The sequence below is a fragment of the Pantoea sp. C2G6 genome (assembly GCF_051336815.1).
Taxonomy (GTDB): Bacteria; Pseudomonadota; Gammaproteobacteria; order Enterobacterales; family Enterobacteriaceae; genus Pantoea.
Genome location: NZ_JBGMNJ010000006.1, coordinates 57,672 through 113,429, shown reverse-complemented (window position 1 = coordinate 113,429; position 55,758 = coordinate 57,672). Strand labels below are relative to the sequence as shown.

Sequence of the window (55,758 nt, the reverse complement as noted above, 5' to 3'; positions counted from 1 at the left end):
TCACTGATTTGAACAGGTTAACCGGCTGGTAGCTGGGTTTGTGGACACTTACAAACTCGGTTCAGCTTGAATCTGACCGCAACGCCAAAGCTTAGGGCGAAGGGAACCCGGTCAGAAGAGGAAAGCGTCCCGCGCCAGGACGGCGCGGGACGAGCGTGCCCTGGATGGCGGCCTTTGCGACTTTCCGATCTGGCCGGGTTCCCTGAGCCAGCACGATCTCACCGCCAACAGCCAGAACCGGTTTTAACCTAGCAACTCCCCAGCAGCGCTTCCAGCTCGGGGCGGCTGGTCACCTTACTGTCAATTTTGATGTAAGCGCTTTTCTCTTCCGGCACGATAAACACCGAATTAACCCCAGGCTGCGCTTTCAGACGTTGCTCCAGATTCGGCACCGCCAGTGCGGCATCGCTCAGTACAAGACGCAGGCTGCTGACATAAGGCGGTTCCCGCATCGTCATGCTGACAAACAGCCAGGCCACCGCCACCAGCGCGCCTACCAGAAACACGGTCTGCGCATCGAAATGACCAAACACCCAGCCACCCATGCTGCCGCCAATCGCTACGCCCAGGAACTGACTGGTGGAGTAGATCCCCATCGCCGTCCCTTTATAACCCGCGGGTGACTCTTTACTGATCAGCGAAGGCAGAATCGCTTCCATCAGATTGAAGGCGAAGAAGAAAAGCTGGACACCTAGTACCAGCGTCCAGAAATGACCCTCTGCACCCCACAACACGATTTCGGCAATAACGATCATCCCGACGCAACCCACAAAGACGCGCTTCATGCGGCGCTTCACTTCGGCGTAGATAATAAACGGCACCACACCGGCAAAGGCGATCAGCATGGTAGAGAGATAAACCTTCCAGTGCTCCGGTGCCGGAAAACCGGCCTGCTCAAACTGGCCGGGCAGCGCCACAAAGCTCGACATCAGCAGAATATGCAGGCAGAAAATACCGAAGTTCAGCTTCACCAGCCGTGAATTAGCCAGCACCTTACGGAAGCTGCCTTTCACCATGCCCGACTCACGGTTCAGAACATGATGGGAGGCGGACGGCACCACCAGCAGGGTAATCACAATGCCGAGCGACGCCAGAATCGCGATCATCCAGAACAGCGCTTGCAGGCCCAGCGCGTGCGTCACCACCGGACCCACCACCATCGCAATCGCGAAAGTGACGCCAAAACTGATGCCGATAAACGCCATCGCTTTGGTCCGGTTCTGCTCACGGGTCAGATCGGAGAGCAGCGCCATCACCGCCGCGGCAATCGCGCCTGAGCCTTGCAGCGCCCGGCCCAGAATAATGCCCCAGATAGAATCGGTGCAGGCCGCGATAATACTGCCGAGCACAAACAGCAGCAGTCCGCCAACGATCAATGGCTTACGACCCAGGCGATCGGAGAGCAGACCAAAGGGGATCTGAAATATCGCCTGCGCAAGACCATAGATACCAATCGCCAGACCAATTAAGGTTTCACTCGCGCCCTGTAATGCCATGCCATAAGTGGTCAGTACCGGCAGGACCATAAACATCCCCAGCATACGCAGGGAAAAGACCATACCGAGGCCCCATGTGGCGCGCAGCTCCACCGGAGTCATTTTATTATCGTTCATTCCAACCTCTGTTAATGTGCTGCATTTATTCTAGGGGGCGGGGCAGGGCGGGTAAAATAATAGTTTTTAAGCAGTGGTAACAAAAAGAAAGGGCGCGAAAATCGCGCCCTTTTCAATCGGTTTCGGGACAGGTTTATCCGACGTAAGTCAGCAGGTCTTTCGACACCGGTGCCATCGAATCTACCGACATCATCACGCTCAGCGCGGTGATGGTCACGATAGAGAAGACAAACAGCTTACGCGCCCAGACACGGTCATCAGCGGTTTTGTAACCCGATAACGCCATCCCCAGCCACCAGACGCTGACCGCAGCGGCCACCACCAGGTATTTGTAACCGGCGTAGCCGCCCAGCGTCAGCATCAGCGTGGCAATCATAAACGCCAGGATATAGAGCGTAATATGATTTTTCGCCACCGAAATGCCTTTCACCACCGGCAGAACCGGGATGTTCGCCGCCTGGTAATCTTTAAAGCGGAAGATGGCAATCGCGTACGAATGCGGCATCTGCCACAGGCTAAAGATCGCCAGCAGGATTAACGCGCCAGCATCAAACTCGTTGGAGACCGCACAGTAACCGATAACCGGTGGTGCAGCACCCGACAGGCTGCCAATCAGCGTCCCGTAAACCGAGTGACGCTTCATGTAGAGGCTGTAAACGCCCACATAAACCACGAAACCCATCACCGCCAGCCACATGGCCAGCGGATTAGCGCCGAAATAGAGCAACGCAAAGCCAGCAATACCCAACACAGTGGCGTAAACCAGACTTACTTTCGCGGAGATGAGGCCTTTTACCAGCACCCGATTCCTGGTTCTCTCCATCTTGATGTCAATATCACGGTCAATCACGTTGTTGAAAACACAACCCGATGCAACCACCAGTGATACGCCAACCAGTGCGGTGAGAAACAGGGCGTAATCAATGTTGCCTTTCGAGGCCAACAGAAATCCGCCGATCACAGAAATTAAATTCCCGAAAATAATTCCTGGTTTTGTAACTTGCAGGTATTGCTTAAACATTACGCGCGACTCTTTAGTGAGGCATCATGTTGTAGTTGAGGTTCCACATGATCCACAGTGAGCCCACTACGACAATCAGGATGATGATGGCCGAGAAAACAATGGCTACCATGTTCCAGCCACCCTCAGATTTGCTGTCTAAATGCAGGAAGTAGACCAGGTGCACCAGCACCTGAATCACCGCACAGACCAGTACAACGCCGAGGATAGTTCCGTGAGAGGCACTGCCATCCATTACCATCCAGAACGGGATCGCCGTCAGGATGATAGAGAGGATGAAGCCGATCATGTAGGACTTCACGCTACCGTGTGAAGCGCCATGTTCGTTAACAGAATGACTCATTACATGGCTCCCATCAGGTAAACAACGGTGAAGACGCAAATCCAGACCACGTCCAGGAAGTGCCAGAACAGGCTCAGACACATGATACGGGTGCGGTTCGTCGCGTTCAGGCCACGTTTAGAGACCTGGAACATCAGAACCAGCATCCAGATCAGACCGGAGGTCACGTGCAGACCGTGGGTACCTACCAGCGTAAAGAAGCCAGAGAGGAAGCCACTGCGATTCGGACCAAAGCCTTCCGCAATCAGGTGATGGAACTCATAGATTTCCATGCCGATGAAGCCCAGACCAAACAGGAAGGTCAGCGCCAGCCAGCCGATAACGGCACCTTTTTGCTCCTTGTTCATCGAGATAACAGCCATGCCGTAAGTGATCGAGCTCAACAGCAGCAGGGCGGTTTCTACCAGAACAAACGGCAGTTCAAAAATATCTTTACCTGCCGGGCCACCGGCAGTGTTGTTGACCATGACGGCATAGGTCGCAAACAGGGTTGCGAAGATAATGCAGTCACTCATCAGGTAGATCCAGAAGCCAAAGACTTTATTGGCTCCTGCATCGTGATGCCCATGCTCCGCATGGGCGTCGTGGTGATGCTTAATCAGAGTTTCAGTTGACATTATTTCAGACCTGCTTTGCTGATTTCGTCAAAGTGCTGGTTCTCAATCTTCTGAACTTCGGCAACCGGAACGTAGTAATCCACGTCTTCGTCGAAGCTCTTCACGATCCAGGTAACGATCATGCCGAGGAAAGAGAGACCTGCCAGCCACCAGATGTGCCAGATAAGCGCGAAACCCATCACCGTCGCGAAGGCGCAGATGACGATGGCGGCACCGCTGTTTTTCGGCATATGAATCTCTTCATAGGTTGCCGGCTGCTTGTACGCTTCGCCTTTCTCTTTCATTTCCCAGAAAGCGTCACGCTCATGCACGTGCGGGATGACTGCAAAGTTGTAGAACGGTGGTGGTGAAGAGGTTGCCCACTCCAGCGTACGACCGCCCCACGGGTCACCTGTCACATCACGGTTCTGATCGCGGTCACGTACTGAGACGTAGAACATAGTCAGCTGACACAGGATACCCATGGCAATCAGACCGGCACCGACCGCAGCAACCACCAGCAAGGAGTGGAACTGTGGATCAATATCCTGGCTCAGACGACGGGTCATACCCATGAAGCCCAGTGCGTACAGCGGCATAAAGGCGACGAAGAAGCCAATGATCCAGAACCAGAACGCGCGCTTGCCCCAGGTTTCATTCAGGGTGAAGCCAAATGCTTTCGGGAACCAGTAGGTCACGCCCGCCATACAACCGAACACCACACCACCGATAATCACGTTATGGAAGTGAGCAATCAGGAACAGGCTGTTGTGCAGAATAAAGTCAGCGCCCGGAACGGCCAGCAGTACGCCGGTCATACCCCCTACGGAGAAGGTTACCAGGAAGCCAACGGTCCACAGCATGGCAGAGTGCATCTGAATGCGGCCCTGATACATGGTGAACAGCCAGTTAAAGATTTTAACCCCGGTCGGAATCGCGATGATCATCGTCATGATACCGAAGAAGGCGTTAACGTTGGCACCTGCACCCATGGTGAAGAAGTGGTGCAGCCAGACGATAAACGACAGCACGGTAATGGCGATGGTCGCCCACACCAGCGAGGTGTAACCAAACAGACGTTTCTTCGAGAAGGTCGCGGTGATTTCTGCAAACACACCGAACACCGGCAGCACCAGGATGTAAACTTCCGGGTGGCCCCAGACCCAGATCAGGTTGACGTACATCATCATGTTCCCGCCCATTTCATTGGTGAAGAAATGGAAGCCGAGATAACGATCAAGGGTCAACAGCGCCAGGGTCACGGTCAGAACCGGGAACGCAGCGATGATCAGGACGTTGGTGCAGAGCGCGGTCCAGGTAAATACCGGCATTTTAAACAGGCTCATGCCCGGTGCGCGCATCTTCAGAATGGTCACGAAGAAGTTAATACCGGTTAAGGTCGTACCGATACCAGAGAGCTGGAGACTCCAGATCCAGTAATCGACCCCGACCCCGGGACTGTACTCCGCGCCGGAAAGCGGCGGATAGGCCAGCCAGCCGGTCTGCGCGAACTCGCCCACACCCAGCGACAGGTTAACCAGGATCACACCGACCGCGGTAAACCAGAAGCTCAGGTTGTTCAGGAACGGGAACGCAACGTCGCGTGCACCAATCTGCAACGGAACGGCAATGTTCATCAGGCCAACCACGAACGGCATCGCCACGAAGAAGATCATAATCACGCCGTGCGCGGTAAAGATCTGGTCGTAGTGGTGCGGTGGCAGAATGCCCGCTTCACCGGCCGAAGCCATCACCTGTTGAGTACGCATCATGATGGCGTCAGCAAAGCCGCGAAGCAGCATGACAAAGGCCATGATGACGTACATGATACCCAGTTTTTTGTGGTCGACTGACGTCAGCCATTCAGACCACAGATATTGCCATTTACCAAAATAGGTAATGGCAGCAACCAGCGCCAGACCACCTATGATGATAGCGGCGACCGTGACCATGATAATCGGTTCATGGTACGGCACTGCATCCAGTGTTAATTTTCCGAACATCGTATTATTCCTCGGCTCCCGCGGAAGCGGCGTGACTCATGTCCATACCTTCATGCTGTGGCATGTCCATTTTCCCGTGGCTCATCTTGAACTTGTCGATGACTTGCATGAACAGTTTCGGATCAGCTGAAGAGAAATATTCCACCGGGTGATTTTCGCTTGGCACCGCCACTTTCTCGAAATCATCCATAGTCGTCAGCGTATTAGGGGCTGCTTTAACTTTAGCCACCCACTGCTGGAATTCCGCATCGTCTTTGGTTGCAATGGCTTTGAACTTCATGCCAGAGAAACCGCGACCACTGAAGTTCGCAGAGATACCGTCGAAAGTTCCCGGCTCATTCGCAATCAGATGCAGCTTGGTCTGCATACCGGCCATCGCATAAATCTGGCTGCCGAGCGTTGGGATGAAGAAAGAGTTCATGACGGAGTTAGAGGTGATCTTGAAGTTCACTGGCGTGTTTGCCGGGAAGGCAATCTGGTTAACTGTCGCAATACCCTGCTCCGGGTAGATGAACAGCCATTTCCAGTCCAGTGCAACCACATCGATCTCAACCGGTTTTACATCAGATTGCAGCGGTTTGCTGGGCTCCAGTGCGTGGGTCGATTTCCAGGTCAGCACGCTGAGGAAGAGAATGATCAGGATCGGAATGGTCCAGACCACGGCTTCCACTTTGTTAGAGTGTGACCAGTTGGGGCTGTACTTCGCATTCGTGTTGGACGCCCGATATTTCCAGGCAAACACCACGGCCATCAGGACTGCGGGAATCACGACGATCAACATCAGGCCAAAGGCAGTCAGTATCAGCGAACGTTGCTCCAGTGCAATCTGTCCTTTGGGATTTAACAATGCACTATCGCAGCCACTCATTAATAAAGTGCCTGCAATTAATGACAAAATCCCCAAACTTTTATTGTATTTACTGAGTCTCATTTAACGACCTCAATGACAAAGGGCTCTATTGTCGTTTAAGTGTGCGCGCATTTTACGGGAAGGTTTATGCAGTGTAAACCAGCTTAAGGATGTGTCAGAACCGTGTTGACACCTTTTGCTAAGGGTGTCACAGATGTTGCGTCAGGTGACAAATAATTAACGCAGACAAGCAGTTGGCACCAATATAACAAAAACCAATGGAAGCGACCGGGGAAAAATCAGGGAAAGGAATAACCCTTACTTTTAACTCCCAATTATTTAACAACTGTGTATCATTTTGGTGATGAAATTTAACTAAAGTAATTGCTCACCGGTTTTTAGTAATTCGCCTTCTCCTCTGTCAGCGGCATCGAAAATTTTTTTAAATAACCTGTGATGATAAATGGGCGTGACAAACTCCGTTCGCAAAAAAATATGTCGCCGCCCTTCACTCATCGATTTCGCTTAAGAATCTGAGACGACCGGCGCGGGCGTTTTTTTCAGCGCCCGGTAGTCCAGCAGCACCCCTGCCAGTACCGCCAGCAGCGCCAGCGCCATGCCGGTCTCAAACAGACCCGTCAGCAGCGAAGCCAGCGCGGTGACACCCAGCGCATCGAGCGCCAGCGCCACCAGCCACAGGGCCAGTACGCTACAGCCCGCCGCAAACAGACGGGTAATCCAGCGATAACCCTGAGGATAGTAGCTACGGACCAGAAAATTGCCACTCTGCTCGACCTGATTTAGCGTTTGTCGGCAAAAAGTCAGCAGCAGCAATCCCGGCAGACCCGCCACCACTGTAAAGGCATAAAAGGCGGGCCAGCCCCACAGCTCCACCAGCCAGCCCGCGGCCGGTCCGACATAGACCCGCCCCACCGCCGAAAGCGCGGAGAGCAGGGCAAACTGGGTGGCGGAAAACGATTTGTTGCACAGCGTCATCAGCAGCGCCACAAAGGCCGCGGTCCCCATGCCACCACAGAGGTTTTCGACAAACACCGCGCTGGCCATGCTCCAGAGATGTTTGTCAGTGACCGCCAGCAGCCAGTAACCAAAGTTTGAGACCGCCTGAAGCACGCCGAAAATCATCAGCGCCCGGAACAGACTCAGGCGCTGCATCAGCACGCCGCCATAGAGCGCGCCGATAATCGTCGCCAGCAACCCCAGCGTCTTGTTGACCAGCCCCACGTCGCCGGCATTGAAGCCGACGCCACGGATCAGAAAGGTGGTGGTCAGCGAGGCGGCAAAGGCGTCACCCAGCTTGTAGAGAATAATCAGGGTAATCAGCAGCCAGGCGTTGTTGCGCTGAAAAAAATCTTTTAGCGGATCGACTACCGCCTGACGCAGCGAATGGGGCGTGGAGATGCGGGTGTCCGGCTCGCTCGCCGCCAGCGTTGCAATGATGCCCGGCACCATCATCAGCGCCATTAGCCAGTAGGTCGCCTGCCAGCCCAGATAGCGGTCAGCCAGCCACAATGCCAGCCCGCCCGAAATCAGCATCGCCAGCCGATAGCCCAGCACGGTGATCGCCGCACCGCTGCCGCGCTCTTCAGGCGGCAGAATATCGGTTTTCCAGGCGTCAAAAACGATGTCCTGCGAGGCGGAGCAGAAGGCGATCAGCACCGCCAGCGCCGCCATCAGGCTGAGATCCCGGCCCGGTTGCAGGAATCCCATCGCCGCAATCGCGCCGACCAGCGCCAGCTGACTGAGCAGCAACCAGCCGCGACGCCGGCCAAGAAACGGCGGCGTATAGCGGTCCATCATCGGCGACCAGAGAAATTTAAAGACGTAAGCCTGACCGACCAGCGAAAAGAAACCAATGGTTTTCAGATCGACATTGTCTACCGTCATCCACGCCTGCAACGTGCCCGATGTCAGTGCCAGCGGCAGTCCTGAGGCAAAACCGAGCAGCAGCAGGATGGCGGCATTTTTCTGGCTGAAGAGCCGGAGATAGTGATTCATGCGGACCCTGAAGATAACAAAATGCCCGGCACCGCGCCGGGCAGGGGAGAGCGGAGATTAACGGGCGTTCTGCTTGATGAACTCGTTGACGCTGGTGTCCTGCGCCATATCGGCGATAACGTCGCTCATAGTGGCGTTGACCGCGTCGGTGATTTTCTGGTTCGTCGCGCTGAACGCGCCTTCTACGCTGTAGGTCTGGCGGTAGTTTTTAACCTGCTTGCTGCCATTTTTGGCGGTGGCGATGATCGAGATGTCCGCTTTGGTGGTGATGCTGTAGCGCACATTGCCCTGCGTCACGTCGGCATAGAGGTTGTTAACCACAATTTGCAGATCCACCGCGCCATTCGGGCCAATCATATAGCCGCGAGCGGTCATCTGCTTCTCCAGCACTTCCTGTAACAGGAAACGCAGATCGCGAGATGGGGTTAAGGTGACCAGCTGACCATCGCGGTTCACTTTCGCCAGCGCCTGATCGCTACGCTGATCGGCACCGTTGATGCTGACGGTGACGCCCATCAGACCCGGATCCTGCTGTGGTAACTGAATTTTAGGCTGGATAGTCAGGGTATTAGTGCTGCTGGCACAGCCGGCTAAAATCAACGCAGCCAACAGGGGGAATAACAGTTTTTTCAACATACTTTTTCTCGTTGGTGTCAGGGGGTTGGTTTGCAAAAACTGCCGCCATCATAGCATTGCCCGGCAGTGAAAAAAGCCCCGTTACCGGGGAAAATGCGTCTGAACAGGGTGAAAGTCCCTGCGCTGACGGTCCGGTTTGCGCTTCTCTGTGGCTGCGTTATGATGCGCGCCGCTGACGCACCGCGCGCAAATGCAATTTTTAGCGTCCGGCTGCGGTAAGCGTGGTAAAAGCGACTAAGATTGAATGAGATGGGGCACAGCGCTCGCCATTGAGGAGTAATACCCATGATCCGCGAACAAATAGAAGAAAAACTGCGTGTGGCGTTTGAGCCGGCTCATCTGGAAGTGCATGACGAAAGTTACCGGCACAATGTTCCTGCGGGTTCGGAAAGCCATTTCAAAGTGGTCATCGTCAGTGACTGCTTTGCGGGCCAGCGTTTCCTGGCGCGCCACCGCCTGATCTATAGCGAACTGGCGGCGGAATTAGCGGGCAGCGTCCACGCCTTAGCCCTGCATACCTACACCCTGAAAGAGTGGGAAGGATTGCAGGATACGGTACTGGCGTCGCCCAACTGTCGCGGTGCCGGTACGCTCGCCTGATCTCCCTTCCCGGAAACGGCCTGCGGGCCGTTTTTTCGTTTATTCAGCCAGAAACGCGATCCCTGGCTCAAAAAAGCAGCAAAGTTGCTGAAAAGTGGTGAGTTAGCGTCCTCGACTCATTCCGGCGATGCCGCTATAATGCTGCGTCTATTTTTCCGCAATGTCTTCGGGACGCTTCTGGTAACAGGGATCAGGTTCTCTTCACGGAAGCCGTCCCGGTTGTTAGATACGGCGCATTTCACTATGTGTGGTGTCTGAAGTTGACCGAGCACGTGATTTTTTGAGGTAACAAGATGCAAGTTTCTGTAGAAACCACTCAGGGCCTGGGCCGTCGCATTACGATTACTGTCGCTGCTGACAGCATCGACAGCGCTGTAAAAAAAGAACTGGTTGATGTTGCAAAGAAAGTCCGCATCGATGGTTTCCGTAAAGGCAAAGTGCCGATGAACATCGTTGCGCAGCGTTACGGTGCGTCTGTCCGTCAGGACGTGCTGGGCGAGCTGATGACGCGCAACTTCGTTGACGCCATCATCAAAGAAAAGATTAATCCGGCTGGCGCACCTAACTACGTGCCAGGCGAATATAAAGAAGGTCAGGACTTCACCTACGCGGTGGAATTCGAAGTCTATCCGGAAGTTGAGCTGAAAGGCCTGGAAAACATCGAAGTCGAAAAACCGCTGGTTGAAGTGACCGACGCCGATGTGGACACCATGCTGGATACCCTGCGCAAGCAGCAGGCTAACTGGATTGAGAGCGACGCGGCCGCGGGTGCGGAAGATCGTGCCACCATCGATTTCAACGGTTCGGTTGACGGTGAAGAGTTTGAAGGCGGCAAAGCCTCTGACTTCGTTCTGGCCATGGGCCAGGGCCGCATGATCCCAGGCTTCGAAGAGGGCATCGTGGGTCACAAAGCGGGCGAGACTTTCACCATCGACGTGAAATTCCCGGACGACTACCACGCGGAAAACCTGAAAGGGAAAGACGCGAAGTTCGAGATCGTGCTGAAGAAAGTGGAAACGCGCGAACTGCCAGAGCTGACTGAAGAGTTCATCAAACGTTTCGGCGTTGAAGATGGTTCAGTGGCCGGTCTGCGTACCGAAGTGCGTAAGAACATGGATCGCGAGCTGAAAGGCGCTATCCGTAACCGCGTGAAAACGCAGGCGATCGACGGTCTGGTTGCGGCCAACGACATCGACGTGCCAGCCGCGCTGGTTGACAGTGAAATCGACGTCCTGCGTCGTCAGGCTGCACAGCGTTTTGGCGGCAACGAGCAGCAGGCGCTGGAACTGCCACGCGAACTGTTTGAAGAGCAGGCGAAACGCCGCGTAGTGGTCGGTCTGCTGCTGGGCGAAGTGATTCGTACCCATGAGCTGAAAGCTGACGAAGCCCGTGTCAGCGCGCTGATCGAAGAGATGGCTTCTGCGTATGAAGATCCGCAGGAAGTGATCGAGTTCTACAGCAAGAATAACGAGCTGATGAACAACATGCGCAACGTGGCGCTGGAAGAGCAAGCGGTTGAAGCGGTCCTGGCGAAAGCGAAAGTGACTGAGAAAGAGACCAACTTCCAGGATCTGATGAATCAGACCGCTCAGGCCTGATCACCGATTTAACCGTCTGTGCTAAGCCCGTGGCTGAAAAGTCGCGGGCTTTTTTGTTTTTTGCCGCTTAACGGCCGCTATCGGGTGCTATTTGCTTAATTAACCGGCAAATTATTGCCGCATCGCTTTTTCCTGGTTAGCGAACAGGGAAAAGATTGTTATGCTTGAAACATGCGTGCAGCATCCCAAGATACAGGGAGTATGCAAGAATGAGAGTTATGCTGGCTGATTAACCGTCCTGAAGGTGTCGGAAAGAGGCGTAGCGTGGAGTTTCCCGCGCGTCTTACGTAGAATCGGTACAGAATATTGCCAATGAAATCTATCCAGGAGACGGTAATGTCATACAGTGGCGATCGTGAATATACTGCACCGCATAATGCGCTGGTGCCAATGGTGGTTGAACAAACTTCGCGTGGTGAGCGTTCTTACGACATCTACTCTCGTCTGCTCAAAGAGCGCGTGATCTTTCTGACCGGCCAGGTTGAAGACCACATGGCTAATCTGATTGTGGCGCAGATGCTGTTTCTGGAAGCGGAAAACCCGGAAAAAGATATTTATCTCTACATCAACTCACCGGGTGGCGTGATTACAGCGGGTATGTCGATCTACGACACCATGAAATTTATTAAACCGGATGTCAGCACTATCTGTATGGGTCAGGCCTGTTCCATGGGCGCTTTCCTGCTGACGGCGGGGACAAAAGGCAAACGTTTCTGCCTGCCAAACTCGCGCGTTATGATCCACCAGCCGCTGGGCGGCTATCAGGGTCAGGCAACCGATATTGAGATCCATGCGCGCGAAATCCTTAAAGTCAAACAGCGCATGAATGAGCTGATGGCTGAGCATACCGGCAAAACGCTGGAAGAAATTGAGCGTGATACCGAGCGCGACCGTTTCCTCTCAGCAAGTGAAGCGGTAGAGTATGGATTAGTCGATTCAATTCTGACGCATCGCCAATAAGACCCAACTTACCCTTGTCGCTGGTCTATAGTTAACAGGACAACGGTACTATTATGGGTTGAATGAATTTTGGCCGTCTCTGCACGGCCTGAGCCGTACGCCGGTATGGCCTGGAACTAGAAGAGGTTAACTGATGACAGATAAGCGCAAAGACGGTTCAGGAAAGTTGCTGTACTGCTCTTTTTGCGGCAAAAGCCAGCATGAAGTGCGAAAGCTGATTGCCGGTCCGTCAGTGTATATCTGCGATGAGTGTGTTGACCTGTGCAACGACATCATTCGCGAAGAGATTAAAGAAGTTGCTCCGCATCGTGAACGTAGTGCGTTGCCTACCCCACATGAAATTCGCCACCACCTTGATGATTATGTCATCGGTCAGGAACGGGCGAAGAAAGTGCTGGCGGTAGCGGTCTACAACCACTACAAACGTCTGCGCAATGGCGATACCAGCAATGGTATCGAACTGGGCAAAAGTAACATTCTGCTGATTGGTCCAACCGGTAGCGGTAAAACGCTGCTGGCCGAAACGCTGGCACGCCTGCTGGATGTGCCGTTCACCATGGCTGACGCCACCACGCTGACCGAAGCGGGTTACGTCGGTGAAGACGTGGAGAACATCATCCAGAAGCTGTTGCAGAAGTGTGATTACGACGTACAGAAAGCGCAGCGTGGCATCGTCTATATCGATGAGATCGACAAGATTTCACGTAAGTCTGATAACCCGTCGATTACCCGTGACGTTTCAGGTGAAGGCGTACAGCAGGCGCTGCTGAAGCTGATTGAAGGCACCGTGGCGGCCGTTCCGCCGCAGGGCGGACGTAAACATCCGCAGCAGGAATTTTTGCAGGTTGATACCTCTAAAATTCTGTTTATCTGCGGCGGCGCGTTTGCCGGTCTGGATAAAGTGATTTCCCAGCGGGTTGAAACCGGGTCGGGCATCGGCTTCGGCGCAACCGTGAAAGGGAAGTCGCAGAAAGCCAGCGAAGGTGAACTGCTTTCACAGTGTGAACCTGAAGATTTGATCAAGTTTGGTCTGATCCCGGAGTTCATTGGTCGTCTGCCGGTGGTCGCGACCCTGAGCGAGCTGAGTGAAGAAGCACTGATCCAGATTCTGCGTGAGCCGAAAAACGCCCTGACCAAACAGTACCAGGCGCTGTTCAACCTGGAAGGCGTGGAGCTGGAGTTCCGTGACGAGGCGTTAACCGCCATCGCGAAAAAGGCGATGTCACGTAAAACCGGTGCGCGTGGTCTGCGTTCAATCGTTGAAGGCGCATTGCTGGAAACGATGTACGATCTGCCTTCGATGGATGACGTAGAAAAAGTAGTGATCGATGAGTCAGTTATTGATGGTCAGTCTGAACCTATGTTGATCTACGGCAAACATGAAGCGCAGGCATCTGGCGAATAATTAAACAGATCATTCATGTCGTTAGCGTAAAAAAGGGGAAAATCTTTCCCCTTTTGCTTTTCTCACCTCCGTGACATTGAATGTCGGATAAGCATCCCCATATACTCAGATACCTGTGGGTTTAACTGCATACCTGCCTGATGCGGTTCCCATCACCTGGCGGACATTAAACAAAGAGAGAGCTCTATGAATCCTGAGCGTTCTGAACGCATTGAAATCCCCGTGTTGCCGCTGCGCGACGTGGTGGTTTATCCGCACATGGTAATTCCGTTGTTTGTTGGCCGGGAAAAATCGATTCGGTGCCTTGAAGCCGCAATGGATCATGATAAAAAGATCATGCTGGTGGCACAGAAAGAGGCTTCAACGGATGAACCTGGCATCAACGATCTCTTTTCAGTAGGGACCGTTGCCTCTGTATTGCAAATGCTGAAACTTCCTGACGGCACCGTAAAAGTGCTGGTGGAAGGTTTACAGCGCGCTCACATCACGACGCTGGCGGATAATGGCGATCATTTTGTGGCCCAGGCTGAATATCTGGTTTCACCAGAGATTGAAGAGCGCGAGCAGGAAGTGCTGGTGCGCACGGCAATCAATCAGTTTGAAGGCTATATCAAACTCAATAAAAAGATCCCGCCTGAGGTCTTAACCTCGCTGAACAACATTGACGATGCGGCCCGTCTGGCTGACACCGTCGCCGCACATATGCCATTGAAGCTGGCCGATAAACAATCGGTGCTGGAGATGTCCGACGTCAATGAGCGTCTGGAATATCTGATGGCGATGATGGAATCTGAAATCGATCTGCTCCAGGTTGAGAAGCGCATTCGCAACCGTGTTAAGAAGCAGATGGAGAAGAGCCAGCGCGAGTACTATCTGAATGAGCAGATGAAGGCGATTCAGAAAGAGCTGGGCGAGATGGACGATGCGCCTGACGAGTACGAAGCGTTAAAACGCAAAATCGACGCGGCTAAAATGCCGGAAGAGGCGCGTGAAAAAGCGGAAGCTGAACTCCAGAAGCTGAAGATGATGTCACCGATGTCCGCGGAAGCGACCGTGGTGCGCGGCTATATCGACTGGATGGTACAGGTTCCGTGGAACGCGCGCAGCAAGGTGAAAAAAGATCTGCGCAAAGCGCAGGAGACGCTGGATACCGACCATTACGGCCTGGAGCGCGTTAAAGATCGTATCCTTGAGTATCTTGCGGTGCAGAGTCGCGTCAGCAAAATCAAAGGGCCAATCCTCTGCCTGGTGGGACCACCAGGGGTAGGTAAAACCTCGCTGGGCCAGTCGATCGCGAAAGCGACCGGCCGTAAGTATGTGCGTATGGCGCTGGGCGGGGTACGTGACGAAGCGGAGATCCGCGGTCACCGTCGTACCTATATCGGTTCGATGCCAGGCAAGCTGATCCAGAAAATGGCGAAAGTGGGCGTGAAAAACCCGCTGTTCCTGCTGGATGAGATCGACAAAATGTCTTCTGACATGCGCGGCGATCCGGCGTCAGCACTGCTGGAAGTGCTTGATCCTGAGCAGAACATTGCGTTCAACGACCACTATCTGGAAGTCGACTACGACCTGTCAGATGTGATGTTCGTGGCGACCTCGAACTCCATGAACATTCCGGCCCCGCTGCTGGACCGTATGGAAGTGATTCGTCTGTCGGGCTACACCGAAGATGAAAAGCTGAACATCGCCAAACAGCATCTGCTGACCAAACAGATTGAGCGCAACGCCCTGAAAGCCAGCGAAATCACGGTGGAAGATAGTGCGATTGTCGGCATTATCCGTTACTACACCCGTGAAGCCGGGGTACGTAGCCTTGAGCGTGAGCTGTCGAAATTGTGCCGTAAGGCGGTGAAATCGCTGCTGATGGACAAGACGAAAAAGCACATCACCATCAATGGTGAAAACCTCAAGGATTTCCTGGGGGTACAGCGCTTCGACTACGGCCGCGCCGACAGTGAAAACCGTGTTGGTCAGGTGACTGGTCTGGCGTGGACCGAAGTGGGTGGCGATCTGCTGACCATCGAAACCGCCTGCGTGCCAGGTAAAGGCAAGCTGACCTACACCGGTTCGCTGGGTGAGGTGATGCAGGAGTCGATCCAGGCTGCACTGACCGTGGTGCGTGCGCGCGCCGAGAAGCTGGGTATCAACAGCGACTTCTACGAAAAACGTGATATTCACGTTCACGTGCCGGAAGGTGCGACGCCGAAAGATGGCCCAAGTGCCGGTATCGCCATGTGTACCGCGCTGGTCTCCTGTCTGACCGGTAACCCGGTGCGGGCGGATGTGGCGATGACGGGGGAAATCACCCTGCGTGGTCAGGTCCTGCCGATCGGCGGTCTGAAAGAGAAGCTGCTGGCAGCACACCGTGGCGGGATTAAAACCGTGCTGATCCCGGATGACAACAAGCGTGACCTGGAAGAGATTCCACAGAACGTGATTGCCGATCTGGAGATCCACCCGGTGAAACGCATCGAAGAGGTGCTGAACCTGGCGCTGGAAAACGCCCCTTACGGTATGCAGGTCGCGACAGCAAAATAGTGATTAACGGCATAAACCGTTAAAAAGCGGAGCTGGCAAGGCAATTGGCGCTTGCCAGCTTTTTTTTGTGCCGCTAATTTAGGTGGCTGCCGCCGCGGGGTTCTCAGAGGAATTCCGTTGTTTCGGCTCCACAGGCTTGATATAACTTGCTGCGCGTTCGTACCCGGCCGGAAGCATGGGTGCGATGTGAATAATAAAAGAGGGGATGAATAGAGTGAATAAGTCACAATTGATCGACAAAATTGCTGCCGACGCTGATATTTCTAAAGCTGCAGCGGGACGTGTTTTAGATGCATTCATGAGCTCTGTTTCTGAGTCGCTGAAAGGCGGTGATGAAGTGGCTCTGGTTGGTTTCGGCACCTTCTCTGTACGTGAGCGTGCTGCACGTACTGGCCGTAACCCACAAACGGGTAAAGAGATTACTATTCCAGCCGGTAAAGTACCGGGCTTTCGTGCGGGCAAGGCACTGAAAGACGCGGTCAATTAATGACAGCCAGGCAATCCATTGGCGCATTTTCTTCCGTGGATTAGAGGACGGTTATCGCGTTCTCATGTAACATACGGGCACATCAATCAGATGTGCCTTTTTTGTTTTAACCGGTGCGAATCGGGCCGTAAGATGGACCTGGACCGGATTGAGGCCGCCAGCAGAGCTGGCTGCCAGGTGCTCGACCCATGAAGGGAAGATCACAACCGAGCTTTACATTCACACTACAGCGGAGTGTTGCCATACCATGATGGACAATTTACGCGCGGCGTCGAACCATGTCGTGCTCAAGATTATTTTGGGGCTGATTATCCTCTCCTTTGTGCTGACGGGCGTTGGCAACTATCTGATTGGCGGCAATAACGACTATGCGGCCAAAGTGAACGGTCAGGAGATTAGCCGGGCACAGCTGGAGCAGGCGTTTAACAGCGAACGTAATCGTCAGCAGCAGATGCTGGGCGATCAGTTCTCACAGCTGGCCAGCAATGAAGGCTATATGCAGCAGATCCGTCAGCAGGCGCTGTCGCAGCTGGTCGATCAGGCGCTGCTCGACAGCTATATCAAAGATCTGCACCTCAGCATCAGCGACGATCAGGTTAAGCAGGCTATCTTCAATCAGCAGGCGTTCCAGACTAACGGCAAATTTGATAATGCCCGTTACCTGAATCTGATTGGCAGCATGGGCTTTAGCGCCGACCAGTATGCTGAAGCGCTGCGTAAACAACTCGCTAATCAGCAGCTGATCAACGCCGTGGCCAACACGGACTTCACGCTGAAAGGCGAAGCCAGCAAGCTGGTGGATCTGGTTTCACAGCAGCGTGATATTCGTCAGGCGACGCTGGATGTTAATGCGCTGGCGGCAAAGCAGAGCGTCACCGACGATGAAGTCAGCCAGTATTACCAGCAGCATAAAAGCAATTTTATGGCACCAGAGCAGTTCCGCGTCAGCTACATCCTGATGGATGCGGCCAGCATGCAGCAGGATGCCAGCGATGCCGAGATTCAGGCCTGGTATGATCAGCACAAGGCGGACTACACCCAGCCGCAGCGTAATCGCTACAGCGTGATTCAGACCAAAACTGAAGCGGAAGCTAACGCGGTACTGGCTCAGCTGAAGGGCGGCGCCAGCTTCGCGGATGTGGCGAAAGCCAAATCAATCGACCCTATCTCTGCGCGTAAAGGCGGCGATATGGGCTGGCTGGAACCCGCTACCACCCCGGATGAGCTGAAAAACGCCGGTCTGACAGAGAAAGGTCAGATGTCCGGGGTAATCAAATCTTCGGTAGGCTTCCTGGTAGTGCGTCTCGACGATATTCAGGCGGAGCAGGTTAAGCCGCTGGATGAGGTGCGCAGCGCCATTGCGGCGAAAGTGAAGCAGGAAAAAGGCGTTGACGCCTTCTACAAACTGCAACAGAAAGTCAGCGAAGCGGCCAGCAATGACAATGAGTCACTGGCGGGGGCCGAGCAGGCTTCAGGTCTGAAAGCCAAAGAGACCGGCTGGTTCAGTCAGGATTCGCTGCCCGCAGAGCTAAACTTCGATGCGGTGAAGCAGGCGATCTTCAACGGCGGTCTGGTGGGGCAGAATGGCGCGCCGGGTAACAACTCTGACATCATCAGCGTCGATGGCGACCGTGCCTTTGTGCTGCGTGTCAGTGAGCATAAACCGGAAGCGGTAAAACCGCTGGAGCAGGTTAAGGCGCAGATCGCTGACACGCTTAAGCATGATAAAGCGACGCAGCAGGCGAAAGCCCAGGCGGATAAACTGCTGGCCGACCTCAAAGCCGGTAAGCAGGATGCGCTGAGTGCGGCGGGTCTGACGCTGAGCGCCAGTAAAACCGTGGATCGCAACACTCAGGATCCGGTGGCACAGGCTGCCTTTAATCTGCCTCAACCGGCGGAAAATAAACCTTCCTGGGGCGTGAGCGAAGATATGCAGGGCAACGTGGTGCTGGTGGCGGTTGATAAAGTTAAAACCGGCAGCATGCCGCAGGCGCAGATTGACGAAATGGTCAAAGGCGTCACGCAGAATAACGCTCAGCTGGCTTTCGAAGCCTTACTGCAAAACCTGCGTAAAGAGGCCAAAATCAAGTACGGCGCCGCCGCACAAATGCAGTAAGCCTCGCAAAAATCACGCAACGACTGTAACAACCAAAGGCCGCATTCGCGGCCTTTTCCATTTCTGCGATTCCGCTTTTGAGCCTTGTGTCGCGTGGTGACACCCTGTGCTGGCTGTTAACACACAAGGAGAAACACAGCATGGCTAAACCAACGTTATATGCCCTTTACCTCTCACTGGCGCTGGGTGGCGCACTCTGGCAAAGCACCGTTTCGGCGGCACCCACACCGGCCAGCACCACGGTCACCCCACCGGCGGCATCCGTACCGGCCAGCACCGCGGTCACGCCGCCAGCCTCATCCGCAGCAAAACCATCGGCACCGGCGGCAGCCCAAGAGCAGGTCAGCATCAATCAGGCGAGCGCGGAACAGCTCTCCGCCGTGATGAACGGGGTCGGGCTGAAGAAGGCGCAATCTATTGTGAACTATCGTGAACAGTACGGACCCTTCAGCGCCATTGAACAGCTCAACGAAGTGCCCGGTATCGGTAATGCGCTGATAGAACGTAACGCCGCCCGGCTGAAATTGTGAGGCAGGGCGCAACTGTGAGGCTTAACGCACGCTGAGCCGGGCTCTCTGCTAAAGTGAACAGGTCCAACCAGTTAATTCACAGCAGCAGGAGAGCATCACCATGCAGACCACGATCAAAGTGCGCGGCTATCATCTGGATGTCTATCAGCACGTTAACAACGCGCGTTACCTCGAATTTCTGGAGGAGGCGCGCTGGCAATGGCTGGAAGAAGCAGAGGCATTCCACTGGTTGCAGCAGCAGAAACTGGCTTTCGTGGTGGTGAATATCAACATCAACTATCGTCGCCCGGCGGTGCTGGGCGACGTGCTCACTATCGACAGTGAGATCACGCAGTTGAATGGCAGAAGCGGCATTATAGCGCAGCGGGTTACGCTGGCGGGTCAGCAGACCGGGATAGCCGATGCGGCGCTGACCTTTGTCTGCATCGATTTGTCGTCACAGAAAGCGGTAGCGCTGGAAGGGGAGTTACGTGAGCGACTGATGCGTCTGATGGCGTAAACCGGTAAAAAAGGGGCCGACAGCGCTCGGCTGCCGCCCCGGCCGCGTCAGTTCAGGCCGCTTTTGGCTTTCATCGCCGCCATCACGCCAGCCCGATCGCTGAGATACCCCTGCAAGCCGTTCGCCCGCAAGTGACAGGCGGCACACTCTCCGCACCCGTCGCCTTTCACGCCGTTATAGCAGGTCAGCGTCTGCTCGCGCACCAGCGTCAACTGCTGCCAGTAGTCTGCCAGTGCCCAGGTTTCCGCTTTGTTGAGCCACATCAGCGGCGTCTCAAAACGAATATCGCGCGCCATGCCGAGGCTGACCGCATGGTTCAGCGCTTTGACAAATTCATCGCGGCAATCGGGATAGCCGGAGAAGTCGGTTTCGCAGACGCCGGTGATCACCGCTTCCGCCTCAACCTGATAAGCGTAGACCGCGGCCAGCGTCAGAAACAGAATGTTGCGGCCCGGTACAAAGGTGCTCGGTAGGCCGCTGGCGTCCGGGTCGTAAGCCGGCACCGGAATGTTGTCCCGCGTCAGGCTGCTGACGGCGAGTTCGTTCAGCATGGTGACATCCAGCACTTTGTGGGCACGTGCGCCCAGTTGAGCGGCCAGATCGCGCGCCACCTCGATCTCTTCACGGTGGCGCTGACCATAATCGAAGGTGACACAGTGAACTTCATCATACTGCTGCAAAGCCTGAATAAGGCAGGTGGTGGAGTCTTGCCCACCGCTGAACACTACAACCGCGCGTTTCATGGCGTTTTCCTGATAAGTAATTTTGCGCTTATGGTAATGCCTCATTCCGCCGCTGAACAGCTGCAAGGCGGATCAATGGGCGGCGGGATCCAGGCGCGGCTGAAATCGAACCAGCCCAGACTGTTCAGATGAATGCCCTCGACGCCGGGCGGGGCGGAGATCTGATAGCGATAATTAAACAGCGGCAGCAGGATGCCCGCCGTCATCAGCTGATGGTAGAGCTGATGCAGCGCGCGGCTGCGGGTTTCACTGTCGGCGATCTGCTGGATAGTCAGCCGCTGCGCTTCTGCCGCGTCGCCCTGCGCGGTGGCGGCAAAGGGGTGCCACAGTGGGTCGATCTGTAACCAGCTGGCCAGCGTAAATACCGGGGCGTCACCAATCAGCCGATCGCCCATCACCAGATCCGCCGCATCCAGCTCCGCGATGTTGTGCCAGCTCTTGACCGGATGAAAGATCAGGTTAAGGGTACAGCCATGCTGTTTTAACAGCTGGCGTAACGCCTGCGCCATCTGGTGCAGTTCAACCGGCAACTGATAGTGCAGGGTCAGCGTCGCGGGCAGCGGCAGCGGTTCAGCCTCAATCGATGGCACCGGCCAGCCGGGTAACAGCTCTCTGCTGGGGGTGATCAACCCTTTATCCAGCGGCAAACGGCTGATAATGCCGCTCTGCTGGATAAGCTGGAATAGTCTGCGCGCCTGGGCGGGGCTGAAACCGGGGCGCGGGCGGCAGAGCAGATAGCAAAAACCGAGGCTGATGCTGCTGCTGACCGGTTGCAGCGTTTTCAGATCGGCGACATCCCCGATCTGAAGCTGCACCGGATGGCGGCAGCTGCTGCCCAGGCTGGGATCAAACAGCTGAGGGGTGATCCAGTACTCCACCGCCTGGAGCAGCGGACGCCGCAGGTGCCAGCGTGCATGGCTTTCAATCCTGACCAGCTCCGCGCTGAAGTAGCTGCGTTTCCACGGCCCGCTGCCGAGGCTGGGATCGACCGGGTGCGGCAGCAGACACAGCAGATGCGCAAGCCGGTGGGGCAGCCAGAAATCCTGGCGGCGCAGTGTAAAACGCAGCGCAAGCGGATGTGGGGCGTCCACGCTGACCACCTCCGCCAGCAGTGCCCGTACGTGCGGCTCCTGTAACAACTGACTGAACCGGGCCACCAGCTGTCCGGCCTGGATCGGTTCGTCGTTGTGCCACACCAGCTGAGGCCGCAGCCAGAACAACCAGTTGCAGGCTGTCTCATCGTGCTGCCAGTGATGGGCCAGATCGCCCACCGGCTCATCCTGCTCAAAGCGGGTCAGACCGGAATAGAGCTGACGGACCAGATGCTGCTCAGCGCGTCCGGTGGTCTGGTGCGGCTGCGTGCTTTCCAGCGGGCGATAGTAGGGAATACGCAGCACTGGCGTATCGTGCTGCCATTGTCCGCCCATTAGCGGGCGCAGCAGATTAATCAGCCTTTCGGGCGGCAGATCCAGCAATTGCAGGGCGTCAGCCGCGTCACCGTCATCGAGCTGCTGTTGCAGTAACTGCTGCCGCAGCTGTTCCGGCGAGCGCAGAAACTGTAGCCGTCCCTGTTTGCCGCGACCCGATTCGCCGCGCCAGCAAAGCCAGCCCGCATGCTGCCACTGCGACAGCAGGGTGCGCAGATGGCGCTCGCTACAGATGCAGTGACGGGCCATCTCCGCCACGCAGGTTTGCTGAGGCGCACCCAGGCTCTGCTGCCACAGGCGCTGAAACTGATTAAGACGATTGAGCTGACGCATGCTAAACCCGGAACAGTTTTTTTAAAGTATTCACTATTAGTTCCGTAATTAACAGGCAATAGTAGTGTTCATCTTTTCAGCAGGAGACCGCTCATGGTTCGCTTAGCCGCTTTTGATATGGATGGCACCTTACTACTGCCCGACCACCGGTTAGGCCAGCAGACGCTGGAAAGCCTGCGCGCGCTGCATGCGCGCGGCATCAGTCTGACGCTGGCGACCGGCCGCCACCGGCTGGAGATGGATATTCTGCGGGAAAAAATGGCGCTGCCAGCCTGGCTGATCACCGGTAACGGCACCCGGATAGATGACCCGCAGGGCCGACAGATCTTTGCCCGGGATCTGCCGCCCGCCGTGGCCGAAGCGGTGATCCATCGCCACTGGAACAAAACCGCCACTCTGCACATTTTCAACGACCGCGGCTGGTTTACCGACCGGCCGGATCCGGCGCTGCTGGCCGCCCATCAGCTCAGCGGATTTCACTATCAGCTGTGCGACCTGAAAACGCTGCCCGCCCATCAGGTGACAAAGATCTGCTTTACCGATCGGCATCAGCCTCTCTGTGAGCTTAAAACGCAGCTCGAAGCGGCGCTGGGCGAGCAGGTCAATATCTGCTTTTCGGCGCGGGATTGTCTGGAGGTGTTGCCGGCCCACTGCCACAAAGGCAGCGCGCTGGCGCGGCTGTGTGAACATCTCTCTATCAGCCTGGCGGAGAGTATGGCGTTTGGCGATGCGATGAACGATCGGGAGATGCTGGCGCAGGCGGGACAGGGTTTCATCATGGGCAATGCGATGGCGCAGTTAAAGGCTGCGCTACCGCATCTGCCAGTGCTGGGGCATTGCGGGACACAGGCGGTGTCTCACTATTTAAATCACTGGCTGGCAACACCTGACCTCGCGTATTCCCCCGAATGCTGAGGATTGCCGTGTACCGGACAGGATGTCCGGTTTTTTACGCCAGTTCGCGCTGCCAGGGCGTAATATCGCCAATATGTTTCGCCACCCACTCCGGCTGATAGTAGCTGTCAGGGTAACGTTCACCGCTGTCGCACAGCAGCGTCACCAGCGCGCCCTGCTGACCGGCCGCCCGCAGGCGTTTCGCCACCTGCATCATGCCCCAGAAATTGGTGCCGGTTGAGGCGCCAGGCTTGCGTCCCAGAATCTTCTCCAGCTTCAGCATGGCGGCCAGCGTCGCGCCATCCGGCACTTTCAGCATTTCATCAATCACGTCCGGCATAAAAGACGGCTCCACCCGCGGGCGGCCAATCCCCTCGATCATGCTGCCACGTTTACTGGTCAGGGTGGCGTCACGCTGCTGCCAGAAGTCGAAAAACACCGAATGCTGCGGATCGACCACCAGCAGTTTCGTTTCCAGCCCCTGATAGCGGATATAGCGGCCCAGCGTGGCCGAGGTGCCGCCGGTCCCGGCGCTCATGATCAGCGTATGGGGGATCGGGAAGGGTTCATGCTGCATCTGACGGAAAATGCTTTCAGCAATATTGTTATTACCGCGCCAGTCGGTGGCACGCTCAGCATAGGTAAACTGATCCATAAAGTGGCCGTTCAGGGCGCGCGCCAGCCGTTCAGATTCGGCATAGAGCTGGCAGGGGTCCTCAACAAAATGGCACTGGCCACCATAAAAGGTGATCTGCTCAATTTTACGCTTCGCGGTGCTGGCCGGCATTACCGCTATAAACGGCAGACCGAGCAGCCGTGCGAAGTAGGCCTCAGAAACGGCGGTACTGCCTGACGAGGCTTCGATAATCGGCGTATTCTCTTTTATCCAGCCGTTGGAGAGGCCATAAAGGAACAGCGAGCGCGCCAGCCGGTGTTTAAGACTGCCACTGGGATGGGTGCTCTCATCTTTCAGGTAGAACCAGATGCCGGGAAAATCCGCCAGATCGAAACGGATCAAATGGGTCTCAGCCGATCGTTGAAAATCAGCGTTAATTTCGTTGATAGCGTGGCGAATCCAGCAGCTGTGCATTTCAGGTGTCCGGCAGAAAGAATTACGACTATTTTATGGCACGTGCAGGAAAAAGAGATTGCAAAATTACCGCTAAAATCGCGTCGATGGAGAAAAAGATTCTCTCGGAGTGCCATATGCTAGATAAAACTGACCTTAAACTGCTGGCCCTGCTACAGCGTGACTGCACGCTGTCGCTTCAGGCGCTGGCTGACGCGGTCAATCTCACCACCACGCCCTGCTGGAAGCGCCTGAAAAAGCTGGAAGATGATGGCATTATTCGCGCGCGGGTGGCGCTGCTGGATGGGGAAAAGATTGGGTTATCCCTGACGGCGTTTATGTTTGTCAAAACCCAGCAGCACAGCAGCGACTGGTATCAGGCGTTTGTCGCGGTGGTGAACAGCATGCCGGAAGTCATGGCCTTTTACCGGATGGCAGGCGAGTATGATTACCTGCTGCGGATTCAGGTGGCCGATATGAAAAGTTACGATGCGTTCTACAAGCGCCTGGTAACGGGTGTGCCAGGCCTGATTGATGTCACATCCAGCTTCGCCATGGAAGAAATTAAGTACACCACGGCTTTACCTGTCGCCCCCTGAGGGCAAGAGATTGAGAACAGCGTTGTGCGATTATTCAGTCAATTAAGTTGGTATTTTCTGCGAGAGTGGCGGCGCTATCTGGGTGCGGTCACGTTACTGATCGTGATTGCGATTCTGCAACTGCTGCCGCCGCATGTGGTGGGCATCATTGTTGATGGCGTCACCAAAAACAGCATGAGCACCAGCCGCGTCATGATGTGGATCGGCATTATGCTGGCGACCGCGGTGGTGGTCTATCTGCTGCGTTATGTCTGGCGCGTACTGCTGTTTGGTGCCTCTTACCAGCTGGCGATTGAGCTGCGCGAAGATTTTTATCGTCAGCTGAGCCGTCAGCAGCCCGCGTTTTATCTGCGTCACCGCACCGGCGATCTGATTGCGCGCGCCACTAACGACGTGGATCGGGTGGTTTTCGCCGCCGGGGAGGGGGTGCTGACGCTGGTCGACTCGCTGGTGATGGGCTGCGTGGTGCTGCTGGTGATGAGCACCCAGATCAGCTGGCAACTGACGCTGCTGTCGCTGGTGCCGATGCCGGTTATGGCGATAGTCATCCATCGCTACGGCAATCAGCTGCACCAGCGCTTTAAGCTGGCGCAGGCGGCGTTCTCCAGTCTCAACGATCAGACCCAGGAGAGCCTGACCAGCATCCGCATGATCAAATCTTTTGGCCTTGAGCAGCATCAGTCGCGGCAGTTCAGCGACATCGCCCGCGATACCGGTGAAAAAAACCTGCGGGTGGCGCGGGTCGATGCCCGTTTCGATCCCACCATCTATATCGCGATTGGTTTCTCGAACCTGCTGGCGATCGGCGGCGGCAGCTGGCTGGTGTGGCATGAGCAGATGACGCTGGGACAGCTCACCAGCTTTGTGATGTATCTCGGCCTGATGATCTGGCCGATGCTGGCACTGGCGTGGATGTTTAACATCGTGGAGCGCGGCAGCGCGGCCTGGAGCCGCATCCAGGCGCTGCTGGCGGAAGCGCCAGCCGTCGAGGATGGCGAGAAGTCGCTGCCACCGGAGCCGGGCACGCTCCAGGTGGCGATTCGCGCGTTTCACTATCCGGCCAGCGCCGCGCCGGTGTTAAGTGATGTCAGCTTTCAGCTCAGGCCCGGCCAGATGCTGGGGCTGTGTGGCCCGACCGGCAGCGGCAAAAGCACGCTGCTGAGCCTGATCCAGCGCCATTTTGATATTCAGCAGGGCGATATTCGCTATCACCAGATCCCGCTGCCGCAGCTGCGGCTTGATAGCTGGCGCAGCCGCCTGGCGGTGGTCAGCCAGACGCCATTTCTCTTCTCCGACAGCGTGGCGAACAATATCGCGCTGGGAAAACCAGGTGCCAGCCAGCAGGAGATTGAGCGCGCGGCCACGCTGGCCTGCGTCCATGATGACATTCTGCGTCTGCCGCAGGGCTATGAAACCGAGGTCGGCGAGCGCGGCGTGATGCTGTCGGGCGGCCAGAAGCAGCGTCTTTCGATTGCCCGCGCGCTGCTGCTGAACGCCGAAATCCTGATTCTCGACGACGCTCTTTCGGCGGTGGATGGCCGCACCGAGCATGAAATTCTGCATAACCTGCGCATCTGGGGGCAGGGACGAACCCTGATTATCAGCGCCCATCGTCTGTCGGCGCTGACCGAGGCGAGTGAAATCCTGGTGCTGCAACAGGGCAGCATTGCCCAGCGCGGCGATCACGACAGCCTGGCGGAGCAGGCGGGCTGGTATCGGGAGATGTATCGCTACCAGCAGCTGGAAGCGGCCCTGGATGAAGATGAAAATGAGAAAGGAGTGCCGCATGGCTAAGTCTGCCCGCTTGTGGCCCACCCTGAAGCGCCTGCTGAGCTACGGCAAGCCGTGGCGTAAATCCCTGTCGCTGGCGGTGGGGATGTTGTGGATCGCCGCCGCCGCCGAAGTGACCGGACCGGTGCTGGTCAGCTACTTTATTGACAACCTGGTGGCGAAACATCAGATGCCCTGGGGCGTGGTCGCCGGGCTGGTGGTGAGTTTTATCCTGCTGCAACTGCTGGCCGCCGCGCTGCACTACTGGCAGGCGCTGCTGTTTAACCGCGCCGCGATTGGCGTGGTGCAGCAGTTACGCAGTGATGTGATGAACGCGGCGCTCTGTCAGCCGCTGAGCGCTTTTGACACCCAGCCGGTGGGTCAGATTATCTCGCGCGTGACCAACGACACCGAAGTGATCCGCGATCTCTACGTGACGGTGGTCTCCACCGTGCTGCGCAGCGCGGCGCTGGTGGGGGCCATGATGGTGGCGATGTTCAGCCTCGACTGGCGGATGGCGCTGGTGGCGATGATGATCTTCCCGCTGGTGCTGGTGGTGATGCTGATTTATCAGCGCTACAGCACCCCCATCGCCCGTCGGGTCCGCAGCTATCTGGCGGACATCAACAACGGCTTCAACGAAGTGATCAGCGGCATGAGCGTGATCCAGCAGTTTCGTCAGCAGGCGCGCTTTGGTGAGCGCATGGGCGAGGCGAGCCGTTCTCACTATCTGGCGCGCATGGAGACGCTGCGGCTGGACGGCTTTCTGCTGCGCCCGCTGCTGAGCCTGTTTTCAGCGATGGTGCTGTGTGGACTGCTGATCCTGTTCAGTTTCTCGGTGCCGGGCGTGTTTGAGATCGGAGTGCTCTATGCCTTTATTACCTATCTGGGTCGGCTGAACGAGCCGCTGATTGAGCTGACGACTCAGCAGTCGATGTTGCAGCAGGCGGTGGTCTCCGGTGAACGCATCTTTGAACTGATGGATGCCGCACAGCAGCAGTATGGCGACGATCAGCAGCCGCTGGCGTCGGGCCGGATCACCCTGGATAACCTGAGTTTCGCCTACCGCGAAAACCGGGATGTGCTGAGTGAGATCAACCTTGAGGTCGCGCCGCGCGAATTTGTGGCGCTGGTCGGCCATACCGGCAGTGGCAAAAGTACCCTGGCTAACCTGCTGATGGGCTACTACCCGGTGACGCGCGGCGAGATTCGCATTGATGACCGTCCGATCAGTGAACTGAGTCATGCCGTACTGCGGCGTGGCATCGCCATGGTGCAGCAGGACCCGGTGGTGCTGGCCGACACGCTGCTGGCCAACGTCCGGCTGGGGCGCGACATCAGCGAAGAGGCGGTCTGGACGGTACTGGAGCAGGTACAGCTGGCGCCGCTGGCGCACGCGCTGCCAGAGGGCATTCACACCCGGCTGGGTGAGCAGGGCAATAATCTGTCGGTCGGGCAGAAGCAGCTGCTGGCGCTGGCGCGGGTACTGGTTGATCTGCCGCAGATTCTGATCCTCGATGAGGCGACGGCCAACATCGACTCCGGGACCGAGCAGGCGATCCAGCAGACGCTCAACACCCTGCGTCAGCACAGCACGCTGGTGGTGATTGCTCACCGTCTCTCCACCATCATCGACGCCGATAAGATCCTGGTGCTGCATCGCGGCCGGGTTGTCGAGCAGGGCACTCACCAGCAGCTGCTGGCGATGCAGGGCCGCTACTGGCAGATGTATCAGTTGCAGCAGGCGGGCGATGAACTGGCGATGGGCGCGGCGTTAACCACCCAGGCCTGAGCTGCACCTTTTTTGCGCAACATTATCAGACTAATCTGTCCCGATGCACTCCTTTGACGCCTTCAGCACCAAAGGAGTGCAGACCTCTGCGGCGATCAATTCGCTGCCCTCTCCATCGTTTCTACGCTTCCTGACTTTTCCCTTGCCGCGCCTCGGCTGAGTCACTGATTAACGCCGGTTTTTATATCTGGCACAGGCTTTGCTTATATCCCTGCGTGCAGGTCAACGTGACCTGGTTATTTGCTGGAGGGGATCCAATGAAGCTGGTTACCGTCGTAATTAAGCCATTCAAGCTGGAGGATGTGCGTGAAGCCTTGTCCTCTATCGGCATTCAGGGGCTGACCGTCTCCGAAGTGAAAGGGTTCGGCCGTCAGAAAGGCCACGCGGAGCTTTACCGTGGTGCGGAGTACAGCGTGAACTTTCTGCCAAAGGTCAAAATTGACATCGCTATCGCGGACGATCAGTTAGATGAAGTGGTGGATGTAATCAGCAAAGCGGCCTACACCGGCAAAATTGGCGACGGTAAGATTTTCGTGGCTGAACTACAGCGCGTTATTCGTATTCGTACCGGCGAGACCGACGAAGCGGCTCTGTAATCAAGACTCAGTACTGTGATGGGATGGAATAAAATGAATAAAATTTTCACTAAGCTCGGCCTCACCAGCCTGGCGCTGTTACCCTCACTCGCGATGGCTGCGCCTGCCGTTGCGGACAAGGCTGATAACGCATTTATGATGATTTGCACCGCGCTGGTGCTGTTTATGTCAATTCCAGGCATTGCGCTGTTTTACGGCGGTTTGATTCGCGGCAAAAACGTATTATCGATGCTCACTCAGGTGGCGGTCACCTTCTCTCTGGTCTGCGTGCTGTGGATGGTCTACGGCTATTCACTGGCGTTCAGTGAAGGTAACGCCTTCTTTGGCGGATTTGGCTGGGCGATGTTGAAAAACATTCAGCTGACCGCGGTGATGGGCAGCTTCTACCAGTATATCCATGTGGCGTTCCAGGCTTCCTTTGCCTGCATCACGGTGGGCCTGATTGTCGGCGCTATCGCGGAACGTATCCGTTTCTCTGCGGTACTGATTTTTGTCGGTGTCTGGCTGACGCTGGCTTACCTGCCGATTGCGCATATGGTCTGGGCGGGCGGTTTCCTGGCACAGGATGGCGCGCTGGACTTTGCTGGCGGTACTGTGGTGCACATTAACGCCGCGGTGGCCGGTCTGGTTGGCGCTTACCTGGTGGGCAAACGTGCAGGCTTCGGCAAAGAAGCGTTTAAACCGCACAACCTGCCGATGGTCTTTACCGGGACGGCGATTCTCTATGTCGGCTGGTTTGGTTTCAACGCCGGTTCCGCCTCTGCGGCGAACGAAATCGCGGCGCTGGCTTTCCTCAACACCGTGGTGGCGACCGCTGGCGCGGTACTCTCATGGACCTTCGGTGAATGGGCGGTGCGCGGCAAACCTTCGCTGCTGGGTGCCTGTTCCGGTTTCATTGCTGGTCTGGTGGCGATTACCCCAGCCTGTGGTTATGTCGGTGTCGGCGGGGCGTTAATCATTGGTCTGGTTGGCGGTCTGGCAGGGCTGTGGGGCGTCACGACGCTGAAAAAATGGCTGCGCGTGGACGATCCCTGTGATGTCTTCGGCGTGCATGGCGTGTGCGGCATCGTCGGCTGTATCCTGACCGGCGTCTTTGCCTCCTCTTCACTGGGCGGCGTGGGCTACGCAGAGGGCGTCACCATGGGCCATCAGGTGTGGGTGCAGCTGTTCAGCGTCGGCCTCACCATCGTCTGGTCAGGCGTGGTCGCCTTTATCGGCTTCAAGCTGGCCGATCTGATTGTCGGCCTGCGGGTGCCGGAAGAGCATGAGCGTGAAGGTCTGGACGTCAACAGCCACGGCGAGAACGCTTACAACCAGTAATCTGCGACAGTGACAGGATGAATCGGGGCGAGCTATCGCCCCTTTTTTTATTCGCTGCGCTGACGCATCACCCCTTCCTGCACCGTCGAGGCGACCAGCACACCCTGCTGAGTATAAAACTCACCCCGGACAAATCCCCGCGCGCCCGATGCCGACGTACTCACCACGCTGTAGAGCAGCCACTGGCTGAAGTCGAACGGCCGGTGGAACCACATCGAGTGATCGATGGTGGCGACCTGCATATCCGCTTCTAAAAAGCCTTTGCCGTGCGGTTGCAGCGCCACCGGCAGGAAATTGAGATCGGAGGCGTAGCCGAGCAGGTATTGATGGATGCGTAAGTCGTCGGGTAACGGGCCTGTGGCGCGGATCCAGACCTGGCGCTCAGGTTTATCCACGTGGCCTTTGAGCGGATTGTGGATCTGCACCGGCCGGATCTCCAGCGGGCGCTCAGCAATAAACTTCTCGCGTAACTTTTCAGGCAGCAGGTGCGCCATCTTCTGCGCCATCGCCTGTTCCGAGATCAGCTTTTCAGGCCCGGAGACCTGCGGCATCGGGTTCTGATGTTCAAATCCGCTCTCCGGCGACTGAAACGAGGCGGTCATATAGAAAATTGGCTGACCGTTCTGAATCGCGCTGACCCGGCGCGCACTGAAACTTTTGCCGTCGCGCAGGGTTTCCACATCATAAATGATCGCTTTCTGACTATCCCCTGGCCGCAGGAAGTAGCTGTGAAAGGAGTGAATAGTGCGATCGGCTGGCACCGTCTGCTTGGCCGCATAGAGCGCCTGACCCACCACCTGGCCGCCAAACACCTGGCGCAGGCCCAGATCTTCGCTTTGACCACGGTATAAACCCTCTTCCAGTTTTTCCAGATTCAATAAATTCAGCAGATTTTGCAGTGCCTGACTCATGGCGCGTTCCTCAAGATAGTGACACCGCTCAGTGTGAAAGATCCGACCAGTTAACGTCAATCAGACTTTCCGCATCATCCGTGCCAGGCAAAATTTCGTTTTTGTGCCAACATTAAGGACATACGGCGAGTGAAGCGCTGTACGCAGGATTCGCTGCCGACAATCATTTTGATCAAATGGAGACGACATCAATGAAACTCTGGCATGTGTTCAGTGGGGTAGTTATGGCGGTTGCTGTTGCAGGATGCGCCGATAAAAGTAAACCGGTGCCAACGCCGACCCTGGGGTCTGCGGTGGCAGGACAGCAGGCGGCGATTGCGCAGCCTAACGTCAGCGGCTCCGTCTTTATCCGCCAGCGCATTGCGCTGCCACCGGATGCGGTGCTGACCGTGACGCTCTCTGACGCCTCAATGGCTAACGCACCCTCTAAGGTGCTGTCACAGCGCGTAGTGCGTACCGAAGGCAAACAGGCACCGTTCCAGTTCGTGCTGCCATTTAACCCAGCCGACATTCAGCCGGGCGCACGTATTCTGTTAAGCGCAGCTATCTCTATTGATGGCAAACTGGCGTTTGTTACAGAGAACGTGAAGCCGGTGATTAACCAGGGCGGCACCAAAGCGGAGCTGCTGCTGGTACCGGTACCGTCGATGGCGATGCCGACCCAGCCAGGTGCTGCAACCACCGTACCCTCGACCTCACCGACTCAGGTGACGCCGTCTGCGGCCGTTCCCGCACCGACTCAGATGTAATCCTCTCGCGGGGCGGCTTTGTCGCCCCGTTTTCCGCCTCAGAACCGCCAGCGATACTTCGCCAGATCGAGCTGACCCTCATCGCTCACCTCAATCCCTTCCGCCTCCAGTGCATCGCGCTGCCGTAACAGGCTATCGCCCTGAAGCGAGATATGACCATGCCGATTCACCACCCGATGCCAGGGCAGGGTGCTGTCCGGCGGCAGGCGGCTCAGCACGCCACCTACCTGACGTGCCGCGCGCGGAGAGCCGGCCAGTTGGGCCACATCCCCATAGGTCGCGACGCAGCCCTGAGGGATAGCGGCAACAATTTGCCAGATGCGTTGCTGGAAAGTGTCAGCAGGTTCCATGTACTTATTCCATCAGGAAAAACGGCATAAACTTTAGCATGAGCGACAGGCTGGCGAAGTGAAAAGTGGGGGGTTGTTCAAGAAACCAACGTTCGTCCCGACTGCGCTTGCAATTGCCCCTACCTTCCCCGATAATGCCCCCGCTCTCGTAAAGAGGGCTTGTCAATGGGGGCCCTGTTGGTTCTCCCGCAACACTAGCTTGTGAACTCGGTCAGATCCGGAAGGAAGCAGCCGTAGCAGGTGACGTGTGTGCCGGGATGTAGCTGGCAGGGCCCCCACCACTTTCCCCCGCAGCATATTTCCTTCCTCAGATTACAGACAGGCTAAACCCGCCTGGGCCGATCCTTTGCCGGCAGGCGAGAGTATCTGGTGCTAAAAGGTCATGCAATCAGGCAGAGAGCAAAAGAATTAACGAACAAATTTCCACACAGAACCTGGGACTTTATCGTAAAGTTTGTTCATCGTCAGTTCCGCCAGACGATGATCGGCCGCTGAGTAAAATATCGCTAACTCATCTTCCGGTAATTCATACTTATTTTTCTCTATGACTCTTTCAAGGGTATCGAGTGAGCGGCAGCGCCGCAGTCGCATCAGATAATCCGTTTTAGTCAGGGTTTTGTTCATAAATAAACCGTTCTCACGTCAGTACTATAATGAATGGCTCGGTTGCTGGAGAAAAGCGCACTCTTCAGTGAACAGGTTAAATAAGCGTTTAGCTGAACGTTGCCATCTTTGAAGATCCGGGCTGTTGATACCGTAGTTACTGAACAACATAAAAGTATCATCAAGATATTCATCGATTTGCGAAATCAGCGCTTCATCTTCAACGTGCTTAATTTTGTAATTCATGGTGAAAGATGCAATGTGCTCGATCAAATCATTAAGCTGTAAATTGCTTTCAGAAGTGGGATCATTAACCCAGCCGTGATGGCTATCCGTTAATGTTGCCATGCTCTCGTCAAACAGACTCTCACACAGGTATTTAAGCTGGGCAATATCATGCCGTTTCGGTGAGTATTCGTCCATCTTTTTCCCCTCCATAGCTAGCACAGTTGCCGCAGGGCGGCGATATAGGATAAAGCGGCCAGGAAGCGATTTTTCGGGCTGTTATTAAACGGGACAGTTTAAAGATAGTGTAAAACCATTAGTTCTGCTCACCTCCATTACTAAATATTACAATTCATCGGCGGGTGAGGGGAGCTGATTGTCGATCAGATCAAACTCAAGCGCACCGGGCGTAATGCGAAAATTGACCTGCTCCGACTGGGTAACTGTTTCATTTAAGTCGAGGCAAGGACTAAATAAATTCCAGTCAAAATCGTAAAGTAAATTAAAACTATTCGGTCCGTGTTTTTTAACTGAAACAATTTTTAAACTGCCTGGCACTAACCGGGCATCCTGGGAATACCAGCGTAAATCTCCAGCCAGCAGATCTGATATTTTGAGAATATTCCGCTGAACAATCTCTGCTATTTTTGCGCTATCAGATTCGTCTGGTGCAATATCGCACTCAATGCGTAACAGCATAACTGATCCAGTAAAAACCGTTTATAAACCTATCATTGGTTTTCTGCGGGCTATTTGCAAGTCAGCGGCACACAAAATTGTCGATTTCTGAAATTGGCTGGCTGTGATGAAACCCGCTCTCCCCTGATGCTGAACGGCGGACGGCGACCTGACGGCTGCCGCTGTTTATCTTTTGATACAAAATCATCACGTCAACCCGCCGTCCCGTAGGGTAGAGTAATTGTTATGTTATAACGTATTGGGTTGGGTGATGGTTCAGAGTGGATTACTTATGTCGCTGGGCGGACGGCTGCTGGTGGCGATGTTCTTTATTGTGCTGCTCGCTGTCGCGACAGGATGGGGGATCAGCGCATGATCCTCTTTAACGAACTTCGTGCCGGCTACCAGCATCAGCCAGTCACGCCGGCCATTACCGGTCAGCTGGCAGCGGGCAGCATGACGGCGCTGGTCGGGGCCAATGGCAGCGGCAAGTCAACGCTGTTAAAAACCATAGCCGGTCTGTTACCGCCGGTCGCGGGCCGCTGCGAGTTACAGGTTGCGCGGCGGGATATAGGCTGGATGCCACAGCGAACCGAGCTGGAAACCCGTTTTCCACTGACAGTTTTTGAGCTGGTTTCCATCGGCTGCTGGCCACGCTGTGGCTGGTTCGGCGCTATTACGCGCAGCGACCGTCAGGCGATCTGGCAGGCGCTGGAGGCGGTGCAGATGAGCGACTACGCCACCGCTCAGCCCGTCACCCTCTCCGGGGGACAGCTGCAACGTGTGCTGTTTGCCCGGCTGATGATGCAGCGCAGCCGCCTCTGGCTGCTGGATGAACCCTTTAACGGTATCGACAGCCAGACGGTCACCTTACTGATGTCGATCCTCGAACAGCAGCAGCGGGCGGGCACCACGCTACTGGTGGTGCTGCACGATCAACCGCTGGTCGCCCGCTATTTCAATGATGTTCTTTCACTCGATGAAGGCGGCTTCCGCGCCCGTTCCACAGCGCGTTGCTCTCGGCGGAGAGCCGCGCTATGACCCTGCTTCAGCCTTTTATTGAGTTTGGTTTTATGCGGCGTGCGCTGGTGGCCTGCTTTGCGCTGGCAGTCAGCGCCACGCCCCTCGGCGTTTTTCTGTCGCTGCGCCGGATGAGCCTGATTGGTGATGCGCTATCACATGCGGTGCTGCCCGGTGCCGCTATCGGCTATCTGATCTCCGGGTTGTCACTGGTGGCGATGGGGATTGGCGGCCTGATCGCCGGTCTGGCGGTCGCGCTGCTGTCGGGCGCGGTGAGCCGCTTTACGCCGTTAAAGGAGGATGCCAGCTTTGCTGGGTTCTATCTGGGCTCGCTGGCGCTGGGAGTGACGCTGGTTTCGTTACGCGGTTCAAGCGTCGATCTGCTGCATGTCCTGTTTGGCTCGCTGCTGGCGGTGGATAACGCCGCGCTGTTGCTGGTGGGCGGGATTGCGGCTTTTACCCTGATCCTGCTGACGATCCTCTATCGTCCGCTGGTGATAGACGCCTTTGACAGTGATTTCCTGCGGGCGCAGGGCAGGTGGAGTGCGCCGCTGGTGCATGGCCTGTTCCTGATGCTGGTGGTGCTCAATCTGGTGGCGGGCTTTCAGGTGCTGGGCACGCTGATGTCGGTAGGGTTAATGATGTTACCGGCCGCCAGCGCCCGCTTCTGGAGCCGTCATCTGGCCGCGATGCTGGCTATCGCTATTTTTATGGCGGTGATCTCTGCGCTGGCCGGTCTGATGCTCTCCTGGCACTTTTCGCTGCCAGCCGGGCCTGCCGTGGTGCTGAGCGCCGCCATGCTGTTCTTTCTTTCCATTCTGACAGGGCCGTGCGGCGGTATTCTGCGCCGCCATTAAACGTAAGGGGATTCTATGAAAAAATTACCGGTTAGCCTGGCGCTCGCTGCGCTCTTTGCCACACCTTTCGCCATGGCAAAAACGGTGGATGTGGTGGCCAGCTTTACCGTGCTGGCGGACATTGTTAAACAGGTCGGCGGCGACCATGTGAAAGTGAAAAGCCTGGTGGGGCCGAATGGCGATCCCCATACCTTTGAACCGACGCCGCAGGATAGCCAGGCGCTGGCGAAGGCCGATCTGGTGTTTGTCAGCGGGCTGGGACTGGAGGGGTGGATGGATCGGCTGGTAAGCGCCTCGGGCTATCGGGGTCAGCCGGTGGTGGCGTCCACCGGGGTCACGACACGCAGTATGGAAGAGGAGGGGAAAACTGTCACCGATCCCCACGCCTGGAACAGCATGCAGAATGGCGTGATCTACGCCACCAACGTAATGAATGCGCTGGTCAGGGCTGACCCGGAAGACGCCCCGGCGATCCGTCAGCAGGGGGAGAATTATATTCAGCAGTTGCAGGCGCTGGATCGCTGGGCCAAAACCGCCTTTGACGGCGTGCCGGCAGAGCAGCGCAAAGTGCTGACCAGCCATGATGCGTTCGGCTACTTTGGTCAGCGCTATGGCGTCACCTTCCTGGCACCGGTCGGCTTCTCTACGGAAGCGGAAGCGAGCGCCAGTTACGTCGGTAGCCTGATTACACAGTTAAAACAGCAGCATATCAGCCGCTACTTTATTGAGAACCAGACCGACCCGCGGCTGGTGAAACAGATTGCCAGCGCGACCGGTGCGCAGCCAGGCGGTGAACTCTATCCCGAAGCGTTATCAACCGCTTCCGGCCCGGCAGCGACTTATCAGGCGGCGTTTAAACATAACGTGAATGCGATGCTGAAGAGCATGCGTTAAGCATAAAAAAGGCCGGGCAAGCCCGGCCAGCGATCACGACACACTACCTTTTCTTCTTTCTTCCCTGCACCGCTTTAAAGCGGGGATTCGACTTACAGATTACGTAAATCCGCCCTTTCCGACGTACTACCTTACAATCCCGATGACGATTTTTTGCTGAACGCAGCGAGCTTAATACCTGCATGATGGCTTCCCTTATTTATGACCCAGAAAGCGTCCGAAACGCTGATTAAAGCGCGCGGTGCTGCCCTCTTTAGCAAAATCTTTCTGTTTACCGGTGTAGAAGACGTGTGAAGCTGAAGAGACATCCAGCGTCACGTAAGGCAGTGTTTCCCCCTGAAACTCAACGGTGCGATCGGTTTTGATGGTCGAGCCGATTCTGAACCAGACATCCGCTGAGGTATCGTGAAAGACCACCGGGCGATAGTGAGGATGAATATTCGCTTTCATTAATGTCACCTATGTAATGTTATAATATAACATTATTATGCGCTGCACCGTGGCGGATTGCAACTACCGGGAAAGCAGGGAAGGGAGGAGAAAATCGCAGAGATAAAAAAGGCCGCTTGCGCGGCCTTTCAGGTTTCAGAGCTTAGTGAGTCTGGTCAGACTCAACCGGATGAGTGTTGCCCGGTTCCTCTTTGTTCTTCTTACCGAAGCGGCGGCGCACCACCACAAAGAACACCGGCACAAAGAAGATCGCAAAGATGGTGGCGGTAACCATACCCCCGACCACGCCAGTACCGATGGCGTTCTGCGAACCGGAACCGGCACCGGTACTGATCGCCAGCGGCAGCACCCCAAGGATGAACGCCAGTGAGGTCATCAGGATAGGACGCAGACGCATACGGCAGGCTTCCAGCGTCGCTTCAAACAGCCCTTTGCCCTCTTTCTCCATCAAATCTTTAGCAAATTCGACGATCAGAATGGCGTTCTTCGCCGAGAGGCCAATGGTGGTCAGTAACCCCACGACAAAGTAGACGTCGTTGCTCAGGCCACGCAGCGTGGTGAAGATCAGCGCACCAATGACCCCCAGCGGCACCACCAGCATCACCGAGAACGGAATCGACCAGCTCTCATACAGGGCGGCGAGACACAGGAAGACCACAATCAGCGAGATGGCGTAGAGCGCCGGAGCCTGGTTGCCTGACAGACGTTCCTGATAGGACATCCCGGTCCAGTCATAACCGATACCGGCTGGCAGTTTCGCCGCCAGCTGCTCCATCAGGTCCATCGCGGCACCCGAACTCTTACCTGGCGCAGCCTGTCCCAGAATTTCCATCGCCGGCAGACCGTTGTAACGCTCCAGACGCGGTGAACCATACTGCCACTTCGCCGATGAGAAGGCGGAGAAGGGGACCATCGTACCGCTGCTGTTGCGCACGTACCACTTACCAATATCGTCCGGCAGCATACGGGAATCCGCTTTACCCATAACGTAAACTTTCTTCACACGACCGCGGTCGATAAAGTCGTTGACGTAGGAGCCACCCCAGGACGCGGCCAGCGTGGTGTTAATATCGCTTAATGAGACGCCCAGCGCCTGCGCTTTCTCCTGGTCGATCATCAGCTTGTACTGCGGAGTATCTTCCAGACCGTTGGGGCGAACGCCAACCAGCGTATCGGGATGCTGGGCGATCATGCCAAACAGCTGATTACGCGCTTCAGTCAGCTTCTCATGACCCAGGTTGTTCTGATCGATCAGCTCAAAGTCGAAACCGGTGGCGTTACCCAGTTCGATAATCGCGGGCAGGTTGAATGGAATAACCATCGCATCTTTGATCGCGCCCAGCGCCTGCATGGCACGGCCAGCGATCGCCGGTACTTTCATGTCGCTGCTGGTACGCTCATCCCAGGGTTTGAGACTGACGAAGGCGATACCGGTGTTCTGTCCGCGACCGGCAAAGCCGAAGCCGTTAACGGTAAAGACAGATTTGACCGAGTCCTTTTCCTTTGTCAGGAAGTAGTCGGTCACCTGATCCAGCACTTTCTGGGTACGTTCCTGGGTTGCGCCGGCAGGCAGCTGCGCCTGAGCCAGCAGCAGACCCTGATCCTCTTCCGGTAAGAACGAGGTAGGCAGACGCATAAACAGAAACGCCATGCCGACCACGATCACCAGGTAGATCACCATATAGCGGCCGGTGCTGCGAATGATGTGGCCAACACTATCCACATAGTGGTTGGTGCTCTTCTCGAAGATACGGTTGAACCAGCCGAAGAAACCGGTGGTTTTGCCGTGATCGCCTTTCTTCACCGGCTTCAGCATGGTGGCGCAGAGCGCGGGCGTCAGGATAAACGCGGTCAGTACCGACAGCGCCATTGCCGAAACGATCGTGATGGAGAACTGACGATAAATTACGCCGGTGGAGCCACCAAAGAACGCCATCGGGATAAAGACCGCGGCCAGTACCAGCGCGATACCGACCAGTGCGCCCTGAATCTGCTCCATTGAACGTTTGGTCGCTTCTTTTGGCGGCAGTCCCTCTTCCACCATCACACGCTCAACGTTCTCCACCACCACGATGGCGTCATCCACCAGCAGGCCGATGGCCAGCACCATGGCGAACATCGTCAGGGTGTTTATCGAGTAACCAAAGGCGCTGATCACCGCGAAGGTACCCAGCAGCACCACCGGTACGGCGATGGTCGGGATCAGGGTGGCGCGGAAGTTCTGAAGGAACAGATACATCACCAGGAACACCAGCACGATCGCTTCGACCAGGGTTTTCACCACTTCGAAAATCGAGATCTTAACGAAAGGCGTGGTGTCATAGGGATAAACCACTTTCATGCCGGCAGGGAAGGTAGACTGCATTTTAGCCAGTTCTGCTTTCACCGCGTTGGCGGTATCCAGCGCATTCGCACCGGTGGCCAGCTTAATCCCGATACCGGAAGCGGGCTTGCCATTGTAGCGGGCAATGATGTCGTAGTTTTCCGCACCCAGCTCAATTCTGGCGACGTCACGCAGACGAACCTGCGAACCATCTTCATTAACTTTGAGCAGGATTTTGCCGAACTCTTCAGTCGAGGTCAGACGGGTCTGCGCAATGATCGAGGCGTTAAGCTGCTGTCCCGGCACCGGCGGAGTCCCGCCTAACTGACCGGCGGCCACCTGGGCGTTCTGGGTGTTCAGCGCGCTGATTACATCGACCGGGGTCAGGTTGTAGTTGTTCAGCTTATGCGGGTCCATCCAGATACGCATCGCGTACTGCGCACCAAACACCTGGGTATCACCGACGCCGGTGGTACGACTCAGCGGATCTTTGATTTTGGACGAGATGTAGTCAGAAATATCGTTCTGATCCATGCTGCCATCATCGCTGATAAAACCCGCCACCATCAGGAAGCTGCTGGAGGATTTCTTAACCTGAATACCCTGTTGCTGGACTTCCTGCGGCAGCAGCGGCGTGGCCAGTTGCAGTTTGTTCTGCACCTGAACCTGCGCAATATCGGGATCGGTGCCTGACTCAAAGGAGATGGTCAGGGTCAGTGAACCCGATGAGTCACTGCTCGAGGACATATACATCAGTCCGTCGATGCCGTTCATGTTCTGCTCAATGACCTGGGTCACCGAGTCCTGGAGGGTTTTTGCATCCGCACCTGGATAGGTGGCCTGAATCTCAATCGCCGGCGGCGCAACATTGGGATATTGCTCGATCGGAAGTTTGAGAATCGACAGCGCACCGACCAGCATCATAATGATGGCGAGCACCCACGCAAAGATGGGGCGATCGATAAAGAACTTAGCCATGAATCAACGGCTCCTGTTATGACGATGACTTGTCAGACTGCGGCTTTGAATCGGGTGCTGCTTTAGCATCGTCTGAGACTTCCTGTGGGGTGACCTGCGCGCCCGGCTTGGCACGTTGCAGACCGGTGCTGATGACACGTTCGCCCGCTTTCACACCGTCCGTCACTAACCACTTGTCGCCAATCGCCTGCGCAGCGTTCACGGTGCGTGCTTCCACTTTGTTATCTGCACCCACCACCATTACCGTGGCCTGGCCGGTCGCGGTACGGGTCACCGCCTGTTGCGGCACCAGCAGCGCATTGGGGTTGGTGCCTTCATCCAGACGTGCCCGCACAAACATACCTGGTAACAGGGTATGGTTCGGGTTAGGGATAATGGCACGCAGGGTGATCGAGCCAGTGGTCTCATCAACGGTGACGTCAGAGAACTCCAGGGTGCCAGGCTGCGCATAGCTGCTGCCATCCTGCATCAGCAGCGTCACTTTGGCTTTGCCATCGGTCTGCTTCAGCTTGCCGGACTCCAGCTCTGAACGTAAGCGCATAAAATCGTCGCTCGACTGGGTCACATCAACATACATCGGGTCAAGCTGCTGCACGGTCGCCAGCGCGGTGGTCTGACCGCTCTGAACCAGCGCCCCTTCGGTCACTGAAGATTTGCCGATACGACCGCTGATAGGTGAGGTGACTTTGGTGTAGGCGAGATTAATACGGGCAGACTCAACGTTGGCCCTGGCGACCTGGACCGCCGCGTCATTTTGCGCGGCGGTGGCGACGGCGGTGTCATAATCCTGCTGACTGATATATTTGGTACCAAGCAGAGGCTTGTAGCGCTTCACGGTCAGCTGAGCAATGCGGGCATTCGCCTGCGCCTGCACCAGATCGCCTTTGGCGCTGTCATAGGCGGCCTGATAGGTCGCAGGATCGATCTGATAAAGCGACTGGCCCGCCTGAATATCGCTGCCTTCGACAAAGTTGCGTTTCAGGATAATACCGGAAACCTGAGGACGCACTTCCGCCACGCGATAGGCAGAAGTACGGCCAGGCAATTCAGTGGAGATTTTCAGGGGTTCGGTTTTCAGGGTGACGACACCCACTTCTGGCGGTTGCTGGGCGGCCTGTTCGGATTTATTGTTGTCACATCCTGTTAACAAAAAGCTGCCTGATAGCATCAGGACGGCCGCCAGAGGCGATAATCCTCTGATTTTATTCATAAATAAACCTCTAGTGTCCGATATCAATTGGTCAATGGATCACAAACCGAAAAACCCATTGCTGTCTCTGGTCGCAGGTCATGCTATCGTACATACATTCACAAATGTATGTAAACTTACCTGACTGTAAAAAAAGCCCCCTATGGCACGAAAAACCAAAGCGCAAGCACTTGAAACACGGCATCAAATTCTTGATGCCGCTGTTACGCTGTTTTCACAGCAGGGCGTTTCTGCCACTTCTCTGGCGGATATTGCTACAGCGGCCAGCGTCACGCGAGGAGCCATCTACTGGCACTTTAAAAATAAAGCCGATTTATTACATGAAATCTGGCTTCGCTGTGATGCCGGGCTGGATGACGTGGAACTTGAGTATCAGGCAAAATACCCCGGCGATCCACTCTCTGTGTTGCGGGCGATGCTGGTCTATATCTTTGAAGCCACAGCAAAGGACCCACAGCGCCGCGCTCTGATGGAGATCATTTTCCATAAGTGCGAATTTGTTGGCGAAATGTCGGCGCTGAAGAATATTCAGCAGAGTTTACTGCTGGAGTGCTACGACAAGATAGAAGAGGTTCTGCGCCAGTGTATTGAAGCGGAACAACTTCCAGGCAGCCTGAGCACCCGTCAGGCCGCACTCATCCTGCGCGGTTACGTTAACGGCATGATGGAAAGCTGGCTGTTTGCGCCAGACAGTTTTGATTTAGCCGCTGACGCACCGACGCTGGTGAATGCCGTCATCGATATGCTGCGTCTCAGCCCGACGCTGGTCGCCCGCCATTAAGCCGGATGGCGATCGCGCTTGTTTTCAAAATCCCGCTGCACCATTGCCAGCGCGGAAAGCACCGTCTCCACCGGCAGTTCATGCTCTTCCAGTAACTGAATTAAATCCACCGCCAGCTTAACGTCGTCAGGGGCATTTTCCAGGGACATTGTTCCTCCTATATACGCAGTCTGGTCGCAACCAGCAGCATCAGTAGTGAACCCACCAGCGCCAGCGCCAGCGCACCCGGATGCAGCGTGGCCAGGCTCCCCAGCTCAAAATAGCTGGCGATATAGCCGCCAATCAGCGCGCCGATCATCGACAGGGTCAGGGTGGCGATAAACCCGCCAGGGCGTCCGGGTATCAGCAGACGCTTAAGCAAGCCCGACAGTAATCCGCATAGCAGCCAGGTTATTAAACCCATTGTTGTTCTCCGCGCAGAATCACTTCCCGTCCAGTATAGAAGCGCTTTTGTCACGCTGCGCTTTATTCGTCGTGCGGATGACCACGCAGCGACGTGGCCCACTCAACGGCGCGAATCGCTTGCCGACAGCGGGCCAGTCGCCCCTCTAACGTCTCCAGATCCTGCTTCAGCTGCTGCTGCATTGCCAGGGTTTCAGCGCTTGCCATGCGTAACTCGCGCTGATCGATCATCGCCAGCAGGCGACGTTCAAACTCGCGATACTCCTGATATTTGGTGGCCTGAGGCGGCGTCAGCGGCTGCTCGCGGCGGATGCGCAGCTGCTGTGTGCTGGCTTCGCGTTGCAGGGCGGCAATCTGGTCCACCAGATGTTCGGCCAGCCAGGCGCTGCGGGCCAGATCCTGCGAGCGGTCGCACAACCGGGCGAAATTCTGCTCCACCTCCAGCAGATAATCGGCGAGGCGCGTGCCTTTAGTGCGGAACAGCTGGCTGTCGAAACGCGGCAGACGGCAATAGCCGTCGGGGTGGCGGGCAATATCCTGACGCAACGCAGCCAGACAGTGTTGCAGGCGCTGTTGCACGGCGCTGAGGCTCATAAGGAGAGGCTCAACTGTGCTAACGTAAAGGGACGAGGAAAGAGCTGGGCGATATTCATGCAACGCATTCTGTTATTAACCCTTGGCTGGCTGGCGATTGTGCTGGGGACGCTGGGTATTGTATTACCTTTATTACCGACCACGCCATTCATGCTGCTGGCCGCCTGGTGTTTCGCCCGTTCATCGCCGCGTTTCCATCACTGGCTGCTGTGGAAATCGCCGTTTGGTCACTACCTGCGTCACTGGCAGCGTCATCGCGCCATGCCGCCGGGCGCGAAAGTGCGCGCGGTCTGCCTGATTGTGGCGACCTTCAGCCTCTCGCTGTTTCTGGTTCATCTGCTCTGGCTACGGATTATGCTGCTGATCCTGCTCGCCGCGCTACTGCTCTTTATGTGGCGCATTCCGGTGGTGGCAGAAACAGCGGATGCGCCGCCGCCGCCGCGATAAAGTTGCATTTAGCCGGTCATTTGCTTAGATTTGGGCCTCTTCGTGCGTGGCTTCCCTTTGTGAATCGACTTCCGCTGAGCCTTTTACCAGGTATTAGCGCTTTTGAAGCTGCGCAAAACAGAATTTTTTACCAGGCGTATTATTATGACCGACACTGCGCAGCAGCTTGAATTGATTAAAAACAGTATCAAAAGCATTCCCGATTATCCGAAGCCCGGCATCCTGTTCCGCGATGTCACCAGCCTGCTGGAAGATCCTCACGCCTATGCCGCGTCGATTGCGCTGCTGGTGGAGCGCTATCGTAATAAAGGCATCACCAAAGTGGTGGGCACTGAAGCGCGCGGCTTCCTGTTTGGCGCGCCCGTGGCGCTGGGCCTGGGCGTCGGTTTTGTGCCGGTGCGTAAGCCGGGTAAACTGCCGCGTGAAACCTACAGCGAAACCTATGAGCTGGAGTACGGCACCGATCAGCTGGAACTGCACAAAGATGCGATCCAGCCAGGCGATCTGGTGCTGGTGGTGGACGATCTGCTGGCAACCGGTGGCACCATTGAAGCCACGGTGAAGCTGATTCGCCGCGCGGGGGGTGAAGTCCGCGATGCCGCTTTCATTATTAATCTGTTCGATCTGACCGGCGAAACCCGTCTCAACGCCCTTGGGGTTGAGAGCTACAGCCTGGTCAATTTCCCCGGCCACTAAGCCACTTAATTCGGTCTTGCCGCGCGGCGAGACCGTCTCGCCTGCTGGTTCAAGATAACAAGTGCCAGGCAAAAGCGTAGCTGGTAGACTACTGCAATCTTATACAGGGGTTGCAGAGCGTCTGCGCTCACCTTTCCATCCAACTTCGTCGAATCCACATGAGCTATCAGGTACTTGCGCGAAAATGGCGTCCCCAGGCTTTTGCTGATGTTGTCGGTCAGGAACATGTTCTGACGGCGCTGGCGAACGGATTGTCTCTGGGACGTATCCATCATGCTTATCTCTTCTCCGGCACCCGCGGCGTAGGGAAAACCACCATTGCGCGTCTGCTGGCCAAAGGCCTTAACTGCGAGACCGGCATCACCGCCACGCCCTGTGGTCACTGTGATAACTGCCGTGAAATTGAGCAGGGCCGTTTTGTTGATCTGATTGAGATCGATGCCGCCTCGCGGACCAAAGTTGAAGACACCCGCGATCTGCTCGATAACGTGCAGTACGCACCGGCGCGCGGCCGCTTCAAAGTCTATCTGATTGATGAAGTGCACATGCTGTCGCGTCACAGCTTCAACGCGCTGTTAAAGACGCTGGAAGAGCCGCCTTCACACGTTAAATTCCTGCTGGCAACCACCGATCCGCAGAAGCTGCCGGTGACGATCCTCTCGCGCTGTCTGCAATTTCATCTTAAAGCGCTGGATGTCGATCAGATACGTCAGCAGCTTGCGCATGTGTTGCAGCAGGAACAGATTGAGAGTGAAACCCGGGCGCTGCAACTGCTGGCGCGTGCCGCCGACGGCAGTATGCGTGACGCGCTGAGCCTGACCGACCAGGCGATAGCCATGGGGCAGGGTGCCGTCACCAGCAGCACGGTCAGCACCATGCTCGGTACGCTGGATGATGAGCAGCCGCTGGGTCTGCTGGAAGCGCTGGTGGAGGGCGATGGCCAGCAGCTGATGAACCTGCTGAGTCAGGCCGCCTCACGCGGCGTCGAGTGGGAAGCGCTGCTGGTTGAAATGTTGCGGCTGCTGCATCAGATTGCGATGGTGCAGTTGCTGCCCACCTCTCTCAACGATGATGAGGAGAGTCACGCGCTGCGGCTGCGTGAACTGGCGCGCGTGGTGCCGCCCACCGATCTGCAACTCTACTATCAGACCCTGCTGATGGGGCGCAAAGATCTGCCGATTGCGCCCGATCGCCGGATGGGGGTCGAAATGACCCTGCTGCGCGCGCTGGCGTTTCATCCTAAAGCCGCGGTGGCTGAACCCGTTGCGCGTCCAGCTTTGACCCAGCAGATGTCGCCGGTCACGCCAGCTGAGACGGTGCCATCGGCCGCACCGCAGCCGGCAACCTCTTCTCCGTCCGCCGCGCAGCATCATCGTTCAGCGCCTGCCCGCGCGCAGACGCAGCAGCCGATGGCCGCTCAGGCCGCGGTGCCTGAGCAGACGCAGCAGCAGGTTGCCGCGCAGCCACAGATGGCGGCTCCCGACCCTGCGCCGCAGGCTCCGCCGCCCGTCGGGGCGGCTCCTGACAACGCCTTATCCAGTTCCACCAGTCAGCTCCTTCAGGCGCGCACCCAGTTGTTGCGTCAGGGAGCGAACAAACCAAAAAAGAGTGAGCCGGCGGCGCCAGGGGCGCGGCCGGCCAACTCCGCGCTGGAGCGGCTGGCCTCCGTCACCGAGCGCAGTCAGCAGCGTATCCGCGATCGTGAACCTGCCGCGCCGGTAAAAGAGGAGGCCTATCGCTGGAAAGCGGTGAATCAGCCGGTTGAGGTGGCCGAGCCGGTGGCGACACCAAAGGCCTTGCGTTCTGCGCTGGAGCATGAGAAAACCCCTGAGCTGGCGGCGCGTCTGGCCGAAGAGGCTCAGCAGCGCGATCCGTGGGCCGCCGAGATTGCCACGCTGCCGCTGCCGAAGCTGGTGCAGCAGCTGGCGTTAAACGCCTGGAAAGAGACCACGGAAAGCGGCGTCTGTCTGCATCTGCGCAGCAGCCAGCGTCACCTGAATTCCGCCTCGGCACAGCAGGTGTTAAGCGACGCGCTCAGTCAGGCGGCCGGGCAGAGAGTTGAACTCTCGGTAGTTGAAGACGATAATTCATCGGTGTTGACGCCACTGGAGTGGCGTCAGGCCATTTACGAAGAGAAGCTGGCGCAGGCGCGTCAGTCGATCACCAGTGATACCCACATCCAGACGCTACAGCGCTTTTTTGATGCCGATCTGGATGAAGAGAGTATCCGACCTGTTTGAACACGCTGCTGCTATCGTCACGATAGCGTTGTAGCCTCAGCTGAGAGAGAAAACTATGTTTGGTGGTAAAGGCGGATTGGGCAACCTGATGAAACAGGCCCAGCAGATGCAGGAAAAAATGGCCAAAGTTCAGGAAGAGATTGCCGCGATTGAAGTGACCGGTGAATCAGGCGCTGGCCTGGTGAAAGTCACCATTAATGGCGCACATAACTGCCGCCGCGTGGAAGTCGATCCCAGCCTGCTGGAAGATGACAAAGATATGCTGGAAGATCTGATCGCCGCGGCGTTCAACGATGCGGCGCGTCGCATTGATGAAACCCAGAAAGAGAAGATGGCGTCGGTCTCTTCCGGTATGCAGCTGCCACCAGGCTTTAAGATGCCGTTCTGATGCAGACCAGCCCACTGCTAGAATCATTGATGGAGTCGCTGCGCTGTCTGCCCGGCGTGGGGCCGAAGTCGGCGCAGCGCATGGCGTTTCAGCTATTGCAGCGCGATCGCAGCGGCGGTATGCGGCTGGCGCAGGCGCTGACGCGGGCGATGTCGGAGATTGGTCACTGTGCCGATTGCCGCACCTTCACCGAGCAGGAGATCTGTACTATCTGCGCCAATCCACGCCGTCAGCAGAATGGGCTGATCTGTGTGGTGGAGACCCCGGCGGATATTCATGCCATTGAGCAGACGGGCCAGTTTGGCGGTCGTTACTTCGTCCTGATGGGCCATCTCTCACCGCTTGACGGTATCGGCCCGGCGGATATTGGTCTGGATCGTCTGGAGCAGCGGCTGGCGAATGAGACGCTGCAAGAGGTGATCCTCGCCACCAATCCCACGGTGGAAGGTGAGGCGACCGCTAACTATATCGCCGAACTCTGTGGTCAGTATGGCGTCGACGCCAGTCGTATCGCCCACGGCGTACCGGTCGGGGGCGAGCTGGAGATGGTCGATGGCACCACGCTCTCCCACTCGCTGGCGGGCCGCCAGAAGTTTAAATTTTAATCACTTGCCGGTGTTGTGACAGACACCGGCTTGAAAATCTTCCCGTCATCCCCACATCAACCTCAACGTTTGTTCAACCTGTTTTGTTGAGGTAGCAATGACCATGAAAGGACAAGAGACCCGTGGCTTTCAGTCGGAAGTAAAACAACTTCTGCACCTGATGATCCATTCTCTCTATTCAAACAAAGAGATTTTCCTGCGTGAGCTGATTTCCAACGCCTCGGATGCGGCTGATAAACTGCGCTTCCGTGCCTTGTCAGATTCCAGCCTGTATGAAGGGGATGGCGAGCTGCGCGTCCGTCTCTCTGTTGACAAGGACAACCGTACCCTGACGCTGAGCGACAACGGTATCGGTATGCGTCGCGATGAGGTCATTGAAAACCTCGGGACTATCGCCAAATCGGGCACCAAATCTTTCCTGGAGTCGCTGGGTTCCGATCAGGCCAAAGACAGCCAGCTGATCGGTCAGTTCGGCGTCGGCTTCTACTCCGCCTTTATCGTGGCGGATAAAGTCACGGTCCGCACCCGTGCGGCCGGTGCTGCCGCGGATGAGGGTGTCTTCTGGGAGTCAGCGGGCGAGGGCGAATATACCCTGGCGGAGATTGAAAAGGCCGATCGCGGCACCGAGATCACTCTGCATCTGCGTGAAGGCGAAGATGAGTTCCTCGACGCCTGGCGCGTTCGCAACATCATCAGCAAATATTCTGACCATATCGCGCTGCCGGTTGAGATCGAAACCAAAGATGAAGAGGGTGAGGGCACGCACTGGGAGAAGATCAACAAAGCTCAGGCGCTCTGGACCCGCAACAAATCTGAGATCAGCGACGAAGAGTACAACGAATTCTACAAGCATATCGCCCATGATTTCAGCGATCCGGTCGCCTGGAGTCACAACCGGGTGGAAGGTAAGCAGGAGTACACCAGCCTGCTCTACATTCCGGCGCGCGCGCCTTTCGATATGTGGAACCGCGATCACAAGCATGGCCTGAAACTCTACGTGCAGCGCGTCTTTATCATGGATGACGCTGAGCAGTTCATGCCGAACTATCTGCGCTTTGTGCGCGGTCTGATCGACTCCAACGATCTGCCGCTCAACGTCTCCCGTGAGATTTTGCAGGATAGCCGCGTCACCCAGACCCTGCGTGGTGCGCTGACCAAACGTACCCTGCAAATGCTGGAAAAACTGGCGAAAGATGACAGCGAAAAATACCAGACCTTCTGGAAAGAGTTCGGCCTGGTGCTGAAAGAGGGTCCGGCGGAAGATCACGCCAATCAGGAAGCGATCGCTAAGCTGCTGCGCTTCGCCACCACCCAGAGCGAGGGCGCGGCGCAGACCATTTCGCTGGAAGATTACGTCAGCCGCATGGTGGAAGGTCAGGAGAAGATTTACTACATCACCGCCGACAGCTATGCCGCTGCCAAGAGCAGCCCGCACCTGGAGCTGTTCCGCAAAAAAGGTATCGAGGTACTGCTGCTCTCCGATCGCATTGACGAATGGATGATGAGCTACCTGACCGAGTTTGATGGTAAAGCGTTCCAGTCGGTGAGCAAAGCGGATGAGTCGCTGAGCAAACTGGCGGATGAAGAGACGGAAGAGCAGAAAGAAGCGGAAAAAGCGCTGGAGCCGTTTGTTGAGCGGGTGAAAAATCTGCTGGGCGAGCGGGTGAAAGAGGTGCGTCTGACCCATCGTCTGACCGATACCCCGGCAATTGTCACCACCGACGCCAACGAGATGACCACCCAGATGGCGAAGCTGTTTGCGGCGGCCGGACAGGAAGTGCCGGAAGTGAAGTACCTGTTTGAAATCAACCCGGATCATCCGCTGGTGAAGCGCGTGGCGGATACCCAGGATGAGTCACGCTTTGGCGAGTGGATCGAACTGCTGCTCGATCAGGCGCTGCTGGCCGAGCGCGGCACGCTGGACGATCCTAACCAGTTTATCCGTCGCATGAATCAGCTGCTGACCGCATAACAGCAACTGGCCGGTGATTTCACCGGCCTGAGGTAGTGGGTATAGCGCGGGCCATGGGTGTCCCGCCACAGGCTGCCAGCGCGTGGCGTTTGAAAATAGTCTGAAGCCGGTGAATCTCACCGGCTTTTTTTATGGCTGCGTGGCGTCACGCAGCCAGTCGCGGAACAGGCTGATCTCCGCATCGTGACGTCGCGCCTGTTTGGTCATCATCCAGGTGGCCCGCTCAACGCGCACAAATCCCAGCGGTGCCAGCAGGGTGCCATCCTCCAGCTCCTTGCGCACCAGCAGACGCGGTGCCATCAGCACGCCAAGACCGTTGCGCGCCGCCTGAATGGCCAGCGTCAGGCTGTCAAAATGTTTACCGCTGGCAAATCTGCCGCTGACGCCCGCTTTCGCCGCCCACTCTGTCCAGGCGTGCAGCCGGGTGTCGGCATGCAGCAGGGGCATCGTCGCCAGATCCGCGCCGCAGCGCAGTTGCGCGGCAAACTGCGGCGCGCAGAGCGGCCCGATCTCATCTTCACTGACCAGGGTGGCATCGATGTCGGCGTCCGGTGGCGCGTCATGACTGAGGATCAGCACATCCACATGCTCGCTGCGCAGTTGCGACAGGTCGGCCAGCGGCTGAAAGCGCACCTCTATTTCAGGGTGACGTTGATAAAAGCTGGCGATACGCGGGATCAGCCACTGCGACAAAAAGCTGGGAGCGCAGGAGATGCGGATGTGCTGGCGCAGACCGGTGCGGATGCTTTCACAGCTGCTGATCAGCTCACTGAAAGCCTGCTGACAGCTCAGCAACAGCCGCTCACCGTGGGAGGTGAGCTTAACCCGGCCGTTGCCGCGGACAAACAGCGGTTTGCCCATCCAGCTTTCCAGCTGGCGAATCTGGTGGCTAATCGCGCTGTGGGTGACGTGCAGATGCTCAGCCGCCACGCTAAAGCTGCTGTGTAAGGCCGCCTGGTGAAAATAGTGCAGCGCCCTCAGCGGTGGCAGTCCGTTCATCCTCATCTCCTGTGCAAAAATCTAACAGGGATTGTCAGTTTATATCATTTTAAAGTCCAGCCGCATTAACCTACTCTGTTGGGCAAATTCTGGCGGGTTGACTCAGCTTTATATCTGTGTTTTTCCCGGATATTCCGCCTCGTTTAGCCTGTACCCATCCCCGCAGTTCCACGAAACGAGACGACCATGGCTCACGCCCCTTTATCCTCTGAAACCACCGCAGAGGCGCGCGATCGGTTACGCCTGGCGCTTTCCCGCTTTTATAAGCTGGAGCAGTTCGATCTCTTCTTCACGCCCTCGCTCCATGTGGCGCAGGTGCTCCTGTCGCAGCTGTTTCTGCGTCAGGAGCAGGCGCGTAATCAGACCCGCTACGCCGCGTACTACCCCGTGACCGAACTCAATATCCTGCCCGCCATCCCGCTGGTGGCGGGCAATATCCGGCTGGTGCCGCATGTTGAGCTACCCCAGGGGCGGATCAGGCCGCTGCGCGACTGCCAGAACCAGGGCGTGACGGAAGCGAGTGAGAGCTTCGCCAGCGTGCTGCATCAGAGACTGATCGACGAAGCGCATCTGTTTGTCACCCGGCTGGATCGCCACGCGGAGATCTGTGGCGATCTGGTGCTGGTGGCGCTGCGCACCCACGATTTCAGTACCCTGGTGCGCAGTGAGCTGCGCCTGTTTGAGCAGGGGCTGAGCCTGGCGGCCACCGGCGAGGCGCTGCGTCGCTTCGACGATCCTGAATGGCGACCTTACAACGCCGCCACCGTCGATGCGCTTTCGCTGACGGCACCGCTGCCGCTCGACTCCTGTCATCAGCCAGGCTTGCCGTTTGCCAGCTTCAGCGTACCGGCTTCGGTTATCTCAACGTTGACCGATGCGGAAGATGTGGTGAAATGGCCACAGCAGGCGCGGCTGCAACTGAATGCCAACGTACGCGGCAGCGGGAGAAAAAGCGTGAACATGACCCATCACCTCTGCCGGCGCTTGCAGTCGCTGCTGAGCAGTGGCGTGAAATCTGAAAAAGCGCCTGGCAGCGCAGCCGGATCGGGCTTCGGGCCGGAAAGCGAGCCAAAGTAGCCCGGCGCGATCCGTGCGCTGCCTTGTGATGAGCGGGTCATAATGGTATGTTCTTCGGCTTCTAAGATAGATCAATGCGATTCGCAAGGGGATTTACGCAATGCGTATTATTCTGCTCGGGGCTCCGGGCGCAGGTAAAGGGACTCAGGCCCAATTCATCATGGAGAAATACGGCATTCCGCAGATCTCCACCGGCGATATGCTGCGTGCAGCGGTTAAAGCAGGCAGCGAGTTAGGCAACCAGGCGAAAGCCATTATGGATGCTGGCAAACTGGTAACCGATGAGCTGGTGATTGCGCTGGTTAAAGAGCGTATCACTCAGGAAGACTGCAAAAACGGTTTCCTGCTGGACGGTTTCCCGCGCACCATTCCTCAGGCGGATGCAATGAAAGAGGCCGGGATCACCGTGGATCACGTGCTGGAGTTCGCCGTACCGGACGAACTGATCGTGGAGCGCATCGTGGGCCGTCGCGTGCACGCGCCATCTGGCCGCGTCTATCACGTCACCTTTAATCCACCGAAAGTGGAAGGTCAGGATGATGTGACCGGCGAGCCGCTGACCACCCGTAAAGACGATCAGGAAGAGACCGTGCGTAAGCGTCTGGTGGAGTATCATCAGATGACCGCGCCGTTGATCGCCTACTACAGCAAAGAAGCGGAAGCGGGTAACACCGCCTATCACAAAATCGACGGTACCCGTAAGGTGACCGAAGTGAGTGCCGAGCTGGCTAAGATCCTTGGCTAATCTCATCGGGGCCAGTGTGACTGGCCCCTTTTGCAGTAATTGCTTTTACCTCCCACTAATTCCGCTACAATTTCCCTGTTTTCACGCATCCCCGTTGTCATCAAGGAACTCCAATGAGGCAAGATAAGCCCGGCGTGTTACTGGTGAATTTAGGTACGCCAGACGCCCCAACCACACCTGCTGTTAAACGCTATCTGAAACAGTTTTTAAGCGATCCGCGCGTGGTCGATGCGCCACGCTGGCTCTGGTGGCCGGTTCTCAATGCCGTCATTCTGCCGTTTCGTTCACCGCGCGTGTCGAAACTCTACGCCTCGGTCTGGATGGAAGGCGGCTCACCGCTGCTGGTTTACAGCCAGCGTCAGCGTGACGCCCTGGCCGCGCGGCTCGATATGCCGGTAGAGCTGGGCATGAGCTACGGTAATCCCAGCCTGAAAAGCGCGGTGGATAAGCTGATGGCGCAGGGCGTCACCCGCCTGATTGTGCTGCCACTCTATCCGCAATTCTCCTGCTCCACCGTGGCGGCGGTGTGGGATGGCCTGACCAGCGTATTTAAAGAATACCGTTCGTTGCCGGAGGTGCAGTTTATTCGCGACTACGCCGAACATCCGGCCTATATCGCCGCGCTGAAGGCGACAGTGGAGCGCTCGTTTGAGCGACACGGTCAGCCCGACCTGCTGGTGTTGTCGTTCCACGGCATACCGCAGCGTTTTGCCAATGAAGGCGATGACTACCCGCAGCGCTGTGCCGATACCACAGCGGCGCTGGTTAAAGCGCTGGGCCTGCGTGACGATCAGTACATGATGACCTTCCAGTCGCGTTTTGGCCGTGAGCCCTGGCTGATGCCCTACACCGACAAAACCATGGAAAGCCTGCCCGCCAAAGGCATTAAACATGTTCAGGTGATGAGTCCTGGCTTCTCCTCAGACTGTCTGGAGACGCTGGAGGAGATCAGCGGTGAGAACTGCGAAATCTTTATGCATGCCGGTGGAGAGAAGTTTGAATATATCCCCGCGCTGAACGCCGATGAGGCGCACATCGAAATGATGGTGCAGCTGGTCACCGCACGCCGTTAAGGTGCAGGCGGAGAGTGTGATATGATTCTCCGCCTGTTTTTCCAGACGGCACCTTCCGATGAAATTTCCCGGCAAACGCAAATCCAAACACTACTTTCCCGTCAGCGCGCGCGATCCCCTGTTACAGCCTGCTCAGAACGATGTTGATGCCGGCAGCTGGGTGGTCGGTATCGATCAAACCCTGGTCGATATTGAAGCGAAGGTGGACGACGCCTTCCTGGTGCGTTACGGCCTGAGCGCCGGACACTCGCTGGTGATTGACGATGCCGTCGCAGAGGCGCTCTACAACGAACTGATGCGCGACGCGCTGATCACCCACCAGTTTGCCGGTGGCACCATCGGTAATACCCTGCATAACTTCTCGGTGCTGGCTGACGATCGCTCGGTGCTGCTGGGGGTGATGTGCAACAACATCCAGATTGGCGGCTACGCCTATCGCTACCTCTGTAATACCTCCAGCCGGGTCGATCTCAACTATTTGCAGGGCGTTGATGGCGCGATTGGCCGCTGCTTTACGCTGATTGGCGAGCATGGTGAGCGGACCTTTGCCATCAGCCCCGGCCAGATGAACCAGCTGCACCCGTACAACGTGCCGGAAGCGGTGATTGCCGGCGCCTCTGCGCTGGTGCTGACCTCTTATCTGGTGCGCTGCGCCGCGGGCGAGCCGATGCCGCAGGCGACATTACGCGCCATTGAGTATGCCAAACGCCACAATGTGCCGGTGGTGCTGACGCTGGGCACCAAACATGTGATTGGTGACAACCCGCAGTTCTGGCGGGACTTCCTGCGCGAGCATGTGACCATCGTGGCGATGAATGAAGAGGAGGCGCTGGCGCTGACCGGCGAAGCCGATCCGCTGCTCGCGGCGGATATGGCGCTGGAGTGGGTCGATCTGGTGCTCTGTACCGCCGGCCCGATTGGGCTTTATATGGCGGGCTACACCGAAGAAGAGTTCAAACGTAAAACCAATCATCCGCTGCTGCCTGGCGCGATTGCCGAGTTCAACCAGTATGAGTTCAGCCGCGTGATGCGCCAGCAGGATTGCCAGCAGCCGCTGCGCATCTTCTCGCACATCGCGCCTTATATGGGCGGCCCGGAAAAGATCATGAACACCAACGGTGCCGGAGATGGCGCGCTGGCGGCGTTACTGCATGACATCACCGCCAATAACTATCACCGCCTGAACGTGCCGAACTCCAGCAAACATGCGCGGCCATATCTGACCTACTCGTCGCTGGCGCAGGTGTGTAAATATGCCAACCGCGTCAGTTATCAGGTGCTGAATCAGCATTCGCCACGCCTGACCCGCGGCCTGCCGGAGCGGGAAGACAGTCTGGAAGAGTCTTACTGGGATCGGTAACGCTGGCGGCCAGCGGGCGTAAAAAAGGCCCTTCTGAACAGCAGGGCCTGAGGGGGCGGGCAAACGCTGGCCGACCTTTCTCAACAGGGATCAGCGCACCACGTCGCAGGCCTGGAGATCTTCACCCTGAGTCATCTCATCCTGAAGAATGTTCAGCATGCTGCTGGCTATCTCCCGTTCCCCCATCACCACGCGGGTTGCGCCACGCTCCATGATGTACTCCACTTCGTCGTCGTAGTGGGCGCGGGCGATAATCTCAATGTCCGGGTGTCTTTCACGCGCCGCGGTCACCACTTCGCCCGCCTCATAACCGTTCGGGATGGTCAGCAGCAGCCAGCGGGCACAGTCGAGCCGCGCCAGCTCCATGGTGTCGGTGCGGGCGGCGTTACCCAGCACTGCCTTGATGCCCCGTTCACGCAGCGCTTCGACCCGCGTGCGGGAGTTCTCTACCACCACCAGCGGCACATTGGCCTCAATCAGCTTCTGACCAATCAGACTGCCGACCCGGCCATAACCGACTATCACCGCGTGATTGCAGAACTCCACCGGGATCTGTTTCTCTTCCTCCATCGCCTCTTCCAGCGTTTGCTCCTCCATGGTTTCGGTTTTCGCCAGGAAGCGCTCCAGCAGGGTAAAGAGTATCGGGTTAAGCATGATCGACAGAATAGCCGCCGCCAGCACCAGGTTGCGCCCCTCGTCGCTCAGCAGTCCCAGCGAGATGCCGAGACCCGCCAGGATAAAGGCGAACTCACCAATCTGCGCCAGACTCACCGA

At 56.6% G+C, this 55,758-nt stretch carries 56 protein-coding genes, 1 other RNA gene and 1 other annotated feature (1 of these 58 cut by a window edge); of the genes, 32 read left to right on the top strand and 25 right to left on the bottom strand.

The window, feature by feature from the left end:
* Positions 1–248 precede the first annotated feature (248 nt).
* The 8 genes from ACCW71_RS10425 to ACCW71_RS10390 form a co-directional block, all read right to left on the bottom strand.
* Positions 249–1,613: an MFS transporter gene (locus ACCW71_RS10425; RefSeq protein WP_436371113.1), complete on the bottom strand. Its 1,365-nt coding sequence runs from the start codon at positions 1,611–1,613 to the stop codon at positions 249–251.
* Between the two features lie 133 nt (positions 1,614–1,746).
* A complete protein-coding gene (cyoE, locus tag ACCW71_RS10420; RefSeq protein ID WP_436371112.1) occupies positions 1,747–2,634 on the bottom strand; it encodes a heme o synthase in 888 nt (295 codons plus the stop codon).
* A gap of 13 nt (positions 2,635–2,647) precedes the next feature.
* Positions 2,648–2,977, bottom strand: a complete 330-nt coding sequence (locus ACCW71_RS10415) for a cytochrome o ubiquinol oxidase subunit IV (RefSeq protein WP_008924889.1) — start codon at positions 2,975–2,977, stop codon at positions 2,648–2,650.
* On the bottom strand, positions 2,977–3,594 hold the full coding sequence (locus ACCW71_RS10410; protein WP_136196569.1) for a cytochrome o ubiquinol oxidase subunit III: 618 nt from the start codon (positions 3,592–3,594) through the stop codon (positions 2,977–2,979). Before ACCW71_RS10410 ends, ACCW71_RS10415 begins: the two co-directional genes overlap by 1 nt.
* Positions 3,594–5,576, bottom strand: a complete 1,983-nt coding sequence (gene cyoB, locus ACCW71_RS10405; protein WP_436371111.1) for a cytochrome o ubiquinol oxidase subunit I — start codon at positions 5,574–5,576, stop codon at positions 3,594–3,596. The genes ACCW71_RS10410 and cyoB overlap by 1 nt, the downstream gene beginning before the upstream one ends.
* A 4-nt stretch (positions 5,577–5,580) precedes the next feature.
* A complete protein-coding gene (gene cyoA / locus ACCW71_RS10400; protein WP_179896785.1) occupies positions 5,581–6,507 on the bottom strand; it encodes a cytochrome o ubiquinol oxidase subunit II in 927 nt (308 codons plus the stop codon).
* A 444-nt stretch (positions 6,508–6,951) separates the two neighbouring features.
* Entirely contained in the window at positions 6,952–8,442 is a 1,491-nt protein-coding gene (gene ampG / locus ACCW71_RS10395; protein WP_436371110.1) for a muropeptide MFS transporter AmpG, read from the bottom strand.
* Positions 8,443–8,499: 57 nt separating this feature from the next.
* Positions 8,500–9,078 carry a lipoprotein gene (locus ACCW71_RS10390; RefSeq protein ID WP_436371109.1) on the bottom strand — a complete coding sequence of 193 codons (579 nt, stop codon included), beginning with the start codon at positions 9,076–9,078 and terminating at the stop codon, positions 8,500–8,502.
* Positions 9,079–9,363: 285 nt separating this feature from the next.
* Here ACCW71_RS10390 and bolA point away from each other — a divergent pair, with 285 nt between their 5' ends.
* The 9 genes from bolA (at position 9,364) to ACCW71_RS10345 (ending at position 19,814) form a co-directional block, all read left to right on the top strand.
* Entirely contained in the window at positions 9,364–9,678 is a 315-nt protein-coding gene (bolA, locus tag ACCW71_RS10385) for a transcriptional regulator BolA (protein ID WP_436371108.1), read from the top strand.
* A 293-nt stretch (positions 9,679–9,971) separates the two neighbouring features.
* Positions 9,972–11,276: a trigger factor gene (tig, locus tag ACCW71_RS10380; RefSeq protein ID WP_436371107.1), complete on the top strand. Its 1,305-nt coding sequence runs from the start codon at positions 9,972–9,974 to the stop codon at positions 11,274–11,276.
* Positions 11,277–11,612: 336 nt separating this feature from the next.
* The gene (clpP, locus tag ACCW71_RS10375; protein ID WP_436371106.1) at positions 11,613–12,236 is read left to right on the top strand and encodes an ATP-dependent Clp endopeptidase proteolytic subunit ClpP; all 624 of its coding nucleotides are present in this window, start codon (positions 11,613–11,615) and stop codon (positions 12,234–12,236) included.
* A 133-nt stretch (positions 12,237–12,369) separates the two neighbouring features.
* The gene (gene clpX, locus ACCW71_RS10370; protein WP_009091705.1) at positions 12,370–13,641 is read left to right on the top strand and encodes an ATP-dependent protease ATP-binding subunit ClpX; all 1,272 of its coding nucleotides are present in this window, start codon (positions 12,370–12,372) and stop codon (positions 13,639–13,641) included.
* A gap of 186 nt (positions 13,642–13,827) precedes the next feature.
* Positions 13,828–16,182 carry an endopeptidase La gene (gene lon / locus ACCW71_RS10365; RefSeq protein WP_436371105.1) on the top strand — a complete coding sequence of 785 codons (2,355 nt, stop codon included), beginning with the start codon at positions 13,828–13,830 and terminating at the stop codon, positions 16,180–16,182.
* A gap of 214 nt (positions 16,183–16,396) precedes the next feature.
* Positions 16,397–16,669: a nucleoid-associated protein HU-beta gene (hupB, locus tag ACCW71_RS10360; protein ID WP_436371104.1), complete on the top strand. Its 273-nt coding sequence runs from the start codon at positions 16,397–16,399 to the stop codon at positions 16,667–16,669.
* 247 nt (positions 16,670–16,916) lie between these two features.
* Complete coding sequence (gene ppiD / locus ACCW71_RS10355) at positions 16,917–18,785, top strand: peptidylprolyl isomerase (RefSeq protein WP_436371103.1); 1,869 nt, start codon at positions 16,917–16,919, stop codon at positions 18,783–18,785.
* A gap of 140 nt (positions 18,786–18,925) precedes the next feature.
* Positions 18,926–19,315 carry a ComEA family DNA-binding protein gene (locus ACCW71_RS10350; protein ID WP_436371102.1) on the top strand — a complete coding sequence of 130 codons (390 nt, stop codon included), beginning with the start codon at positions 18,926–18,928 and terminating at the stop codon, positions 19,313–19,315.
* 100 nt (positions 19,316–19,415) lie between these two features.
* Entirely contained in the window at positions 19,416–19,814 is a 399-nt protein-coding gene (locus ACCW71_RS10345) for a YbgC/FadM family acyl-CoA thioesterase (RefSeq protein WP_436371101.1), read from the top strand.
* Between the two features lie 47 nt (positions 19,815–19,861).
* On the opposite strand, the gene queC is transcribed toward ACCW71_RS10345, so the two are convergent.
* Positions 19,862–20,557 carry a 7-cyano-7-deazaguanine synthase QueC gene (gene queC, locus ACCW71_RS10340; RefSeq protein WP_436371100.1) on the bottom strand — a complete coding sequence of 232 codons (696 nt, stop codon included), beginning with the start codon at positions 20,555–20,557 and terminating at the stop codon, positions 19,862–19,864.
* Between the two features lie 41 nt (positions 20,558–20,598).
* Positions 20,599–22,317 carry an SgrR family transcriptional regulator gene (locus tag ACCW71_RS10335; RefSeq protein WP_436371099.1) on the bottom strand — a complete coding sequence of 573 codons (1,719 nt, stop codon included), beginning with the start codon at positions 22,315–22,317 and terminating at the stop codon, positions 20,599–20,601.
* A gap of 93 nt (positions 22,318–22,410) precedes the next feature.
* Here ACCW71_RS10335 and cof point away from each other — a divergent pair, with 93 nt between their 5' ends.
* On the top strand, positions 22,411–23,232 hold the full coding sequence (gene cof / locus ACCW71_RS10330; RefSeq protein ID WP_436371098.1) for an HMP-PP phosphatase: 822 nt from the start codon (positions 22,411–22,413) through the stop codon (positions 23,230–23,232).
* A 34-nt stretch (positions 23,233–23,266) separates the two neighbouring features.
* Here the strand turns inward: cof and ACCW71_RS10325 are convergent, their stop codons facing one another.
* Entirely contained in the window at positions 23,267–24,301 is a 1,035-nt protein-coding gene (locus tag ACCW71_RS10325; protein ID WP_436371097.1) for a PLP-dependent cysteine synthase family protein, read from the bottom strand.
* 116 nt (positions 24,302–24,417) lie between these two features.
* Here ACCW71_RS10325 and ACCW71_RS10320 point away from each other — a divergent pair, with 116 nt between their 5' ends.
* The 5 genes from ACCW71_RS10320 (at position 24,418) to amtB (ending at position 30,357) form a co-directional block, all read left to right on the top strand.
* Complete coding sequence (locus ACCW71_RS10320; RefSeq protein WP_436371096.1) at positions 24,418–24,879, top strand: Lrp/AsnC family transcriptional regulator; 462 nt, start codon at positions 24,418–24,420, stop codon at positions 24,877–24,879.
* 24 nt (positions 24,880–24,903) lie between these two features.
* Positions 24,904–26,673, top strand: a complete 1,770-nt coding sequence (locus tag ACCW71_RS10315) for a SmdA family multidrug ABC transporter permease/ATP-binding protein (RefSeq protein ID WP_436371095.1) — start codon at positions 24,904–24,906, stop codon at positions 26,671–26,673.
* A complete protein-coding gene (locus ACCW71_RS10310) occupies positions 26,666–28,441 on the top strand; it encodes a SmdB family multidrug efflux ABC transporter permease/ATP-binding protein (RefSeq protein ID WP_436371094.1) in 1,776 nt (591 codons plus the stop codon). The genes ACCW71_RS10315 and ACCW71_RS10310 overlap by 8 nt, the downstream gene beginning before the upstream one ends.
* A gap of 257 nt (positions 28,442–28,698) precedes the next feature.
* A complete protein-coding gene (glnK, locus tag ACCW71_RS10305) occupies positions 28,699–29,037 on the top strand; it encodes a P-II family nitrogen regulator (protein ID WP_003850469.1) in 339 nt (112 codons plus the stop codon).
* Positions 29,038–29,070: 33 nt separating this feature from the next.
* Positions 29,071–30,357, top strand: a complete 1,287-nt coding sequence (gene amtB / locus ACCW71_RS10300) for an ammonium transporter AmtB (RefSeq protein ID WP_436371093.1) — start codon at positions 29,071–29,073, stop codon at positions 30,355–30,357.
* Positions 30,358–30,404: 47 nt separating this feature from the next.
* Here amtB and tesB read toward each other — a convergent pair whose 3' ends face one another.
* Positions 30,405–31,268: an acyl-CoA thioesterase II gene (gene tesB, locus ACCW71_RS10295; protein WP_436371092.1), complete on the bottom strand. Its 864-nt coding sequence runs from the start codon at positions 31,266–31,268 to the stop codon at positions 30,405–30,407.
* 191 nt (positions 31,269–31,459) lie between these two features.
* Here tesB and ACCW71_RS10290 point away from each other — a divergent pair, with 191 nt between their 5' ends.
* Complete coding sequence (locus ACCW71_RS10290; protein ID WP_436371091.1) at positions 31,460–32,017, top strand: YbaY family lipoprotein; 558 nt, start codon at positions 31,460–31,462, stop codon at positions 32,015–32,017.
* Positions 32,018–32,055: 38 nt separating this feature from the next.
* Here the strand turns inward: ACCW71_RS10290 and ACCW71_RS10285 are convergent, their stop codons facing one another.
* Positions 32,056–32,367, bottom strand: coding sequence for an MGMT family protein (locus tag ACCW71_RS10285; protein ID WP_436371090.1), 312 nt, complete (start codon positions 32,365–32,367; stop codon positions 32,056–32,058).
* Between the two features lie 175 nt (positions 32,368–32,542).
* Between ACCW71_RS10285 and ffs the strand changes: the two genes are divergently transcribed.
* Positions 32,543–32,639: signal recognition particle sRNA small type (gene ffs, locus ACCW71_RS10280), an RNA gene on the top strand.
* A gap of 136 nt (positions 32,640–32,775) precedes the next feature.
* Here the strand turns inward: ffs and ACCW71_RS10275 are convergent.
* The 3 genes from ACCW71_RS10275 to ACCW71_RS10265 all read right to left on the bottom strand — a co-directional run bounded on the left by ACCW71_RS10275 (position 32,776) and on the right by ACCW71_RS10265 (position 33,894).
* Positions 32,776–32,991 (bottom strand): HHA domain-containing protein, encoded by a 216-nt coding sequence (locus tag ACCW71_RS10275; RefSeq protein ID WP_111140296.1) that lies wholly within the window; start codon positions 32,989–32,991, stop codon positions 32,776–32,778.
* A gap of 24 nt (positions 32,992–33,015) precedes the next feature.
* Positions 33,016–33,393 carry an Hha toxicity modulator TomB gene (gene tomB / locus ACCW71_RS10270; protein ID WP_436371089.1) on the bottom strand — a complete coding sequence of 126 codons (378 nt, stop codon included), beginning with the start codon at positions 33,391–33,393 and terminating at the stop codon, positions 33,016–33,018.
* Positions 33,394–33,540: 147 nt separating this feature from the next.
* Positions 33,541–33,894, bottom strand: coding sequence for a hypothetical protein (locus tag ACCW71_RS10265; protein WP_436371088.1), 354 nt, complete (start codon positions 33,892–33,894; stop codon positions 33,541–33,543).
* Between the two features lie 220 nt (positions 33,895–34,114).
* Here ACCW71_RS10265 and ACCW71_RS10260 point away from each other — a divergent pair, with 220 nt between their 5' ends.
* The 4 genes from ACCW71_RS10260 to ACCW71_RS10245 are packed head-to-tail and all read left to right on the top strand — an operon-like array spanning position 34,115 to position 36,644.
* On the top strand, positions 34,115–34,249 hold the full coding sequence (locus tag ACCW71_RS10260; RefSeq protein ID WP_436371087.1) for a hypothetical protein: 135 nt from the start codon (positions 34,115–34,117) through the stop codon (positions 34,247–34,249).
* On the top strand, positions 34,246–34,914 hold the full coding sequence (locus ACCW71_RS10255) for a metal ABC transporter ATP-binding protein (protein ID WP_436371086.1): 669 nt from the start codon (positions 34,246–34,248) through the stop codon (positions 34,912–34,914). Before ACCW71_RS10260 ends, ACCW71_RS10255 begins: the two co-directional genes overlap by 4 nt.
* Positions 34,911–35,750 carry a metal ABC transporter permease gene (locus ACCW71_RS10250; RefSeq protein ID WP_436371085.1) on the top strand — a complete coding sequence of 280 codons (840 nt, stop codon included), beginning with the start codon at positions 34,911–34,913 and terminating at the stop codon, positions 35,748–35,750. The genes ACCW71_RS10255 and ACCW71_RS10250 overlap by 4 nt, the downstream gene beginning before the upstream one ends.
* A gap of 15 nt (positions 35,751–35,765) precedes the next feature.
* Entirely contained in the window at positions 35,766–36,644 is an 879-nt protein-coding gene (locus ACCW71_RS10245; protein WP_436371084.1) for a metal ABC transporter substrate-binding protein, read from the top strand.
* A 43-nt stretch (positions 36,645–36,687) separates the two neighbouring features.
* On the opposite strand, the gene ykgO is transcribed toward ACCW71_RS10245, so the two are convergent.
* The 4 genes from ykgO to ACCW71_RS10225 form a co-directional block, all read right to left on the bottom strand.
* Positions 36,688–36,828, bottom strand: coding sequence for a type B 50S ribosomal protein L36 (ykgO, locus tag ACCW71_RS10240; RefSeq protein WP_010255896.1), 141 nt, complete (start codon positions 36,826–36,828; stop codon positions 36,688–36,690).
* Between the two features lie 11 nt (positions 36,829–36,839).
* Entirely contained in the window at positions 36,840–37,094 is a 255-nt protein-coding gene (locus tag ACCW71_RS10235; RefSeq protein WP_436371083.1) for a type B 50S ribosomal protein L31, read from the bottom strand.
* A gap of 142 nt (positions 37,095–37,236) precedes the next feature.
* On the bottom strand, positions 37,237–40,395 hold the full coding sequence (locus ACCW71_RS10230) for an efflux RND transporter permease subunit (protein ID WP_436371082.1): 3,159 nt from the start codon (positions 40,393–40,395) through the stop codon (positions 37,237–37,239).
* Positions 40,396–40,411: 16 nt separating this feature from the next.
* Positions 40,412–41,605: an efflux RND transporter periplasmic adaptor subunit gene (locus ACCW71_RS10225; protein ID WP_436371081.1), complete on the bottom strand. Its 1,194-nt coding sequence runs from the start codon at positions 41,603–41,605 to the stop codon at positions 40,412–40,414.
* Between the two features lie 142 nt (positions 41,606–41,747).
* Here ACCW71_RS10225 and acrR point away from each other — a divergent pair, with 142 nt between their 5' ends.
* Complete coding sequence (acrR, locus tag ACCW71_RS10220; RefSeq protein WP_436371080.1) at positions 41,748–42,386, top strand: multidrug efflux transporter transcriptional repressor AcrR; 639 nt, start codon at positions 41,748–41,750, stop codon at positions 42,384–42,386.
* Here acrR and rsmS read toward each other — a convergent pair.
* The 3 genes from rsmS to priC form a co-directional block, all read right to left on the bottom strand.
* The gene (gene rsmS, locus ACCW71_RS10215; RefSeq protein ID WP_436371079.1) at positions 42,383–42,535 is read right to left on the bottom strand and encodes a pleiotropic regulatory protein RsmS; all 153 of its coding nucleotides are present in this window, start codon (positions 42,533–42,535) and stop codon (positions 42,383–42,385) included. The two genes, acrR and rsmS, sit on opposite strands and share 4 nt — an antisense overlap.
* Before the next feature lie 8 nt (positions 42,536–42,543).
* A complete protein-coding gene (locus tag ACCW71_RS10210; RefSeq protein ID WP_436371078.1) occupies positions 42,544–42,789 on the bottom strand; it encodes a hypothetical protein in 246 nt (81 codons plus the stop codon).
* Positions 42,790–42,851: 62 nt separating this feature from the next.
* Positions 42,852–43,382 carry a primosomal replication protein PriC gene (priC, locus tag ACCW71_RS10205; protein ID WP_436371077.1) on the bottom strand — a complete coding sequence of 177 codons (531 nt, stop codon included), beginning with the start codon at positions 43,380–43,382 and terminating at the stop codon, positions 42,852–42,854.
* A 57-nt stretch (positions 43,383–43,439) separates the two neighbouring features.
* On the opposite strand from priC, the gene ACCW71_RS10200 reads away from it, so the two are divergent.
* The 6 genes from ACCW71_RS10200 to htpG all read left to right on the top strand — a co-directional run bounded on the left by ACCW71_RS10200 (position 43,440) and on the right by htpG (position 49,730).
* Entirely contained in the window at positions 43,440–43,829 is a 390-nt protein-coding gene (locus ACCW71_RS10200; RefSeq protein WP_436371076.1) for a DUF454 family protein, read from the top strand.
* A 144-nt stretch (positions 43,830–43,973) separates the two neighbouring features.
* Entirely contained in the window at positions 43,974–44,525 is a 552-nt protein-coding gene (gene apt / locus ACCW71_RS10195) for an adenine phosphoribosyltransferase (RefSeq protein WP_436371075.1), read from the top strand.
* Positions 44,526–44,683: 158 nt separating this feature from the next.
* Positions 44,684–46,765, top strand: a complete 2,082-nt coding sequence (gene dnaX, locus ACCW71_RS10190; protein WP_436371074.1) for a DNA polymerase III subunit gamma/tau — start codon at positions 44,684–44,686, stop codon at positions 46,763–46,765.
* Positions 46,107–46,168, top strand: a sequence feature (DnaX frameshifting element). It overlaps the preceding gene by 62 nt.
* 55 nt (positions 46,766–46,820) lie before the next feature.
* On the top strand, positions 46,821–47,153 hold the full coding sequence (locus ACCW71_RS10185) for a YbaB/EbfC family nucleoid-associated protein (RefSeq protein ID WP_436371073.1): 333 nt from the start codon (positions 46,821–46,823) through the stop codon (positions 47,151–47,153).
* On the top strand, positions 47,153–47,758 hold the full coding sequence (recR, locus tag ACCW71_RS10180; RefSeq protein WP_436371072.1) for a recombination mediator RecR: 606 nt from the start codon (positions 47,153–47,155) through the stop codon (positions 47,756–47,758). The genes ACCW71_RS10185 and recR overlap by 1 nt, the downstream gene beginning before the upstream one ends.
* Positions 47,759–47,855: 97 nt before the next feature.
* On the top strand, positions 47,856–49,730 hold the full coding sequence (gene htpG / locus ACCW71_RS10175; protein ID WP_436371071.1) for a molecular chaperone HtpG: 1,875 nt from the start codon (positions 47,856–47,858) through the stop codon (positions 49,728–49,730).
* Positions 49,731–49,859: 129 nt separating this feature from the next.
* Here the strand turns inward: htpG and ACCW71_RS10170 are convergent, their stop codons facing one another.
* Positions 49,860–50,729 carry a LysR substrate-binding domain-containing protein gene (locus tag ACCW71_RS10170; RefSeq protein ID WP_436371070.1) on the bottom strand — a complete coding sequence of 290 codons (870 nt, stop codon included), beginning with the start codon at positions 50,727–50,729 and terminating at the stop codon, positions 49,860–49,862.
* Positions 50,730–50,915: 186 nt separating this feature from the next.
* Here ACCW71_RS10170 and ACCW71_RS10165 point away from each other — a divergent pair, with 186 nt between their 5' ends.
* From ACCW71_RS10165 to ACCW71_RS10150, 4 genes are all read left to right on the top strand, one after another.
* Positions 50,916–51,806 carry a DUF6024 family protein gene (locus tag ACCW71_RS10165; protein ID WP_436371069.1) on the top strand — a complete coding sequence of 297 codons (891 nt, stop codon included), beginning with the start codon at positions 50,916–50,918 and terminating at the stop codon, positions 51,804–51,806.
* Between the two features lie 100 nt (positions 51,807–51,906).
* Positions 51,907–52,551: an adenylate kinase gene (gene adk / locus ACCW71_RS10160; RefSeq protein WP_436371068.1), complete on the top strand. Its 645-nt coding sequence runs from the start codon at positions 51,907–51,909 to the stop codon at positions 52,549–52,551.
* 113 nt (positions 52,552–52,664) lie between these two features.
* The gene (gene hemH / locus ACCW71_RS10155) at positions 52,665–53,624 is read left to right on the top strand and encodes a ferrochelatase (RefSeq protein WP_436371067.1); all 960 of its coding nucleotides are present in this window, start codon (positions 52,665–52,667) and stop codon (positions 53,622–53,624) included.
* A 58-nt stretch (positions 53,625–53,682) separates the two neighbouring features.
* Positions 53,683–54,984, top strand: a complete 1,302-nt coding sequence (locus tag ACCW71_RS10150) for an inosine/guanosine kinase (RefSeq protein ID WP_436371066.1) — start codon at positions 53,683–53,685, stop codon at positions 54,982–54,984.
* Positions 54,985–55,074: 90 nt separating this feature from the next.
* Here ACCW71_RS10150 and ybaL read toward each other — a convergent pair whose 3' ends face one another.
* Positions 55,075–55,758 carry the 3' portion of a YbaL family putative K(+) efflux transporter gene (gene ybaL / locus ACCW71_RS10145; RefSeq protein ID WP_436371065.1) on the bottom strand. Its footprint extends 1,011 nt past the window's final position, so the window shows 684 of its 1,695 coding nt (coding positions 1,012–1,695); the start codon falls outside the window, past its right edge; the stop codon is at positions 55,075–55,077.

Bases quoted from the DNA above. Each gene is read 5' to 3' on its own strand.
- ACCW71_RS10425 (WP_436371113.1), bottom strand. From the start codon at position 1,613: ATGAACGATAATAAAATGACTCCGGTGGAGCTGCGCGCCACATGGGGC.
- cyoE (WP_436371112.1), bottom strand. From the start codon at position 2,634: ATGTTTAAGCAATACCTGCAAGTTACAAAACCAGGAATTATTTTCGGG.
- ACCW71_RS10415 (WP_008924889.1), bottom strand. From the start codon at position 2,977: ATGAGTCATTCTGTTAACGAACATGGCGCTTCACACGGTAGCGTGAAG.
- ACCW71_RS10410 (WP_136196569.1), bottom strand. From the start codon at position 3,594: ATGTCAACTGAAACTCTGATTAAGCATCACCACGACGCCCATGCGGAG.
- cyoB (WP_436371111.1), bottom strand. From the start codon at position 5,576: ATGTTCGGAAAATTAACACTGGATGCAGTGCCGTACCATGAACCGATT.
- cyoA (WP_179896785.1), bottom strand. From the start codon at position 6,507: ATGAGACTCAGTAAATACAATAAAAGTTTGGGGATTTTGTCATTAATT.
- ampG (WP_436371110.1), bottom strand. From the start codon at position 8,442: ATGAATCACTATCTCCGGCTCTTCAGCCAGAAAAATGCCGCCATCCTG.
- ACCW71_RS10390 (WP_436371109.1), bottom strand. From the start codon at position 9,078: ATGTTGAAAAAACTGTTATTCCCCCTGTTGGCTGCGTTGATTTTAGCC.
- bolA (WP_436371108.1), top strand. From the start codon at position 9,364: ATGATCCGCGAACAAATAGAAGAAAAACTGCGTGTGGCGTTTGAGCCG.
- tig (WP_436371107.1), top strand. From the start codon at position 9,972: ATGCAAGTTTCTGTAGAAACCACTCAGGGCCTGGGCCGTCGCATTACG.
- clpP (WP_436371106.1), top strand. From the start codon at position 11,613: ATGTCATACAGTGGCGATCGTGAATATACTGCACCGCATAATGCGCTG.
- clpX (WP_009091705.1), top strand. From the start codon at position 12,370: ATGACAGATAAGCGCAAAGACGGTTCAGGAAAGTTGCTGTACTGCTCT.
- lon (WP_436371105.1), top strand. From the start codon at position 13,828: ATGAATCCTGAGCGTTCTGAACGCATTGAAATCCCCGTGTTGCCGCTG.
- ppiD (WP_436371103.1), top strand. From the start codon at position 16,917: ATGATGGACAATTTACGCGCGGCGTCGAACCATGTCGTGCTCAAGATT.
- ACCW71_RS10350 (WP_436371102.1), top strand. From the start codon at position 18,926: ATGGCTAAACCAACGTTATATGCCCTTTACCTCTCACTGGCGCTGGGT.
- ACCW71_RS10345 (WP_436371101.1), top strand. From the start codon at position 19,416: ATGCAGACCACGATCAAAGTGCGCGGCTATCATCTGGATGTCTATCAG.
- queC (WP_436371100.1), bottom strand. From the start codon at position 20,557: ATGAAACGCGCGGTTGTAGTGTTCAGCGGTGGGCAAGACTCCACCACC.
- ACCW71_RS10335 (WP_436371099.1), bottom strand. From the start codon at position 22,317: ATGCGTCAGCTCAATCGTCTTAATCAGTTTCAGCGCCTGTGGCAGCAG.
- cof (WP_436371098.1), top strand. From the start codon at position 22,411: ATGGTTCGCTTAGCCGCTTTTGATATGGATGGCACCTTACTACTGCCC.
- ACCW71_RS10325 (WP_436371097.1), bottom strand. From the start codon at position 24,301: ATGCACAGCTGCTGGATTCGCCACGCTATCAACGAAATTAACGCTGAT.
- ACCW71_RS10320 (WP_436371096.1), top strand. From the start codon at position 24,418: ATGCTAGATAAAACTGACCTTAAACTGCTGGCCCTGCTACAGCGTGAC.
- ACCW71_RS10310 (WP_436371094.1), top strand. From the start codon at position 26,666: ATGGCTAAGTCTGCCCGCTTGTGGCCCACCCTGAAGCGCCTGCTGAGC.
- glnK (WP_003850469.1), top strand. From the start codon at position 28,699: ATGAAGCTGGTTACCGTCGTAATTAAGCCATTCAAGCTGGAGGATGTG.
- amtB (WP_436371093.1), top strand. From the start codon at position 29,071: ATGAATAAAATTTTCACTAAGCTCGGCCTCACCAGCCTGGCGCTGTTA.
- tesB (WP_436371092.1), bottom strand. From the start codon at position 31,268: ATGAGTCAGGCACTGCAAAATCTGCTGAATTTATTGAATCTGGAAAAA.
- ACCW71_RS10290 (WP_436371091.1), top strand. From the start codon at position 31,460: ATGAAACTCTGGCATGTGTTCAGTGGGGTAGTTATGGCGGTTGCTGTT.
- ACCW71_RS10285 (WP_436371090.1), bottom strand. From the start codon at position 32,367: ATGGAACCTGCTGACACTTTCCAGCAACGCATCTGGCAAATTGTTGCC.
- ACCW71_RS10275 (WP_111140296.1), bottom strand. From the start codon at position 32,991: ATGAACAAAACCCTGACTAAAACGGATTATCTGATGCGACTGCGGCGC.
- tomB (WP_436371089.1), bottom strand. From the start codon at position 33,393: ATGGACGAATACTCACCGAAACGGCATGATATTGCCCAGCTTAAATAC.
- ACCW71_RS10265 (WP_436371088.1), bottom strand. From the start codon at position 33,894: ATGCTGTTACGCATTGAGTGCGATATTGCACCAGACGAATCTGATAGC.
- ACCW71_RS10255 (WP_436371086.1), top strand. From the start codon at position 34,246: ATGATCCTCTTTAACGAACTTCGTGCCGGCTACCAGCATCAGCCAGTC.
- ACCW71_RS10250 (WP_436371085.1), top strand. From the start codon at position 34,911: ATGACCCTGCTTCAGCCTTTTATTGAGTTTGGTTTTATGCGGCGTGCG.
- ACCW71_RS10245 (WP_436371084.1), top strand. From the start codon at position 35,766: ATGAAAAAATTACCGGTTAGCCTGGCGCTCGCTGCGCTCTTTGCCACA.
- ykgO (WP_010255896.1), bottom strand. From the start codon at position 36,828: ATGCAGGTATTAAGCTCGCTGCGTTCAGCAAAAAATCGTCATCGGGAT.
- ACCW71_RS10235 (WP_436371083.1), bottom strand. From the start codon at position 37,094: ATGAAAGCGAATATTCATCCTCACTATCGCCCGGTGGTCTTTCACGAT.
- ACCW71_RS10230 (WP_436371082.1), bottom strand. From the start codon at position 40,395: ATGGCTAAGTTCTTTATCGATCGCCCCATCTTTGCGTGGGTGCTCGCC.
- ACCW71_RS10225 (WP_436371081.1), bottom strand. From the start codon at position 41,605: ATGAATAAAATCAGAGGATTATCGCCTCTGGCGGCCGTCCTGATGCTA.
- acrR (WP_436371080.1), top strand. From the start codon at position 41,748: ATGGCACGAAAAACCAAAGCGCAAGCACTTGAAACACGGCATCAAATT.
- rsmS (WP_436371079.1), bottom strand. From the start codon at position 42,535: ATGTCCCTGGAAAATGCCCCTGACGACGTTAAGCTGGCGGTGGATTTA.
- ACCW71_RS10210 (WP_436371078.1), bottom strand. From the start codon at position 42,789: ATGGGTTTAATAACCTGGCTGCTATGCGGATTACTGTCGGGCTTGCTT.
- priC (WP_436371077.1), bottom strand. From the start codon at position 43,382: ATGAGCCTCAGCGCCGTGCAACAGCGCCTGCAACACTGTCTGGCTGCG.
- ACCW71_RS10200 (WP_436371076.1), top strand. From the start codon at position 43,440: ATGCAACGCATTCTGTTATTAACCCTTGGCTGGCTGGCGATTGTGCTG.
- apt (WP_436371075.1), top strand. From the start codon at position 43,974: ATGACCGACACTGCGCAGCAGCTTGAATTGATTAAAAACAGTATCAAA.
- dnaX (WP_436371074.1), top strand. From the start codon at position 44,684: ATGAGCTATCAGGTACTTGCGCGAAAATGGCGTCCCCAGGCTTTTGCT.
- ACCW71_RS10185 (WP_436371073.1), top strand. From the start codon at position 46,821: ATGTTTGGTGGTAAAGGCGGATTGGGCAACCTGATGAAACAGGCCCAG.
- recR (WP_436371072.1), top strand. From the start codon at position 47,153: ATGCAGACCAGCCCACTGCTAGAATCATTGATGGAGTCGCTGCGCTGT.
- htpG (WP_436371071.1), top strand. From the start codon at position 47,856: ATGACCATGAAAGGACAAGAGACCCGTGGCTTTCAGTCGGAAGTAAAA.
- ACCW71_RS10170 (WP_436371070.1), bottom strand. From the start codon at position 50,729: ATGAACGGACTGCCACCGCTGAGGGCGCTGCACTATTTTCACCAGGCG.
- ACCW71_RS10165 (WP_436371069.1), top strand. From the start codon at position 50,916: ATGGCTCACGCCCCTTTATCCTCTGAAACCACCGCAGAGGCGCGCGAT.
- adk (WP_436371068.1), top strand. From the start codon at position 51,907: ATGCGTATTATTCTGCTCGGGGCTCCGGGCGCAGGTAAAGGGACTCAG.
- hemH (WP_436371067.1), top strand. From the start codon at position 52,665: ATGAGGCAAGATAAGCCCGGCGTGTTACTGGTGAATTTAGGTACGCCA.
- ACCW71_RS10150 (WP_436371066.1), top strand. From the start codon at position 53,683: ATGAAATTTCCCGGCAAACGCAAATCCAAACACTACTTTCCCGTCAGC.